Here is a 56351-nt window from a genome sequence, read left to right as displayed (position 1 = left end):
ATCCGATTATGGAAGGGGGAACCGGGCTGTCCGGCGGTCAGCGCCAGTCCATCATGCTGGCCCGTATGCTGTTGCGCGCGCCCAATATCGTCCTGCTGGACGAACCTACCGCCTCGCTGGACGAGCACGCTGAGCGTGAATTTATTCAGCGGCTGGGCCAGTGGCTTGGCAACCGCACGCTGATTGTCGCCACCCATCGCGTGCCGGTGCTGGAGCTGGTGGAGCGGGTGATTGTGCTTAAAGAGGGTCAACTGGTTATGGATGCGCCGAAAGCGCAGGCGCTGGGGCAGAGTCGTATGGCCGCACAGAATGTACGGGAGTGGAAAAATGAAAACCAGTCAGCCTGACGCATCAATGGACGCGCTCGACGACAGCCGCGAGCGCGAATTTTCGGGGGCCAGCCGTATCATCTGGCTGACCGGGATTTTGTGTCTTCTCCTCGCAGTATGGGCGTGGTTCGGCGTTCTGGATGAAGTGTCGACCGGCACCGGAAAAGTGATCCCCAGCTCGCGCGAGCAGGTATTGCAGTCGCTGGACGGCGGGATCCTCGCGGAACTGATGGTACATGAGGGCGATCAGGTGCAGGCTGGTCAGGTGCTGGCGCGCCTCGATCCAACCCGTTCGGAGTCGAACGTCGGCGAGAGCGCCGCCCGCTATCGCGCCTCGCTGGCCTCCAGCCAGCGCCTGACCGCGGAAGTGAGCGACAAACCGCTGGTCTTTTCAGACGAACTGAAAGACTGGCCGGAGCTGATCGCTTCGGAGACACGGCTGTACAACAGCCGCCGCGCGCAGCTTGCCGATGCGCAGACCGAGCTGAAAGAGGCGCTGGCGCTGGTCAATAAAGAACTGGCGATTACCGAACGGCTGGCGAAAAGCGGCGCCGCCAGCCACGTTGAGGTGCTACGCCTGCAGCGCCAGAAAAGCGACATTGGCCTGAAGCTCACCGATTTGCGCTCACAGTATTACGTGCAGGCGCGCGAGGCGCTTTCCAAAGCCAACGCCGAAGTGGCGATGCTAACCGCCATCATCAAAGGACGGTCAGATTCAGTGACGCGTCTGACGGTGCGTTCGCCGGTACGCGGCATTGTGAAAAATATCCAGGTCACCACCATCGGCGGCGTTATTCCGCCAAACGGCGAGATGATGGAGATTGTGCCGGTTGACGATCATCTGCTGATAGAAACCCGTCTGTCGCCGCGCGACATCGCATTTATCCATCCGGGGCAGCGCGCGCTGGTGAAAATCACCGCCTACGATTATGCCATTTACGGCGGACTTGAAGGGGTAGTGGAAACCATTTCGCCCGATACCATTCAGGATGAAGTGAAGCCGGAGATCTTCTACTACCGCGTCTTTATCCGCACCAAACAGGACTTTTTGCAGAACAAGCTGGGGCGTCAGTTCTCTATCGTACCGGGAATGATCGCCACGGTGGATATCAAAACAGGTGAAAAAACCATCGTCGACTATTTAATCAAACCGTTCAATCGGGCCAAAGAGGCGCTACGCGAGCGCTAAATGGTTGAAGGTTAGCGAAATGAGGGACTGGTCACGACTGTCACAAGTCTGTTATACTGTCCTGACACATTGGGGCTGATTCTGGATTCGACGGGATTCGCGAAACCCAAGGTGCATGCCGAGGTGCGGTAGGCCTCGTTAATAAACCGCAAAAAAATAGTCGCAAACGACGAAAACTACGCTTTAGCAGCTTAATAACCTGCTCAGAGCCCTCTCTCCCTAGCTTCCGCTCTTAAGACGGGGATCAAAGAGAGGTCAAACCCAAAAGAGATCGCGTGGATGCCCTGCCTGGGGTTGAAGCGTTAAAACTAATCAGGCTAGTCTGGTAGTGGCGTGTCCGTCCGCAGGTGCCAGGCGAATGTAAAGACTGACTAAGCATGTAGTACCGAGGATGTAGGAATTTCGGACGCGGGTTCAACTCCCGCCAGCTCCACCACTTTAGACAGGACAGTGCAAGGACAGCACCAGTAAAAACAGGAAGTTAGCAGTCCCGGCAGGACACCGACCAGACGGTAGCGGGACAAAAAAGGATACGTAAAGGAGCCGCGGCTCCAAAACAATCAAGCCAGCCTCTCAGGGGCTGGTTTTTTTGTGCCATAAATTTGCACAAAAATTCTTACCTGATCGACACAGCTTACAACTTGACACTGTATGTATGACCAGTTAAATATAACTGTATATTCAACCAGTAAAGGAGATGCTAAAATGCGTGTCGAAATCAGTATTGCCAAAGAAAAATACGGAAAGTTACCGAAAACCGCGCCTTCCGCACTTCAGGAAGAAATGACAAAGCGCCTGGGTAAACAATACCAGGATATTGAAGTCATCGTAAAACCAGCTGGAAGCGACGGTCTATCGGTCTTCCGTGCAGTGGATAAAGATGAAACCAAGAAGAACGTGGAAAAAATGCTGCAAGAGGTCTGGGAGTCGGCTGATGACTGGTTCTTCTGACATAGAATAGCCACACTATAACTCCAATAACCCCAAAAAACTTGACCCCGCCCCTCAATTGGGTTACTATAACCCCATCAAAACAATACAGAGAGCCGGAGGATGGATAGCAGGAATGCGATAGCAATGATTGAAGCTGACGGGTGGTATCTGGTGAGAGTAAAAGGTAGTCATCACCAGTTTAAGCACCCAACCAAGAAAGGGCTGGTAACGGTGAAACATCCACAGAAAGATATACCGCTACCAACACTCAAAAGCATCAAGAAACAGGCGGGGCTCTAAGCCCCTGCCTCCTGGAGGTTCAAATGTTATATCCCGTTGCTATTGATAAAGGCGATTCATCCTTCGGCGTTCGCGTACCTGATATTCCAGGCTGCTTCTCTGGCGGCGACAACTATCAGGATGCGATAGAGAGCGTGCGTGAGGCTATCGACGCACATATCGAATTACTGGTGGAAGATGGTGAAGCGGTGCCGGAAGCTACCAGCGTGGAAAACTGGCTCGCAGATCCCGATTATACAGGCGTAGTATGGGCACTGGTGGATGTAGACGTTACCCGGTTAATGGGGAAAGCAGAAAAAATCAACGTAACGCTTCCCTCTTTGCTGATCCGTCGTATCGATCAATTTGTTGCCGCTCATCCCGAATATGGTAGCCGCTCAGGCTTCCTGTCACGTGTGGCTGCTGATAAAGTGATCGGACGGGAAAAACGTTAAGCCTCGTTAGAGGCTTTAGGTGAAATGATGCGCAAAAAAGAATTAGCTTTTCTTAAAGAGTGTTTAAGAGTAGAAGTTATCGGAAATAAGGATAAGAAATTCTCATGGGCTCGCACCATCAGACATGCCTGGCGTCAACCTAAACGTAGATTTCTTTTCTGGTGGCGCATTGCATCTTATCTATATGGTTCAAATAACAAACAACTAAAAAAAATAGGGAAAAGAATAAATAGAAAATTATTTTTTAAATATAACACAGACATTGAACTAGGTGTTTCAATTGCCCCCGGATTATATATTGGACATTATAGCGGGATTGTTATCACAAGATATGCGACGATAGGCAAAAACTTCAACATAAGACAAAACACCACTATTGGATTAAAAAACAATAACACTAATAAAATCACAATTGGTGATAATGTTAATGTTGGAGCAAACTCCTGCATTATATCAGAAAACATTGTAATTGGTGACAACGTAAAAATAGGAGCTTTTACATTCGTTAATAAAACGATACCCTCAAACTCTATTTATTACACAAAAAAAGAAAACATCTGTAAAGAATGGGAGGTTTAACCTCCCTTCCTTTTATTACTCTACTAGCTCTGGCCATTGAATGTTGGGCACATCAGTTGGTTGCACGCGACTGAGCAATATTCGATATTTTTTCCACTCTTTCAGGCGTATCTTCTCATCATCTGTAGCCATATCTAAATCAACAGCGTCCTGTAAGGTGGCAATGATTTCACCAGCCTGTTGGAGCTGTTCTTTCTTCTGCGATTCAGCTTCTCTGATAAATGCCTCACGCTCTGCATCGACATCATCTATCCATGCTTCTCCATTCCACTTCTGATAGTTCCTGTCTGGTGAAATAGTTGTCACATTTGGCGGTAATGCACCAAGGGACGAAATATAAATTGGCATACCTGTTTCAGTTTCATACACAGTAATCCCACGATGATCTTCAACCAAAAGCCATGTATTTTCATCAATATCAAAAATGGCCGCATATCCAGCAGGAATTTCTGGTGGCGCAATATTGGTACAATTTGCAGGTAATCCTGTATATGGTGGTATATATGTATCACTCTCACCAATAAATTCATTAGTACCATCTAGTAAGTTAAACACATTAATTGTTTGTGCTTCTGCAATCATTTTAAAAGTCATTATGCAAGCCTCACGATGTAATTATATGCAATGTTTTTTACAGTATTTTCTGCATTACCAGAAGCATTTACCGTAATGGTATGCCCATGCGAACCGATTGCGATTGTATGAGAATGAGCACCAATACCGACAGTATGGTTGTGTGCACCAATGCCTACGGTATGGGCATGGTTACCTGCTGAACTGGTCTGAACAGTATTTCGAAGACCATCAGAATCCCAATCACCTCTGGTACCTGATGGCTGTGCACCTGTCGTATAACCGTGGGTATGTTCGCCAGTTGTGTTGGTAGTTTTAGTACCGTAATCAAATGTACTGGTCGTTTTAGTCCCATAATCAAACGAACTGGTTGTTTTCGTGCCTAAATCCGTATTTGAGGCGCTGGCACTATGGGTATGCGACTTGATGCCATCCTGCTCCTGAGACAGAACTACTCGCCCACTGGCAGGTTTCCCCTTTATTGTCCATCCACGCATATCAGGGATAACACCTCCAGGATACGCAATTGCCAGTTTGGGGTATTTCGCTTTATCAAACGTCTGGCCCTGCATCAGCGCATACCCGTCCGGTACCGTATCCGACGGCCAGGGAATGGGAGAGCCAACCGGGACACCAGAAGCATCATCTGTGGCCTTTTTAATAAGGCCCTGAATGGCAGTGATAACCTGTGCATCATTCGTCGGATCCGGCTCAATACCCGCCCCCGACAGAACAGCGATTAATTCGCGCTGCACGGTGGTAAACCACCCACCCATCAGTTCAGTGGGCTGGACATTCCCGGCCACATTACCATCAGTAAACTCACCGTTACCGTCTGCGGTATCAGTGAGATCTCCAATTTTTTGCATGCGTTATCCTCACAGTTACGTGATTATGAAAAATAATTCAGGGGGTCAGAGAATCAGGAGGCAGCGGGGATATAGTTAATTCGCAGAATCAGGCCAGGATCGACCAGGCGCTGCAGCATACATTCCAGCGTTTTGTTACCCCATGACCTGAGTGGGTCACCACATCGTGCCTGCCCGCACTTTGCCCGAAATATGGTGGTTTCAGGGACGTTGACCTGCAGCACAAACGGCCAGTCGTCACCATTCAGGGCATCGCCGCACGCAGAAAGCCCGCAGCGCGCCCGGCGATATTCAGTCACAGTAATGGTATAACCCGCCGCGGCCAGCGTCTGGATCAGCCCGTCAATACTCAGATTGCCACTGCTGGTTAGCCTGGCCACTACCGCCTCACGGCGCCGGGAAATGGTGATCATCTCGGAGATAGAGCAGTTATCCGGTAGCCCCAGCGTTTCTTCCCATTCCGTCAGCAGGGTGCCCGCCGTCGCGGGAAAGGCGTTTCGCAGCAGGGAAACCGCCGCCGTATCGTTGGCCGCGAACGATCTGGCTATTGCCCTGAGTACGCGTCCCATCACCGTCTGGCGGTCATGTTGCCAGGCCTTTCCGGGTGGCAGTAGTTTTCCCAGCGCTGCGGCATAGTCATCTGTGCTGTACCGGCTCATGTCGTGGTACCCGAAAATGTGATATCACCGCGGACGGGGAGTTCACCCGCGCCCAGCTGGATAAAGGTTCCGGAGGGGCTGTTAATCACAAAGCCCCGGGTTCCATCGATCGCACCGATGGCCAGCGTTAAATCGGACATAAAAATTTTTCCGCCAGGCTCGCCATTGTCAAAGAAGACCTCATCAATAGCGCTTTCAATCGCTGCAACCGTGGCCGCGTCAGCATCCGGAATGCCGCCAATATCAAAATTAATCACCTTTTTAATCGGAGAACAGACCCAGATAACAGTAGTGGCCGGGCGGCGTGGAAAAATGTAATCAGCGACCCGCAACTGGTCACCAGTAGCCTTGCCATACGGGTATTGTTCCTTTGTCGCTACCCCGTCAGTACCAACAGGAAACCCGTTGTTTGAACGATCGGCGCCATCACACATGATATAGACACCAACACTGTTAGCCCCCATCAGTCGCGGCGCCACCCAGGCACGGGTAATGCCTGCCACCTCCAGCGCCCAACGTCTGTAATCGTCCGCGTTCCCGCCCTGTGATTCGCTCTGATACGCCAGCAATCCTCGCTGTCGGAAAGCTTCCCCATCTTCAATATCGGCCCCGCCGGTGGCGGCCTCCAGCAGTATCAGCGCGCTTTCAACGCCCGCAATGTTGGTATCCAGCGTCAGACGGGTGCCGCTGTCAGCATTTCCTGCCGATCCGCCTCCGCTCACATCCTCCGTAATATCAGAGAGCACCGCTGTGACCGGCACCGTACCGGTACCATCAGTACCGATTTTCAGCCCGGCATCGGTGGTGTACTGGTATCCGTCAGAACGATTCAGGATGGAGCCCGCCGGAATAATCGCCCCGGGGGTACCGGTTGCCTGACAGGCTGGCGAACGGGCTGCGCTGGCCGCCTTGCGGAATACCTTCTTCAACGCCATCCACTGCGCCAGATACTCCCCCGTTGCGGTAAAGGGAATGGACTGCTTCGCGATGTAGTCCAGATAGGCATAATGCAGATGGGACATTCCGGCATCCATATCCGCCAGAACACGCAGGTTCGAAAATCGCAACAACGCACCGACGCTTTTCAGCTCGGTTTGCAGGAACTGCCGGTTTCGCTGACGCAGTTCACTCAGGGTGTCTCGTTTAAACGGCATTCTTTAACTGCTCCCATACCCAGTAAAATTTGATTTCCTGCTGGCCGTCACCGTCCGGCGAACTCAGGCGAACAATCAGGTTAAGGCGCGCCGGCCATATGATTTGCGCCTCCACCTGAATATCCCCCACCACACCATCAGATTTCAGCCAGGCCAGTGCCTCCAGCGCGTATTCCTCCGCCCTGACAGCAACACGGGTCGTTAATTTTTCGCGGCGCAGCAGCCACAGGCGGGAGCCCATCGCCTGAGCCTCTCCGGAATCTCCCCACCATCCCCGGCGGTCAGTGCCTTCATAGTCATCGTCGGCACGCGCCAGGCGGTCAGTGAACAGGCTGATAATCACCGCTGTCTGGAGGTCATTACCCGACGCCAGTGCGCCAGCGGTGATCCCCCAGTCAGCGTGCATGGCGTCAGCGTCCCAGAATGATGAAACGTCACTCATGTCACCTGCCCCGCGGTTTTCTCACTGGTAATACTGCTGCTGCCACCAGCGACGCCTTTCGTCACATGGTTGTGACCGTTATATGCGTCGCGTAACTCTTTCAGCGTGCGCGGGTTGCTCTCGCAGTTATCGACAACATCCCCGGTAACCAGCAGCTTCGGCGTGATCAGCTTTACCTGCTCTGTCGCTGTGACCGTCAGGTTTCTGGCGTTATTCACCGTCACATCCTGTCCGTTCGCCTCAACAGTGATCCCTTTCTCCGTCATCAGGATATAAAGCCCCCACTGGTTATAAAGGACCGTTTCTCCCGGGTTCAGCCCGGTATGTCGGTGCCCCTGATGGTTGGAGCCAATGATCACCGGGCTGGAGCGATCGCCCCCCAGGAAAGCCAGTACCACATCAGAGCCCGCAGGCAGCGCGGAAGAAAAGCCAAACTCCGTTATCCGGCGGGCCGTAGCCACCTCCAGCGGTGTCTGGTACTGCACGCTCTGAACTGTGCCGCCGTCGTTCTGACCCGTCACACGACCAATACCCAACATCCCGGCGACGCGGGTCGCCAGGTGTCTGAAAAGTTGATTCATGGATTAAGCCCCGGTATCTGTTGGTAGAAAGCGTAAGGCTGGACGGTAAACGCCTCCGGTGGCATCAGGGACAGCCTGGCGTGCGTTCCGCCTGAATCCCTGATAAACGTCACCTCGGACAGCAACATTTCCCGATCGGTGACTTTCAGCGCCGGAATATTGACCGGGATCAGCGTATTGGGCTCCCACAATTTCCCGGACTTATCCCGCCAGCTGTCAATCGTCACATCCAGTTGCCGGGAACGGCCGTAACGCCGGTTCATCTCCCAGTCGATACACTGCTGCGCCTGCTGTGACGCCATCAGCGTGCTCTCAACAATCACAATGCGTTTCCGGTAGCGCATTCTGGCCGCCTCCGGATCGCGTGCGGTCGCCAGGGTCACCGAATCGTAGGCAGTATCCGGCGCCAGCCCGCTAACCGGGGACAGGCTCATGGATACCCCGACATAATCAGAAAACCGCTCAGCCATTGAGGTTCGGAAATATGCCTGCTCGATGTTTTCCCCCTGGGCGACACCACTGGCCGCCTTCCGGGTTCCCACCCTGGTCAGCAGCAGATTGCCGTCAGGCTGGTCGTAATACAGCAGCGCAGACCAGCGGCTGACACGTTCGATGATCTCCTGCGGGGATTCACCCCAGTTGAGTGTGAACTGGGGAACAGCAACCAGATCACTGACATCTGACGATACGGATATGCCGTAATACGAGGCCAGACGTGAAGCGATATCCAGCGCGTTGCCACCGTTAATCACGTTATTCGGCCACTCGGCGGAGCAGTCCACCAGGTCCTGGCACTTTCCGCGCCCCGTTGCTCTGACTTCATGGCGACTCCGGCTTATCGACGGCTCCCAGTCATCGACATAGCCGGTGATCACCAGGTCGTTACCGATCCGGATTTCGCAGGACTCCCCCTCCCTGACCAGCTGTTCATCCTGGCTACCGGGGAAATAGTCCATCAGCCCTAGGTCAAAATCAGACGGGAAACGCTCGATTGCCCGGGTGACCCGCACGGAATCCCAGCCCTCTATTCTTCTGCCTCCCACGGTGAGGGAAACGAGATCGCGGGTTTCAGTCATTGCCGTAACACCTTCATTTTCACAGGCATAAATGCCGGGTGGGGAACATCCGCTTCCTGCACCAGTTCATCAGCGCGCCCGGCATCCTGATACAACCGGTTTGCCAGCGTCAGCGCCGGAAGTGGCCGCGCGGTGCTGATCTCCATCAGCTCGCTCAGGTTCGGAGAAATATCGCTCATCCTGTCGATAAATGAGGATCGAAGACTGAGCAGCGCCCTGTAGAGATCATCATCGCCGCGGTCGCCCACCACCACCAGCGCTACATCCAGCTGATCGGATACCCGCTGCGTCAGTCCTTCGGCTTCGTCACGGCTGGTCGGATTGGACTCCGCCGCCGCCGCAGTCATCGCCCCGGAGCACAGCACAATGATCAGGGTGTTGACAGAGGCCGCGATTTTTCGCGTGGCCTCTGACTGCTGGTATTCGGTACTGGTGGCACCGGCCAGAGACTCCAGCAGCGTAACGCGCTCATCAATACCGCCGACGCTGTTCAGTATCAGGTTCACCAGATCCGCCGTCAGCTGCATGATATCTTCGGGCGCCGTGGCGCTGTTGAGCCGTTCGACAGCATCTGAAATATTCTGGCGATCCATGACCGCCTGAGCCGTTACCTGTTCGACCAGCGCCTGATAATCATCAGTGTCATCGGCCTGGTGAGTACCCGTTGCCCCGGAAGAACTCCCACCTGCCGTCCCTTTGTTGTAGCGTCCATAGCGGGTATTCCCGAACGTGGAATTCAGGACGTTACTGACACTGGTCGCTTCGCTGATCGTGCTGTCTACCATCCGGGTCCAGAAGGCGACCGTTCCCCTGATGGTGTTGATCCCCTGAGTCACCCCCCGGAGTTCACTTTTGATCCGCGCCAGAACGCTGGAAACGGTGGTGGTAACCAGTTTCAGATAATTTGTCACGACGTTCACACCGGCGACCTTGCTGCCGGTAATGGCGAACACCTTCAGACCTGATTCAATGGCTGTCAGGGTAAATTCGAACACCCGCCCGGCCTCCGCCGTTCCGGCAATTCTCAGGCCACCATCCGGAATGGCAACCGTCATTTCCCCCAGCGTCGGGTGTACCAGTGTCCCCGGCCCCTTTTCCTCACAGGCATTAATCAGCGCCTGGCGCTGGGTAACGGCATCACCGCCACCGTAAACCTGGCTGTCCTCGACCAGAAAGCCCCTGATGGTTATCCGGCGAACACCCCGCCCCAGATCTTCAATCCAGGCGGTATCCCGGTACGGGTATTCATGGACAGCCTGGCGACGTCCATGGACCCCTTCTTCAATCACGACGGCAAAAGGAACGCCCCGGAAGCTGGACGGCCGTAGCTTATCCTGCCAGCGCTCACCGCCTGTGCCGCCCATCAGAGCGGATATTGCATTCTGGATAATTGCCATCATTACCCCATAAGTAAAAACCCGCCGGCTGGCGGGTCAGTAGAACATAGGCATGGAGATCCGGCCGCCATTACGGGTTTCAATGGTCTGCTTCTCGCCATTACTGCCGGTCATGGTAATTTCCAGCCTGAGTTTCTGATCCTCAAACGCCGCTTTCATCGCGCTGGTCAGATTTTCCCGTTCAGATGCGCTGGTACCACTACGCGGCTGGATAATGGAGGGCGTCGCCCTGCTGGTGTTACCGGCGGCAACAGGTGCAGGTGACGCTGGCGACTGGCTGGCTATCACCCCGGGAGCATCCACCGCCGGTTTTTCTGCCTCCCTCACCACCGGCGGTAGCACCGGTGCCGGAACCCGGGCAGGATTCTGGTTAGCCCCTTGCGCGATATTCCGGTAATGCGCCAGTACGGCGCCAGGATACGCCGCGTTTTCCCGCCCCCACCGGCTCCGATCATAACCGCCGTTGTAATACCGCAGCGCCAGCGCCACATTTCCCCGGGAGCGTTGCATGTTCTCCGCGAAAATCTGCGCCCCGGCCATGATGTTTTGCCGGGGATCGGTCCAGTCAGTGACGCCGGTATTGCGGAAGTTTGACGGCATGACCTGCATCAGCCCCCGGGCGCCCGCCCGACTGATAGCACGCGGATTACCGCCGGACTCCTGGGACATTATCGCCTTAAGGAGTGTCGGATCGACGTTATATTTATCACCGGCTTCATGGAGAAGGTCGTCATATCGCCCCGCCCGTTCATAGGTTGTTGAGCGGCGGGATACAGGACGCCTCTCTGCTGGCCTGCGTGGCGCAATACCCGTCAGATCCTCCTGCAGCTGTGCCGCCGCGTCAGTTGCACCATAGCGGGCATCGTAGCGCCTGCGCACGGCGTCAGTATAAAATCCGGCATCCACCGCCCCGCGCTCCATCCGGGACAGGCTGCCGTACAGGTCTTTATCTCCCTGAATACGTCGCAACTTTTTGGCATTATCGCTGCTGACAAAACCGAGCGCATGAGAGAGGCCAGTAAAATCGCCGTGAGAGAACAGATCCGTTATGCCCTCCAGTCCATCTTTTACCGAACCGTCGATTTTATTCAGGCTGCCCAGTAACATACCGGCGGACATTTTCTTTTTCAGACCGTCCCATGATGCGCTGACTTCATTCAGGGTGCCGTTCATATCCTTCAGCTGGTCATTCAGAGCCGGATCCATCGTCAGACCAAACTGATCGGACTTCGCCAGCAACTCTTTCAGGCGGGCACCTTCGCGCAGCAGCTGCAGACCGTTAGCATCCAGCCCCAGCGCATCAGCGGCGGTCTTCTGGTTCTCCGGTGACAGAGAGGGAAATACCCGGGCGATAGATTCCAGGGTTTTCAACACATCCGCCGTACCGTCCTTGTTCCTGACAATCTGTGCGCCAATCTGGGACATCGCCCCCAGGACCGCGCTGTTTTTTCCCCAGAGCGCATCATTGAAGGTTTTAAACATCCCTTCTACAGACGCGTTCGCGCTCTGACTGTCGCTACCGAGGATGCGCATAGCGCCTGAAAGGCGGGTAAACTCGTCCACCCGCATTCCGGCGTTTTTGGCTGACACATCGAGGTTATAAGCCTCCCGCGACGCCTCCGCGAAACTCTCTGCGACCCGCTTCATGCCATACCCGACCGCACCGGCCAGGCCAACTGAAGCCAGCTTTCCGGACAGCTCCCCCACCATTTTCAGGGGAGGAACCATATCACCGACAAACTGGACGTTATCGCGGGCCGCCCGGGCCATGCTGTCCAGTCGTCCGGAAATATTATCCAGCCCGTCAGTAGTATCCTGGCCACCCAGCGCAAGCTCATCCTGGGTGTTCTGCAGTAGCGGGAGAAGCTTACGCACGGCCCCATCTATCCGGGAGACAGCATCACTGACCTGATCATCTGCCACCAGTTCAAAATCAAATGCATTACTCATCGTCGCCCCTCGCCCTGATCCCGTTGATGCGGTCAGCCTGCGCCACCCACCATTTCAGGCGCTGCCAGGTCATGTTCCATGCTGTATCAGACGGCCACCTGAAATAAAAGGTGACGTCAGCCGCCGTCACCTGCCATTGTGTCAGGGCTTCCAGGTCAAAAAACCGAGTAAATATTCCTCGCATTTGCGGAAGTCCAGAAAGTCCATCGGTGCCAGAACACTCTCACGAACACCGGACACCAGCGCAATCAGTAGCCGCATGGCCGCCAGCGAGGTCGATGCCGTCTGCTTTTCATAGAATTGTTCAGCCTGGCTTAACGTCGGTGCCTTCAGCTCCAGAGAGTCATAGCGCGTTTTCTGCGCCTGGTCTTCCAGGGGGACCGTCAGCGTCACCACTTTGATTCTGTCCAGCTCTGCCATTATCAGTTCTCCGTTACGTCGCGTCCTTCCCAGCGCACATCAAAAACAGCGTCCTCGCTTTCCACTTCCTGGACATTCACCGTCCAGAGGCTACGACCTATGATGGTTTTGCCGTTAGCCAGCTCCGCGATGACGTTCACATTAGTCTGGTCGTTAAAGCCCGCCACGACCGTACCGCCGCTGTCGCGCAGACGCGCGGAGATATAGGACGCCACCGGCTTTTCCTTGTAGCCGTGGACGCCATCCATCCCCACAAGAGAGGTGCGGTTAACCTTCGCAGCCTGGTATTTAAACGAGCCTTCCACCATCACCGTCACCCCGTTCACGGTGACGTAGGCGGTACCCGCCAGGCGGTTTGTGGTATCTCCTGTCATTGTTTAAGCTCCTGTAGTTGACTGCGCCTGGAGGCGGAACTGTGTCAGCAGTGCAAAGATGCGCAGCTGGTTCATCAGCGTTCCGGGCCAGAGGACATCGACCCGGTTGGGGTTCAATGCGTTCTGCTCGACGATCAGGTTTTTCGCGAATGATGCCGAATCCTGCACATAGCCGTTATATTCCAGGGTCTGGTATTCCGCGATCTGGTCTGCCCTGATGACGTTCGGGGTCACGATGGCGGCTCCCGGCGCAAACCGGGTCCCGTCCGCCGCCAGTTTCATCCGGCCAAATTTGCTGGTTACCTGCGTGCGCAGATAGCGAACCACAAACATCAGGTTAAACAGCGTTTCCACCTGCAGATAGCTGTCATCCGCATCGCCGTAAGCGTTGGTCTGGTAGGTGGTGATCACGTTCTCCACGCTAACGGTGCCATCATCCGCTACGGTAAAGGTGGAAATACCGCTGTGCAGCAGGTTGTTGCGTTCGGTCAGCGTAAACCGATCCTCCAGCGCTGGCGCCAGCACACCATACACCGGCAGGGTCTGAGTGGGACGACCGGGGTCGTTACGCAGCGACGGCGCTATGGCCCCGGTCAGTGCCGCCGCCCAGACATAAGACGGAGACGGTGACCGGTTCACGCCCATCAGCGTCTCATGCTGGTTATTGCGGGTTTCTCCCTTTGTCCCCAGCTCCGCGTAGGTGCCACTGGTCACACCAAATGCATGACCATAGAGCTGCTGCTCCCAGGACCAGCGCCCGGTGGCATCCGACAGAAACGCCTTTATGGCGTCCAGCGATGCCGTGTCATCCCAGGGGTTTACGATGAAATCAAAGGTCTTGTCCTGCAGGTTTGCCAGCCCACCAACCATATCAGGTGCACCGGCGCCGCCGGTCATGGGCGAAATGGTGATATCCAGGCCGACAGGTGTTGCCTCTCCACCCTGTGAGCCCAGATAGTTCAGGCGCAGATCCACCGAGTTACCGCAACTTCCGGGGTTACGGGCCGTCAGCTCTACGGCACCGGCATTCGCAGACGCCGCTACCGGAATCCCCGCCTTTTTATTAATCGCCGCGGCCAGCGCGGTGGCAATCTGACTACTGGTATCATCGGAGGTTACGGATACCTGTACCCGGGTACCGCCAATATAAAGCGAGATCACACCAGCCCCTGACGCCGTTCCGCTGATGGCAATGCTACCCGTCGCGCTGACCATGCTGGAGTCAGCGGCCAGCGGCAGGATCCAGATCTCCGCAGCGGTATCGTTCTGCTGGTAAGCCGTCATCATCGCATGCAGCATCGAGCCCCTGCCGGTCAGCTCCCCGACCACATTCACGGACGAAACGCGAACAGGAATATCCGGCGCCGTGGTGCCGGTATCCAGCATCTGGCCAATCAGCAGCGTGCGCTGGGTTGCCGTGGCGCTGTTCGCCATAGAGTTATCAAACTCCACAAAAAACAGCGGGGTTCGAAGATTAGACGGAATTCGGGAAAACGGGACGGTCATTTACTGGCCCCCTTATTTTTGGTTTCAACCAGTGCCACATCGCCATCGCGCAAACGGCGGCGCCAGAAAGTATTATCCGGCACCTCGGCGCCGGATTTGGGCAAAGCTTCGCCCCGGACCGGGCAGCGAACGCTGAGCCCGTCCTTCGGTTTTACGAACATAATTACTCCTGCAGATCGATACTGACGCCGGGGCGCGGAGTGCCGTCCGGCATTTCAATAGTGATGTCCACGCCCTCCAGGGGGTGGGTTTCGATAGGATAGAAGTCCTCCGGCCCCTGGTAGTGCTCGATGTCGATTTCCACCAGCAACTGCCCCAGATGTGCCTCACCGTCGGCATCTACGTTGATTGTCGATCGCACTTCGGCATACTGCTGAATCCGGCGGGTCAGCTCATAGCTGTTGATAACAGCCCGCTCGACCTGATCGCGCAGCGTCTCCAGCGCGATTTCGGCCCGCATGGCGCCATCATCCTCTGATTCGCCGTCATATTCCTGCACCCGCCCCGTGATCCGGATGGTGGTCACGGTGGTGAATGCCGGCGCATTACGGCCCTGAGAACGCTTGTGGTCAAAGGGGGTCTGAACCAGTATTGCCGGATAGATATCGGCCCGGGTGGGCCAGTCCCGGGGAGAATAGACGCGCTCCCCGGCGTCCGTCTTCCCGGCCAGGCTGGCAACAACCAGCTGCCTGATAGTGGATGCATTCATGATCGGGACCTGACGACGTTGAGCACCAGCTTTGTGCCGCCGTGGCTGTCGGGCTGTTTATCCATAACAACAAACAGCTGATTAACCGGAACACCGCCGACAGTGCGAATAAAAACACGATCTCCCTGCTCCGGAGGTCGGGTAAAATCCGAATCCCTGACGCCCAGCACCGGACTGGTGGTGTTGATCTCAGCATCGCCATCGAGGTTCTCAGCCAGCTGCACATAGCCCCGATCAAAGATGCCATTCACGTCAAACGGCGTACCGCCGCGCGGGCGGTACTCATGCCGGTCACCAAAAACCTGATGCAACGGTGCCAGCAGATGGGTATCCCAGTTAACCCCCATAATCAGCCCTCCGTAATACTGACGCCGGACGCCTTCGCCAGCGCCTTTTTACGGACCGCCTGCAGGTCCGCAATGACACCCGCCTGAATCAGACGTTCAGCATCCGCACCGGTGACGGGAATACGCCTATTTTCACCGTATTCCCGCCCGTTATGACGGACACAGTTCCCCTTCAGCACCACATAGTCAGGATCCGATGTTTCGTCCTGCGACTCTTCGGCGTCCAGAATTTCTTCATCTTCCGGCCCGTCATACCCTGTTTCTTCTGCCTGAAGCAGGGCTTCATTTTCCGGTTTCTTTTTACCCATATCACACCACCGTTGCGCAAAGTGAAGCGTTGACCCGGCTCGGAATCACCAGCGGCGCGGACTGCATCAGCAGAAGGCGCTGAGCGGGATCTTCTTTGACCCAGGTTTTCGGCGCGTACGCTAATGGCCCGTAGTTGAAGGCAGGATCCATGATGACGCCAAATGCCCGGGTTCCCATCAAATCGGCACAACTCATCAGAACAGCGCCGTCCGGGATGAGGGGTTTTTCCTTGTTATCTTCCGGGTCAATAAACCAGTCGTTATAAAGCCACAGGTCAAAGTTGCCCCAGCGCCCTTTATAGACGGCCCCCTTCATGATCTGCGCCCCGGCATTGACCTGGTTACCAAACGGACTCAGTGCCGGGAAGGTGATCGCGTTGTCCTTGATGGTGGTATCCAGACGGAACGCACGCCAGGATTTGTTGGTGAAAATCAGATCGGTTGCCACCGCGCCGGACTTCTGCAGGACACGGGTCTGCCAGTCCTCGATATCATCTGACGGTCGCGTGTTCGTGGCACCGGCTGCCACAGTGAGCGGCCAGACGTCCGAGCCACTCAGGGTGACGGTCAGAGAGGGATCGCGCCCGAAATTCACCACACGGGTTTCGTATCCGTCGCCGGAGACTGTGACGGTGCCGGTAGTCAGTGCGCTGGCGGCCATCCACTCCAGACGGCGGTTAATCATGTCAATCTGATCGGCCATCTCGAACTGCAGGTTCAGCATTTCGCGCTCAGCCGCGGTATATTCTCCGCCAATGCGTTCACCAATCTGACGACGGATAGGTTTACGCAGATCCGGCGCGCGCTTATCTTTGATATACGCAGGTTTAAAGGTATTGGTCTGGTAGGTTCGGGACTCCACCAGCTTGCCTTCCACCAGCGGAGACACAAACGGCGACATACGGCGAAGACCCACGTCCACGTCAATCGCCACCTCTTCCTGGTCAGATGTCACCACATTTGGAAAGAAGCGGTCCAGCAGCCAGTTCTGGCTGGTTTTCAGGTTCGGCACCACCTGCACCAGCACACTGGTATCAAAAATATTCTTCATATCAGGTCTCTTTGCTATGCCGGCTCACTGGCCGGCCAAATTCAGAACAGAAGCACCCCTGCCGGTTAAGGCATACGTTCAGTGCTTCGGGGATCAGGAAGAGGAAAGCGGCGTTTGTACACTGTCGCGCAGAAAGATGGCTACCGGGCGTAGCGCGGTTTTCATCTCCGCCATGGTCCAGCTTTTATCGATAGTGACACGATTCTGGTTAAATTCACCCATCAGATAAACACCGGCCTGCTGCTCTGCGTCGGTGGCATCAACATCATCCACCAGAATGGCCAGCGGCGTCTGGCTACCGTCAGCAGCCGTTTTAACGCAGGCGGTATAGTTACCGGAGTCGGTGATCATACCCAGTACGGTACCGCGTGTTAGCACGTTACCGGCATCAATCATCACCGTATCGGTGACCAGCTGCAGAGTACCGGCAATCAGCTGATCGGGGACAAACAGAGAACTCTGCATTCCCGGAGAAAACGGGTTTGGCCCAAACTGATCCATTATTTTTCACCTCGCGCATTGTTATAGAGCTGCGTCATTTTGCTGACGAGCTCCGATTTACCATTTGACGCCTTCCCCCCATCCGCGCCCAGACGGACCTGCTGCCCGGACATCATGCGCTCATCCAGAGAGCGACGCCCGCCAGCAGCCCCGGCACCACGCTGTGCTGCTGCGGACGATTTCATGACGCTGATAGCGGCGGCCGAACTCATCCCGGTATTGAATGCCAGCGATGCAGCCAGCGCCGGATTAGCAGCAGCATGGTGGCTGCCAAAGATACGGGCGCAGCGGCGGCGTTCAGCCGTTCGGGCCTTACGTGTCGCTTTTCCTTCCTTTTCATCATCGCCGTCATCCTCTTCCGCATCCGGCTCCTGCTCATCATCACCTTCCGCATCCGGATCGGTCTCATCGTCTTCGGCGTCGTCCTCACGGTCGTCATCTTCGGCGTCACCATCACGATCATCGTCTTCCGCATCGTCCTCGCGCTCGTCTTCTTCAGCGCGGCGGCTGCGGGCCTTCTTCGCTTTTTTATCCTCTTCATCCTCAGATGCAGAGGCGCCTAAACCCAACAGATGGGCGAAACTGAATGATGCTTTTGCCATATCAGGCTCCTGTCAGTGAAAGTAGTTTTCTAAAAGCGGCATCCGGGGTAATCACCTCATCAGCCAGACCCAGTTCAACGCCATCACCGGCCATAAAACACGCCGCCTGGGTGTTTTTAATGACTTTTGCGCTGATACCACGGTTACGTGCAACGGTGTTAACAAACAGTTCCCCCATTGCGTTAATGTCCTGCTGAATGGCCGTAAACGCCTCATCGGACAATTCTTTATAGGGCGACCCCTCCGCCTTACGGCTGCCAAAGGTAATGATTGTGACCTTCAGGCCGTCATCCATGATGCGCTGGCTCCAGTCCAGATGCATGGTCACCACGCCCACAGAGCCGACGCCACCGGTGCGCGGTACGCAGATGCGATCGGCGGCGCTGGCGATAGCATAGGCCGCTGAATAGGCGCTCTCTGACAAAATGGCGTGAATCGGCTTATCGCCGCGGGCGCTATAGATTTCATCCACCAGGTCAAAACAACCGGCTACCTCCCCACCCGGGGAGTCGATGTCAAGACAAATCCCGGTAATCTCAGGGTCTGCCATCGCGGTCAGAAAGGTCTGCCGTATTCCGTCATAACCGGTCATTCCACTGTATGGACGCAGGCAGCCCAGCTTCTGGACCAGCGTCCCCTGAATGGGAATAACCGCAATCCCGGCCACATTGTCATAGCCCGGATCCCGCTGCGTTGAGCGCCGTCGGTTATCGTCATAGCCATACGACTCATCAGACATCGCCATGGATGCCTCCACCCTGCTGATGCCAAATCGATCCATGACGGCCGCCATAATGACCTCAGCTTTATGCGGGTGAATCGCCAGCGGCGTATTAAAAAGCCGCTGTGCCAGATGGGGTAAATTCACTATTTTTCCTCCGGATCGGTAATCGTCTCACTGGCAAACGTATCTGCCTGCGCCCAGCTCGGCAGCGGAATGCCGCGTTCCCGACAGGCGTCGATCTCCCGCTTGCGCTGGTCCATGATCTCTTCCCAGTCTTCGCCCACGTTTTCGGCAACCTCCATTTCCAGGGTGGACATGCCGGCATCGAGCCCCAGAATGGCCCCTTTCTTCTCGGCAACCGGATCCACCCAGCCACGGCCCGGCCCCATCCAGCGGGCGCGGGTATACGCGGCGCGGGCCTCAATAAAGTCAGGCGCGCCAGCAGGCAGCGGTAAATCTTCGGTATCGTGCACCTCTTCAACAAATGCGCTCAGAATAGGTTGCGCAAATCCAACAGCGAAATCGTCGCGGCGCCGGGTCAGGGTTTTCCAGGCTTCCAGCATGGCGGAGCGGGCCGAACTGTAGTTAACGTCTGACCAGTCCTGGGTAACCTGCTGGGTGGACAACCCCGTTGCTGCGGCGATATTGCGCAGCGCAGCGGCCTCGAAAACCTCGAAATTACTGTGCGGGCGTGCAGCGTTAACCGTCGCGATTTTTTCCCCGGGATACAGAATGGGCATCCGGGCGCCGTTCTGCAGCGTCAGACGACGATCGCTGTGAAAGCCAATGCGTCCGTCCTGGTAAGCGCCCAGACTGGTATCATCGTAGGATTCACCCATCGCCGCCTGGACCATCTCCGGATCGTAGGGAGACTCGATATAGGCGCCGAAAATGGAGTTAAGAATTGCGGCTTCCAGTTCTGACTGGTCGTACTTAATCAGCATCTTCAGGCGCTGGACCACCGGGGTCAGAATGCCGTTGCCGCGGTGCTGGGCGCCCCGCTCATGGTCATAGTCATGGACCACATGGGGACGCCCCCAGTAAGTTTCCCGCGGGATGCGCTCCCATGTCAGCGTTTTCTCTCCACTCCACCAGTCGCCGATATGGGCCTGCCTGATGTGGTAGGCCACCGGCGCCCCGTCATCATCCAGTTCGACGCCGCCGCGAATATGCGGCATATCGAAATTCTGCTGCGGGTTGCTCAGGCGGTCAGGATCCACAATCTGAACCGTCGTGGCATACCGCCCGCGACCGGGGCCAAGCCGGTCCAGGCGATACTGCAGGACCGCCAGCGCATCACCATCCAGCAACTTATGACGAAACCCCAGACGCAGCATCTGGGAAACGGTCTGCTTACGCTCAACATCGCAATAACGCCCGGGGTCATTCGCCCAGGTGCGCCAGTGCGCTTCGAGGACTTTTCCGTATTCATCGGCCCAGGTGGCATCGAACGCCTTGTTGCCGGTCATCAGCGCCAGCATCCGGTAATCCGGTTTCATGATGGGCCGGTAGTTCGCCCCAACGGCATTATCCAGCACCCGGGTAATCGAGCCGCTGGCCCAACCATCGTTACGCGCCAGATCCCGCACCCGGGAAACGATACGATCCCGGTAGATATTGATTTCGTTATCCGGCGACCACAGCGCGGGCTGCCAGTTCGCCAGTTGGTCGCTGAACGAATCCGCAGCGTCGTAGGGCACCCGGCTGCCACCGGTCAGCGCCGTGTATGAGGGGCGGGAGGGTGCCAGCGGGCGCCCGTCCACGCCCAGGATTTGCACTTTATTCATCAGAAACGGAACCTCACCGGTCGGCGTGGCCGCGCCACAATTCCCAGCTGCGCCTGCAGCAACTGGATCAGCGCCAGCAGGTCAGCCAAGCTGCTTTGCTGGTAAGAAACAGAGCGCGTGCCGTCTCCCTGTGAATAGGAGAACGAAACACCACGACTCCCGGTAGTGAGATCGATATACGCCTGCTGTGCCTTTGCCAGTGCCTCCTGGAGCTGCTCACGAGTCATTCCACCGGCAAGCAGGCTGGTGTTTCGGTTAAACATGATGGTCCTTACTGAGGTAGTAACTGTGATAACCGTCGGCGCTTCGGCGCCGCTGGCTCTTCGATGATGACGCCCGGCAGCCGGTAATCCGGTTTCGGCTGTGGATCCGGCTCTGCGGCAATCAGTCGTTCCGGGTTAGCGGCGATACTGTCGGCCTTCGCATTCAGCTTCAGCCCCATATGCAGCAAACCGCAGAGCGCGGCATAGCCGTAAACACGGCAGTCCAGCGCCTCGTTAGCCCTGCCTGCCAGTTGCTCCCAGACGCGATAGGTCTGGCCGCCGGAGTGTTTTACAACAGAGCGTTCGGCCAGTAGCTGCCCGAAATAATGCAAATCCCGGTCAGCCGGAAAATGCATATACGCCGATTTCGACTCCCCGGCCTCCGGCGGCTCAATATGCAGTCGGTTGCGGATAGTATCCTTTGCTGAATTGACGCCAATAATGATTGGTCGGAACGTCGCCTTACTGCGCGATGAGGGGCGCTTGGTCGGCCAGACGGGTGACCGCTTTCCGCCCCTGGCGGACTCCCCTTTTACCGCCCAGATACGGCGTCCCAGTCGCTCTTTGGCAAACTCGTAAACCTTCTGGGTATGGTGGCCTCCGGAATCGTGGCAGGCGGCCATGATGGTGAATCCCCGGCCATCAGCCCGGCGCCATACCTGCTTCAGGTACGCGTCCAGGCGCTGCCAGGGCTCTTCGGTTTCCAGGTCACCCTCGATCACGTCATAGGCAATGGACCAGGACTCTTCGTTACGTCCCCATCCGATGACCTCGATTTCAAAGCGATCGTCCTGGGTATCAATCCCAGCCGTCAGAACCGCCACGCCATCCGGCACCTCGGCGGCGTAAACCTCACAGCGCTCAGCCAGCCGTTTTTCACTCAGCGCCTTCTCCCCCCTGTCCTCATAGGGCTCCCCGAGGGTGGTGTTAATGAAGGTCTGGCGCTGCAGGGGATCGTCTTTTACCTTCAGCCACTCCGCGACCAGATATTTCCATGCCGCATTAGGGAACAGGCTGTATCCGGTCCAGATATGGAATCCCGCATGGCCGCTAAATGGCCGGGTCGCGCGCCATTCACCATTTTTCACCATCCATGCTTTATCGCTGTGCTGAATCACACAGCCGTTGTGCCGACAGACGTAATAAGCGGATTCAGGAATGCCGTTGCCGTCCTTATCCTTTTCCCACTTGATACCGTAAGACGTATCCGGGCCGCCCCACTCCAGAACCTGATATTCGCCGCAGTGTGGACAGGGAACAAAATAGCGACGCTGATCGCTCTCCAGATACGCTTTCTCGATGCGACTGATGCCTTTCACCGTCGGTGTCGAGCCCAGCGCTATTTTTCGGTTCCAGAACGTTTCCGAGCGCTTGATCCCCAGCGCTATCTGGTCGCCTTCCGCACCAGCGCCACCTGCGGGGTACCCGTCCACCTCATCAAACAGGATGATGCGGCAGGTGATACGACGGAAACCACCAGGACTGTTCGCCCCCACCATGGTCAGGTTAGCACCATTAGTGAACGTCTTTTTGAGGATGGTCTGATTACTGTCCTTCGCTTTGGGACTACCGCAAATGTCAGCCAGAACGGGGGTATCGCGCAGCATCGGCGATATTTCGGTTTTACTGTAATCCTCGGCATCCTCAACACGGGGCTGCACCACCAGGATCGGTGACGGGTCATGTGAGAGAAAATAGCCCACTACGTGGTCGAGGATCTTGGTATAGCCGACACGGGCCGATTTCATCACACTAATCTGGACAACAGCAGGATCCGTAATGGCATCCATGATGCCGTCCTGGTACGCAAAGGAGCGAAATTTACCCGTCTGGGCGCTGGTTTCCTTGGACAGCACCGCATATTTATTGGCCCATTCGCTCAGCGATAGAGGTTCCGGCGGGCGAACGTCTGCACGGGCCTGGACCAGCGAGGCGCGGAAGCGGCGCCAGGCGTTATTGCTGATCCCCCCCTCTGCTGTCTGTGTCACTGCTCAACTCCTCCATAGCCTCATACACCACTTCCTGAAGCGCCTGGACGAATTCAGCATCGCTGACAGTCGGGGCCAGCACACGCAGCCGGGGGCCATGTTCCGGGGCGATAGCCACCAGGCGGGTACGCATCCGGGAATATTCTTTCCTGACCTCAGAGATCATTTCTTCGAATGGCAACAGTGCGCCGGATTTTGTGTCATATTCCAGCTGCGTCAGCAGCGCCAGGTAGTTCTCCTTCATCTGACGGGCTTCATCCAGCGTCATTTCAGCACCACGGGCAACCAGGATCCGCTCTGCCACTTTACTGGCCGACTCCGGTCGTTCCGGCGTCGCGGTGTTACCCTGGCTGTTACTCCTGGTGGTGTTACCCTTCCTGTTACCCTGGCTGTTACCTTCCGCATTTTTTTTACCCGGGCGACTCACCGTTTTCCGGTAGCGTTCAATGTTCGCGTTGGACGCGTCCACATCGATATCTTCACCATCCAGAACCAGCCAGCCCCGGGCTTTCCACTGGGTGACCGTCTTCCGGCTGACGCCGTGCAACCTGGCGAATTCTGACTGGTTCATGTGTTACCCCGGCTGTTACCTGTTACCCAAATTTCAAAAGTTCATAGCTAGCCGAACATCGCGGCGCGCAATGCCCGTGTGATATCAGCCAGTTAGGAAGGACCCATTTTTTTCTGAGCCGTCCTCCCCGGGGGATATCGTCGATTTTCCCGATTTGAAAAATATGCGGACTACTTCGCGGTGCGGAGAGCCTCCGCTATTGCCTGACTCAGTGCACCAGGTAGCAGCGCTTCCGCCATCTGGTTCGCTCTGTCCATGTATCCCAGTACTGGGCTGACAGGAAGCGCATCACCAAAGCGAATAAGGAGTTTCGGGGCTGGCTGCTTCATCCTGTCGCGGCGCATGCCGTTCGGAGAGCGTTTAGCCCGCTTTTTCCTCTTGCTCTTCTTTGGCTTCCTGCGCTGCCATACACCGTTAACACCGTTGACGTCACCGATGAAGGTATTCGGCTTTGCCTTTAGCTGGCTCATCTTGTTACGGGTCAGGTTGCCGTATTTGTTCAGCTTGATGTTCTTGGGGTTCAGCAGTGCTTTGCCGTTCAGCTTATGCTCTCCACCAAATTCGAAAGGCTCCAGGTATCCGGCTGCCGTATCGCGAACAAACACCCGGGCGCGCAGGTTGCTCTTTCTTGCCCCCACTGAGCCAACCGACTTAACGGTGAATGGTGTCGGATTATCCAGCCTGCGCTGGAATGCCGTCTTCTGCGCAGCCTCTATCTGTCGAACGACAGACGTCATAGCCTGGGCCGTGGCGAAAGGAATCTGCTTTTTTATCGCCTGCAGCTGGCGTGACAGGTCACGTAAATCAGCCATTGGACACCCCTTATAGTGCTGGTACCCATGGTAAATTACTGGTCCACGGTTTCGGGTTTCCATGAAAGCAGACTATTCGTGCATCGGGCGGCAACGTTCCATTGCCTTCAGACCTTAATGAGTGCCATCCTGGCATTCCGGCGCACGCGATGTGCTGCTTATAGCTGACTATCTGGCCGGGATACTCGTTCTGCCAGATAATCCGGGGCTGAAACACATCATCGAGAAAACCCTGGTCACCCCATTTCTTCCCAGGCTGCGTACACTCCTGCATGATGCGCACCGGCGCTTCCATGAACTGTTCCCATATCGACGCTTTATTTCCATGCGGTATTCGCATCACGGCAGATCCCACCGTTGAGGGATGATAGAAATCAGCCAGAATTCCCATGCGCTGCTCTGCCAGCAATTCCGTAATATCACCGGTAATAACCGTATCGAGATCAAGAAAGAAGATGTCGCTATCACACTGAGCCGGATCGAACAATTCGATCTTGCTCCACCAGCCCGGCCAGCTCTGCTTCAGGGGAATAGTACGAACTCCCCGGATAGCCCTGTCGGAGAAGCACACAAAGTCATATCCACCAGGTAGCTGCCGTTTCAGCCATTTCACATGCTCTGGTGCATATGCGCCACCGCTGCGTAAAACCGTTGCGATTACGGGCTTATCTCTCATCAGTCATATCCATCCATTCGGCAAGTGTCATTTGAGGTACGGAAGCTAGCTTTCCCAGAGAAACCACATTAATCTGAGGCCGGGCTGACGCGAAAAGTAACGGCAAATGAGACAAGTCTCGGCACCAGCCGCCCTCCACACGCTCTTCGTCAGTCGCATCAACCCCCACCAGAGCTACATCGATAAATCCCAGGTGGTACGCCAGACCCAGCGCGCCGTAGGCACTGTTACCAGAATGAATTTCGCCAGGGCTATTGCTCAGGCCGGGAGTACACGACCAGCGCCATAACCACCAGCCAGGTGATCCAACCGTTGCCGGTTCAGCGCCACGCGATGAGATTCGCCTCATCCTGATAACATGCGGCGGTAGCCCGATATCATCCGGAACAGCCGCCACATAGCAGATGTTCGGGCGCGGATTAGCCAGCCGGCTCATATTTTCCGGACTGGGATCCAGCGTGAAAAAATAATCGGTGCTCGGTAGCCAGTCGATAGCTCCATTCACCGCAATAATTGTCACCCCGTCCGGTGGACTGAACTCCGCCGCACTGGGACCGGATGCGACGATAATCGCTCTATTGCTGTTTCCAGCCTTTCGCGTTGAAAGCATTTCAGAGAGGTATCCCGTGAACAGTTAACAATTTCCACCCCAGAGCAGGCCGCGGCCAGGCGGGAAAATTCACCCTGCCAGGCGATAACGCTTTCATGTGTCGGGTTTCGTAGTCGTCCGGCGGCATGGGCCCCATGCCAGTGAATCCCGCGCTTCAGTGAGCAGTCATAGCCCAACAGCAGAATCCGGCTGGCGCCCAGGGTGGCGGCTAACTCAATGGCTCGCTGCCCTGAGTTAAACGATCCCGGTATTGCTGTTTGCAGGTAGCTAATGCCGAAATGAATGGCGGTGTAACGGCTGCCACACCAGCGCGCCGCCGTTACAGGAATTTTGCTGGCGTGCTCCCGCCACCATGCAAAATCAGCCGCATAGATTGCCGAGCAGAACGGCGCCACACGCCATGAATCATTAACGGCAATAATGGGGATTTCAGCCTCATAGAGCAGCTGACAATCGGCAAGCGTCAGGGATGGCCCCGACGCTGCACAAGCGATGACGGAGTTTTTCACTGTGTATCCAAAATATATTCCGGGGAAAGTTGAAACTGGATGCTATCTGAAACAGATCGTTTATGCTGAGTTACCCCGGAAATAAGCCGGGTATTCAGAAGAAAATAAAAAGCACTGTCGACGAGCCTCCGAAGAAGCCCGCCTGCACTGCCCGTTATGGTGTTACTCCAGATTATCCCTGGTTATCATAAGGGTTCAGCCCGCCCATGCCGACACATGGGCGCACACAGCAACAAGGGGGATGGCTGCTGTAATGCCCTGTTCGCTGGGCCAGCGTCGGTTGCCACCCGATCTACGGCAGTGAATTCATTTAGCCCAGCTTTGCACGCACCAGCGCATCTTTCGCTTCAAGAAGTTTACGCAAACCAGCCGACTTCTCCGGGCCATTCGGCAGCATTGCATCCATCAGCTTAGCCAGATCACCGATAGGCTTACTGACTTCCTGTAAATGCGGAGGTAAGTGCTCATACTCAAAATACTTAATGATCGGCGTGATGATAGTTGCCATCGATAACCTCTGTTTGATTGTTGGATGCTCTAACTGAGTCATAAATACGTTCACACGTCATTCCAGCGCGGTAGCTTTTGTCAGATCGTCCAGCATAGTATTTAGCTTCATCTGCAAGGCGTCCGAGCATGTCGGCGAGCATCGCGGCGTTGGCGCTGGCTGTTTTGCTTCGGACGGTAGCGGCAAGATCTGCGGTGTGCTTTGCGGCGTCCAGGCGGGTGGCAAGTTTTTTAGCTTGTTGCTGCAGCTGGCTAACAGTGGCAGACAAACCAGCAGCAGTGGCAGCAGCTTTTGCGGCTTGCGTTTGTGCATCTTTCACGGCCTCATCACGGGCAATAATGCGCCCTTGCTCAATCATTCGGGCAGCAGTCTGCGCGTTAGCAGCCTGTGAGGACTCTGCGCTGTCACGATCCGCCCATTTTATTCGCCAGGCCCGGTCGCGCCAGCTATCTCCCGTAACAAACGCAATGACCACCAGCAGTATGATCGCCAGAGGCTTCCAGAATGTCTTCAGCAGAGAGAACATCTGTCACCCCGCCAGATCGATAGCCTTAACGAAAACATCAAATCTGTATGGCTGGTCCCCGTTCTCATGCTGAATGATGGCCTGCAACAGCTTCATCATGAATCGGCTGTCGCTGGTATCAATACGCTGGTCGGGATCAACGCCCGTCGCTTTCGCTACGCTGTTGATATAGGACTGCGTGTCGTTCTCATTGGTCGGTGCCCAGCGGTTTATGATCCCGCTGATGGTGCTGAGCCCATGTTTACGCTGGTAGTTGCGCAAAATGATGATCATCGCCCGAATGCCATACTCCGCCGATTTGAACTGACAGAATGATTTATCAGTGCGCTGAGTTTCTGGCACCAGCCCCTTCCACTCGTCACCCCAGCGAATATTGCCGGGGTTGTTATTGCGGATCCCGCGTGCTGTCATTTATTGCTCTCCCTTGTGTTGATGCCGGCTCTCCTGGAGACAACAGCCAGCGCCATATCGCGGAGGCGATCAGCACCAACGAAGCCCACCAGCGCACCCACAAACGCGCCGGAATTAGCAGGGAGGCCGAAGTATTCAAGTAATGCTGAAATGGCCAGGGCGAAAATACCGCAGATCAGCGCTCCCGTTGCCGTGTACAGCTTCGGCTTTCCTGCCCTGATGTCGATCAGCGCTGAAATGCCCAGGGCGCACAGACCTGCGTATACCGAAGGGAGGTACATCGCGATCCATTTCATAGTTTGCTCAAAAATCCCGTTTGCATGGTTCATGAATCCACCTCCGAAGTGATGTTCGAGGTGCTGTGTTGGGGGAAATTCAGGCTTCAGGGTGGTGGCGCTACATGGCTATATAGAGGATGAAACCCTGAGCCTGAAAGAGATGACCACCACAGCATGACAAACGTGGTGAGCCGATTGATGACGCTTTCGGCTCATTGAGTGAGCCGTTTATTTTTCTGGTAACGCTCTGATTTCTTCAACGGTCTGGTTAAACCGCTCTGTTTCCAGCTCGACGCCAATAGCCTTACGGCCTAAATCGATCGCCGCTTTTAACGTGGAACCGGAGCCCATGAAGAAATCAGCTACCACATCCCCGGGTCTGCTGCTCGCGCTGATGATTTGCTTCAGCATGTCAGCAGGCTTTTCGCAGGGATGTTTGCCGGGATAAAACTGGACGGGTTTATGCGTCCATACGTCGGTATATGGCACGGCCACCGACACGGCAAAATACCGCCGAAGGGATTTGTACTCCTCCAGCAGTTCGGAATATTTACGGTTCAGTGACTGGTATGTTGCCACCAGTTGGTGATGAGGCTGCGCCAGTTCGGCACGCTGATGCTTCTCGATAGCGATCCGGGTGAAAAGCTCCTGCAATTTGAGGTAATCCGCTTCACCCGGCAGCTGCCACTGGCTGGAACCAAACCAGTGCGAAACCATGTTCTTCTTACCAGTGGCCTCGGTGATTTGTTTCGAGGTAACGCCAAGGGATTCCCGGGCATTCTGAAAATAGGTAATAAGCGGTGTCAGCACATGCTGTTTGAGTTCACCACATTTTGCCGCGTAACCATCGTCTTTGGGCTTGCATGGCCCCTGATAGTGTTCAGCAAACAGAACACGCTCAGTGGCCGGGAAATACGCGCGCAGACTTTCTTTATTGCAGCCATTCCAGCGACCGCTCGGTTTAGCCCAAATGATGTGGTTCAGGATGCTGAAGCGGTCGCGCATTAAGATTTCAATATCTGCAGCCAGCCGGTGGCCGCAAAACAGGTAAAGGCTACCGGCGGGTTTCAACACTCGCCAGAATTCAGCCAGGCAGCGATCGAGCCAGCGAAGATAGTCTTCATCCCCTTTCCACTGGTTATCCCATCCGTTTGGCTTCACCTTGAAGTAAGGCGGATCGGTAACAATCAGGTCGATGGAGTTATCAGGAAGGGTGGCGATGTAATGCAGGCAGTCAGCGTTGATTAACTCAACACTGTTTATTTTTACAGTATTTTTCATAGATCAGTAAGCGGGACTCTGATAGGCTCACTGTGCTTTAGCGCTAAAGCGGTGGGCCTCGGTTCGCTTGTGACCTCAAACATGAGCGAATGGCTGGTGGAGTGCTCCAACACCCACCAGCCGCCCATTTTCACAGCCAATAGCCACCATTACTGGAGGCGCTTATAACATCCGAATTGATAAAACGAAAACCCCGCCATCACTAATTGCGTGAGTATAAATTCACAGCGTGCAAGGCTCAGGTGTGTATTCTCTGCAATTTCCCCAGCGGTCGCTGGCGTTGTACTTAGTTCATTAAGAATTGCTTTCGCTTCTTCTGTCATATCTTGCTGATTTAGCATGTCTTTTACCTTAAAAAATAGTGTGACATACAGATAACTCTGGTCGCCGACAGCAGCAAGAAGTCTTTGCAAAAGACATAAAAAAACCCCGCCGAAACGAGGTTAGATACAGTTTTGACAAAATATCAAATTAGCCTTAAATATGGCTCATTTTGTTGCATTTTGCAAGCGCGTTAGACGGAGTTAGTGAAATTTAGGTCACATTTCCAGCGCATTAGCCACTTCCAGCCCTTCGCGCCTGATGAGGATCGTTTGCAGCGCCTGAGTGTCAAGCTCGACGAATGCCGCTTTAAATCTCGCCCAGTGCGATGCATACACACGTAACCAGGTTGAACGATCCACAGACATCATTCGCGCCAGCGCCGCACCGGCGTATTCTTTATATGTGTCATTGCTTCTGGCCGCAGCCACCTCCTGCGCTGCCAGCCAGACAAGACCGACCAGTTTTTTCACTACCCGTGATTGCAGCTTCTTCTCTACCCTGCAATTCTGAAACTCATTCCATACATGCTGGCACATCAGCGTCTGGTACCTGAAGTTCAGATCGAAACCGTAGCAGTAACGGATCCATGCCTGCTGGTAGTCATCCAGTGAATTGATTACCCGGCGCCACGGCGCGTAACTAAATTCCAGATCCTGCATTGGCGGGAACGGTCGCCGCCGGCTTCTCGTTTCCAGCACATAAACAGGCGTGGTTAATGCCTTCACAAGCGAGTGTCCACAGCCTTCCCCGCCCTCCAGTTCGATAAGAGGCTGCCCGCAGCGGGGCGTTTTATTTTTGTCTGCCGGTGGATGTTCGCTAAACGCCTGCAGTTGCCCCTTTGTCCCTTCAGATAAATTCGCCAGGGCGCGCTTTACTTCTATACGGGTATATTCAATGGCCTGTAAGTTCATTCAGATTAGCGCTCCATACACTTACGCTTTAACAATTACGCCGATCGCCAGCGCCCGATCCAGAAAACGAAACAGCAGTTCCAGCTGTGTGCCATATTTCTGCTCGAACGCCGCTACATCGGCATGCAATTTGTCGTGGCACTCTCTGCACAGAGGGAACACGAACAGGTCATGGGCTTTGGTAGCAGTGCCACCCATCCCATGACCGATAACATGATGCGGATCGTCTGCCGGACGGCGACAACACTCGCAGGGCTGACTTTTAACCCAGCGCGTATACTTCTCATTCTCCCAGCGGCGGCGCTTAGGCCGTAACATGAACGACTCCGGTGATTCAGGATCTGCGCTCAATGCAATAACCCTTGGCTGCTGCTCCTGCATTACCTGCTGATTTTCCTGTGGCCTGCACCTTTTTAACGATCCAGCCGTTTTTATCCTCCTCTGCAGGGCGACGGTTGGTCGGTTATCTGCGGCAATAATGTCGCTTTCTTTATATACAGATGGGAACGGTTCATAGGGCATCTGCATCACTCTGGCTGCCAGTTCTTCCGGAATGGCATCTGCCACACCGACATAAATAGCCCACCAGCACAGCTCAGCGATCGACAATTCCCGCTCGCGATTAAACCGAAGGCCGACCAGCACGGTATCAATGATCCAGTCAATAACGTTACGGCGCGCTATACCAGCCAACAGATCGGTTGACTGCTCACGAAGTTTGTTATCGCAGTGCCAGCAAAGCATCATCGCGCCCGGGGCGTGTCGCATGGTCACCAGCTCATGATGGTGATAATCCGAGTGCGGGTACTGACATTCACCGATATTCCGCTCAAGCCAGTGATCCAGCCCGGAGAGACTACCCGCAGCACGGATCACCCTCTCATCAGTGAAGAATGGGATCAGCGCTTCATCCTCCGCCAGCGGCTGCCGGGCATCAGGAACACGGCCGGTTGACAGCCTGGCCATGTTCTCCGGTTCGGACTCCACCAGCACGCGCCCCGCGGAGAAAAGGCGCATTAACTCTTTGCCCGGTTTGAGCAGTACCACGCCAAGACGTGGCACAACTTCAGGGGTTAACAGCGCTCTCATGCAACCTCCCGCTGCTGGTTGCATAACTCGGGCAGGTTGGCTTCTACCAGCGCACGGGCAAACGGGGGCGGAACGGCGTTACCGCAGCGCGCTACCTGCTTGTCTTTTGCATAGCGCTGGCCGCGATAATCACGATCGATAATGTAACCTTCAGGAAAGCCCTGGGCCTTATACAACTCATGAGGCTGCAACATGCGCATGCCAATATCGACGATCTGGTAGTCGGCACCATCAACCGTTACCAGGCCGAAGCGATCATTGGTTGTGACGGTTCCCAGCGGTTCATCCAGCGATACGCCGCTTTTTTCATTTCCGTAGTACTTCATCAGGAAGGCGCGAACCTCTCCGATATGCAGACCGCCGGCGGTCACCGTAGGCATGGGCTGATCCACTTTTCGACCGTCTTTGCAGGTACCGCGCAGATGAACCAGGTGTGAGGTCACAACAGCATGGTGATCAGTGGTCGTAACGGTATGCGCAGGTGCATCCATAGCGGCACCCGGCCCCGTATAATTACCGCCGAAGTGTTTCGCCAGAAAGGTGGTCACCAGCTGCGACTTTCCACCACCGCCAGCGGTTACTGTTCCATTGGGTTCATCAGCGCCGTGTCCGGTACTGTTACCAAACTGGCGGGCTATCATTGGCGCCACCAGGCAGGCGCGGGACTCTTTTAACACGGTGTGGGCCGGTTTATTTATCGCCCGCGGCTTCGCCTGATATTCGCTACCACCATTACCGGCGATAAACGGGGTAACGACAGCGTATCCATGGGTTTTGGTAATAGTCTGCAGCGGACTATCAATGCCCTGCCCACGAAAGCAGTCATATGCCGTGCGGCTGCTGGTGTGATTACACTTCACAATAAACGGTGTCGGGTTGTTCAGCACAAACCGCTCAATACCACGCGCAATGCGCTTCAGCGTATTTTCCGCCAGCAGCTTTGGGCGCTCAAAAATGCTCTGGCAGGGGATTGACCAGTCGATACACTCCGCCGCGGTACGCCATGGCGCCAGCCTGCCGCTCTGAACTTCCAGCGATTTAGGATCGCCATGTGTTGGCTCTGGCCAGTGAATTTCCTCACCATCACAGCGCATGACCATGAAGAATCGCTTGCGGATCGTCGGCGCGCCGAAATCGCAGGCTCGCAGTTCGCGATAATCGATGCCGTAGCCCAGCCCGTTAATAAGGCGCTGCGCCTGCTCGCTGCCTTTAGGTACAGACAGGAACTCGCACACCTCAGACAGGGCGGGATGATCCGCAGGTATGCCGGTGGATAGCATGCCAACAAACGCCGCGAAGGTTTCGCCCGCGCGGGATGGATCCGGGCGCATTTCGTCTGCCAGCAGCGGCCCCCACGTTTTGAACTCCTCCACGTTCTCCAGCATCATGACACGCGGGCGCTTCGCCAGCGCCCAGCGTACTACTACCCACGCCAGACCGCGAATCTCTTTTTTTACCGGCTTAGCACCCTTCGCCTTTGAGAAGTGGCGGCAATCAGGGCTAAACCAGGCCAGGCCGACCGGATTACCACCAGTGGCCGCCAGCGGATCAACGTCAAACACGGACTCGCAGTAATGCAGGGTATCGGGGTGGTTAGTTTTGTGCATAGCGATCGCGTTTTCATCGTGGTTGATGGCAATATCCACGCTGCGCCCGATCGCCAGCTCGATCCCGGTACTCGCGCCGCCGCCACCAGCAAAGTTATCAACGATAATTTCACGCATTGACGGCTCCCTGCATGCTGTAGACCAGACCACCAGCCACGGTGATTATTTCGCTGGTGGGCATACGCTCAAGCCAGAGCTGATTGATGTTCGCCTTCAGCTTGTTCTGCTGGGCCAACTCCAGAGAATCCGCTCCCTCAACCTGATTGAATACCAGGCCAACCTCCAGCGGCCAGATACGCGACTCCACTTCTGGCTGTCCCAAGCCAGCAGGCATAACGTCTTCCACCGGGGCTGGCGGCACCACTTTTTCCGCGGCAAATTGGGCCAGCGACATAAATGCCCGCCCCTTAGCCTCTAGATCACTGCGATGAATGTAGCTGAAACGCTCGCCCCGCCATGTCTTATCGAATACCACTATGGCGCCAGCGAAAAATGCGCTGGTAGGCTGCTGTTTCTCGTCTGCCGGGATAAACCATGCAGGCAGGTCGAAGCCAATGCGGCCACGGATGAAAACAATATGATCAGCATCTTCAGGCCACCATGTTTCACTAGGTGCCGCTTTGATGAGGAACACATAGCGACCGCCCTTCTCACGCATGGCAGAGGCATAGCTCATGATATGACTCATGCCGGTGATCGCCTGCTTACCGTCGTATTGCGATCGGCTATAGGGCGGATTGCCGAACGCGGCGCCACCGATGGCGATCAGCATTTCCGACCAATCCTGTGTCAGAGCGTTATCTTCGGCGGTGTACCAGACCGGGCATTTGGCGTTACTGTCGTCGGCGAACAAATCCAGCATCAGCGGCCCAAACATCGCATTGATGCCCCAGAACAACAGTTCCGGCGTGCGCCACTGATCGCCAACTTCTTTTAACTCGTGGACTGGCTTGCTACGTAGTTCAGCCAGCGCCAGGCAGTATTTATTCATGAGCGAAATCCCGAGTTTTCTGGTAGTGAATAATCCACATCTTTGAAGGTTGCCCGCGCAGCAGGGCTGTGGTTGTTAACCCACTCGCCATTTTTGCGCTCAGGGCGACCAGCCTTGTGCCATTTGTTCGCGGCCTGCAGGTAACCAGGGAATTTCGTTGGGTGAAACAGTGTCGTAGGTCGAAGGTACTCGGACATTTTAAAATCCTGCCCCCATTTCTCGGTCATGTACTCCACAACCAGAGTGAGTTCGTAGATGGTGAACCCCTCCCCCAGCCGGGCGCGAATATTCTCCAGCGACGTTTTCCCCACCTGATAACGGGATCCTGTTTTTTGGTTCAGAAAAGTCAGAACCTGTTTAGCCTGATCAGTGATCTCCACAGCAGGGGCGGGTTGCGACGCAACCGGACAAGAAGTTTTTTTATCTGATGGATCAGTAGTTGATTTTACTGACGGATCCCCGCCAGATTCTGACGGGTGAAAACCGCCATTTTTATCAGATTTTGACGCCTCAATTTTTGACGGGTCAGATTTTGATGCGTCAGATTTTGACGGGTCAGAATCTGGCAGGTGAGAGAATGCCGCCGCCTGGAGTTTCCTCACATTAAGTCGATAAACATTGGATGCATTACGGTTACCCTGGCGGCGAGCGGTACGGGTCAACCACCCTTCAGCTTCCAGCTTTGCAATAGCCGTTCTGACTGTGCTGGACCCCGCCCCAATCTGGCGAGCGATAGTCTCAATGGACGGCCAGGAAACGCCTTCATCGTTACTGAAGTCTGCCAGGCGTGCCATGATTGCGACACTGGAAATCTTCATGCCAGCCGCCGCACAGCCATCCCAGACGTATGCAGATAATTTAACGCTCACTTATCTACCCTCACGAATCTGGAACGAAACACGATCAGCGGTGCCGCACATTCCCAGTCATATCCTGGGCGGCGGTAGATAACACGCTGTCCAGTTGCGTCATAACCGATCACATTTACGACAATACCGTGATGATCCCGGTAATATCGGTTCAGAGGTTGAATATGCTCTGTCACGTTAGCCCCCCATCAATTCGGAGGCGTAGCGCTCGGCGATCCACTGGACGCCACGAGGTGTTACGCGGGTTTGCGTATAGGCATGACCGAAATCAGACGTGCCGGTTTTGACAGTGAACAGGCCCTCCCGCTGGCGCAGGGCATGAGGCAGCAAATTGCCGGACTGGCGGAACAAAACCTTGTCACGCACCAGTGCATCTATCATGGCTTTTTCCGGCATGTTGAGGATCTTCGCCGTCTCACGCAGGCCTTTGGCGCCGCCAGACTCTACGTAGTGGTTTACGAACGCCACCTTTGGCGCGTCCTGCTGAACCTTATGTGACAGCTGCGCATTCTGCTCTGCCATATCGGCGGCCAGGCGGAGCGCTTCGGGGAGGGTCTGGGGAATTAATGCTGTGCTTTCCAGCTCCTGCCAGCGATCCACAACCGCAGCCGTAAACTCAGGAGAAAGTCTGGCAACCAGCACCAAAGAATCGCGTTTGTTGAACCGATATTCCTGATAAACGTTGCCGTTATGCTCAAAATCGAACTGCGCCAACGGCGCGGTTAAAAGACCAGCAGCATTCAGGCGCTCAGCGGAGCGTTTGACGTCACCATGTTTACTCTGCACAAGAGCGGCGATTTCACGGCTGCTCATTGTCACTACGCCGCCGAATGCAGGTGAAAAACCAGCAGCCTGTGCGCGATTAATCAATTGCTGTGGCATTTTGCTGACCTCCCCGGGAAATAAAGTCACCCACAGCCCACTCGGTAAAGCTGTGGTTCACGAGTGCCCAGCCGCCGGGTACTCTTACGGCATAGCAATACGTGACATCGCCTTTGCCACCACGAACTGGCAGCGCGCGAAGTTGCGAACGCTGGCTATTTGCGGTTAAATTGCTCATGCGGATTTCTCCATACACATAGATTTATCTGCCACGACGCCCGGAGCTGCACACTCGCGGGCGTCACTCTTTTCTGGCTGGCAGAAAACGCGGAAAAGCAGCGTTAAATGCTCCTGCCACTTAGCCATGACCTGATAGCTGTTCTCCTCTATCTGCGCCCTTTCGGCATCGTCAATCACGCCGTCTGCTGTCGCCTTTCGCACATACTGAGAATGACGCCCGATCCATTCGACCGACTCCATCAGACGTTGATTGATGTCGGCGTTATCAACTTCTTCCACGTCCGCCAGCGGCACGAATACGCCGTTTGAATGGCGCGCTATGGCATCGGCGATGTGGTTTGAGCCACCAGCGCTCTGCAGCACCATTGCCCAGCCCAGCGGGAAAACCTGGTCGCCGTCGGCACGCAGGCGGTTAAAGAGCGAATTTTCCGTAACATCAAGCCATTCAGCCGCCTCGGCGTATCCGCCAGGCAGTTCAGCGATCGTTTTTTTAATTGCTGCCACCAGCCAGGCTGGCTGACGTTCAACTTTCCACTGCGGTTCGTTACCCACGGCTATCCCCTTTTTTCTGTGGTGCAGCTTTAACGCTCTTCCCTGTAGGGTTTACATAACGCTGCGGGTACAAAATCTGGAGTTCGTCTATCTGGCCCGAATAAAACTTCACCAGCCTTTCAGCTACATCGAGAGAAGCAATTTGCTGTCCCCGTTCAATTCGGCTTAAGTTGGCAGGATCAATGCCCACCAAGTTGGCGACATATGAGAGTGTTAAATTTTGCGATTTTCGCAAATTTCTTAGCGGTGATTGCATAAAGCCCCCTATAATTGCGCAATACGCATATTAATGTGTACTTACGACTTGCGCAAGTTGCTTTGCATATCACGCAAAAACAACCTGTAATAGAACGCATGAACATAGGAAACCGCATTAGAGAATTGCGCCTCGCAAGAGGCATGAAAATTTCTGACCTTGCTGATGCTGTTGGTATTGACGGCGCGAACGTTTCTCGCGTAGAGACCGGTAAGCAAAAGTCATTTACTGAACAATCGCTTAGCAAATATGCAAATGCGCTCGGCGTTGATGTTGCTGAACTCTTTACACCTTCCATAAATGAAACTACTGTATACAAATCCAGTGAGAATAATCCAGTTTATGGAGAGGATGACCCGGTGTTTAGAGTCGAAATGCTTGATGTCAGTGCCAGCGCTGGCATGGGTTTTATACAGGGTAGTGATGTCATCGATGTCATCAGATCGATTGAATACAACAGCGAACGGGCGGTCGCTCTGTTTGGTGGAAGAACGCCAGATACCGTTAAAGTGATCAACGTTCGCGGTGATAGTATGGCTGATACTATAGAGCCAGGTGACCTAATCTTTGTTGATGTTTCAATTAATGAATTTGATGGTGATGGCATTTATGTGTTTGGTTTTGACGAGAAAATTTATGTCAAACGGTTACAGATGATTCCCGATAAAATTCTGGTGATATCTGATAATCCCAAATACAGAGAGTGGTCAGTTGATCAATCTAACGAAGACCGTTTTTATGTGTTTGGGAAAGTGATGCTTAGCCAATCACAAGCAATGAAAAGACACGGATAACCCCTCTCCAGCAAAGAGCCGCCGCTTAATGGCGGCTTTTTCATACCCTAAATATTGCGAATTACGCATTTTATTACTTGCGTAATTCGCAATATTATTTTATCTTCATTCCATCAACAGCGAACAGGCAGGACGCCCACGAAGTAGCCGCCCGGGGCATATGAAGGCCGGGATGATTCGCTCAGAACATGGCGAAAGCCGAAAGACTTGAAGGCGGTTTTCTCAGGTTGCGCGCTAAAGCATAGCGGGGAGAACCTGGGGCGGAGAGCAAACCCCGCGATTCAGGACATGATCGCCTGTGCATACCAATAAGCCGTCTGGCAGCGTAACTGCTCTTTACATTGGCACCGGCAAAGTGGCGCCGCTGAACCGAGGCTGGTGGATCGTAAAACCGCAGGAGCAAGCAACAAACGGTAGTCCGTATGGAGAAAAATCCGTTGAGTAAGGGGCCTGGCCGGAACCGTAACCGGCACACAACGATGAGAGCATTGACGAGCAAGGTTTAATGTCCGGTTCGATTCCAGACACCACGAAGCGGTGGCAATGGGCAGGGAAAAGGTCCGTTCAATTCGGACACCGGCAGTGCTCTCTTCGTTGTGGAGTATACAAGCGTATTGCAGCGCCGGTCGACGCAAAGACCCGTAAATCGACTGAGCCGTAGTTACTGGCGGCCAATACCAAAACAGAGCGGCGGGAAGTAAGTAGGGGTAGCGCCCTGGTGTCACAACCAAATCACGCTTAGGACCGTGATAACCGTAGTACCAATATTGCTGTGTGTAGTCTTGGCGGTACCAGTTCCATCCCTTGAAGTCCCTGGTACCGCCCTTTTTACACAAGAGACAAGAGCATCACCGGGCGACGGGCTCATAACCCAATCCACCCGGGCGTTAAGGAAGTGGTCTTCTCACCCATGACCAGCGCGCAGGTGCTCTTTTCTGTTGTGTATGGAGAAACTTACGGCGGCGGCAGCCGCTTAACCGAGAGGAAATGCTATGAGCAATGATCGCATGACCGTAGTACCCGATTTTCTGGGTGAGCTGGACGCCGGCGTGTTCATGAACAAAATCGCCGCCGCGCTTAATACCACCGCGCTGGGTGTTCTAAATAACGGCACCAAAGGCAAAGTTGTTCTCACCTTTGATTTTGAGCGTATGGGGAATTCCGTTGAAGAGAAGCGCGTCAAGATCAAGCACAAGCTGAATTACAGCACCCCGACGCCGCGCGGTAAAGCCTCCGAAGAGGACACCACTGAAACGCCAATGTGGGTTAACAAAGGCGGCAAGCTCACCATCCTGCAGGAGGATCAGGGGCAATTGTTCAGTATCAACGGCGCCACAGACGGAAAGCTTAAAGCGGCTCAGTGAACCGCTGACAACTAATTCACTGCCACCAATTCGATCATTTGTTAATAAGGAATTTTATGTCTCAGGTAGACAGCGGTACTTTTAAGCAGGTTAAAGATCTGGTTCTTTCTGGTTATCACCTGAATGATATTAACGGCCTGGCTTGCCCAACAGCATTACTCCCGGAAGAAACTCGCGTTGAAAGCCTCGAGCGCTTTTCTCTTGAGCGCTTCCGTTTCCGTGGGGCCATGACCACAACCAGCATTGATGATTTTGCCCGTTATTCTAAAGGCTACGCCAGTACCGAGGAACCTGCTCGCTGCTTTATTGATGCGGACAATATGACTGCGCGATCCGTGTTCAATATCGGCACGCTGGATAATCCGGGCCATGCTGATAACGTTGCTGCAATCACCCTGAAGCAGACTGCGCCTTTCCGCGCGCTGCTGGCGATCAACGGCGACCGCCTGAAGCAAAAGCAAATCGCTGAATGGCTGGAAGACTGGAGTGATTATCTGCTGGCCTTTGATGCTGACGGAAATACCATGCAAATTTCACAGGCTGCTCAGGCTGTTCGACGCATCACTATCCAGCAGGCCACCCAACAAGATCATGAAGACGGTGATTTCAGCGGGAAAAAATCGCTGATGCAGAGTGTTGAGGCCAGCAGCAAAGATGTTATGCCTGTAGCGTTTGAGTTCAAATGCGTGCCATACGAAGGGCTTGGTGAGCGTGCATTCAGCCTGCGCAATAGTCTGCTCACTGGTGACGAACCGCGTTTTGTACTGCGCATTGTTCAACTGGAAGCGCAGGAAGAAGCGATCGCCAACGAATTCCGCGACCTGCTGATCGGCAAATTCGACGGCGAGCCAGTGGAAACCTTTATCGGTAACTTTAAAGCGTAATTGCTCAGCCTTAATTGCCCTGCCCCGCGGGGCAATTAGTGAAGCGTAATTCATTTAAATATCGCCATCTGGCGAGGGATTCGTGCAACCAAAAATCAGCCGAAGGTGCAGCTGCGAATAAATGGAGAAATAAAACCGATGAGCTACATACAGACATTATCAGGCAAGAAATTCGACTATGTGAATGCCACTGTTGACGATATTGAGATCGAAGATATAGCGACCGCGCTTTCCCATATCTGCCGCTTTGCCGGCCACCTGCCGGAGTTCTACTCCGTGGCCCAACACTCAGTTCTGTGCAGCCAGCTGGTAGAGCCTGAGTTTGCCTTTGAAGCGCTGATGCACGACGCCGCAGAAGCGTATTGTCAGGATATTCCCGCACCGCTTAAAGCCCTGCTGCCGGACTACCGCCGGATTGAGGCGTTTGTCGACGAACTGATCCGCTTTAAATTCAATCTGCCGCTCACACAGTCTCCTGTAGTGAAATATGCCGATCTGACAATGCTGGCTACCGAACGCCGGGATCTGGACATTGACGACGGTACATCGTGGCCCATCCTCGAAGGAATCCCCACCAGCGACCTTATCCAGATCGCTCCTCTTCGCCCGGGCCAGGCTTACGGACTTTTCATGACCCGCTTTAACGAACTGATGGAGCTGCGCGCATGCAACACCATATGAAAGTAAAAGAACTGGTTGCCGCGGCACGCATGGCAGCGTCTGACCTTCCACCAGCAGCGGCACAGTTAATGCGTGAAGTCGCCACCAGACTGGATGTGACCTTTGTTGCCCTGAGTGAAGCTCTGGATCAGCGCGTCACCCTTATGGCAGAGAACGAAATTTTACGCGGGGATAAATCGCAATGAACGAACAAACTACAGTTAAACACCTCCATTTCTACGGTGCCAGCGATGATCTGCTGGAATGCGAAGGCGCGATCCGCGAGGAGATTGGTTGCTATAACTCTCCAGGCATCTATCACCTCAAATCCGCCGAGGGTGAAATGCAGGTTGTCGGTTATTACCTCGACTCCGGGCTGTGGAGCATCGGAATCAGCCAGGTCGCCGAAGATACGCCGCTGCCAGCGTGGCCCGTCACTTACGCCATGCATGAGCGTGGTTACAGTGTCCAGCTCACCATCACTGTGCCGGACGACGCCATTCTGGTTTTGTCAGAGGAAGATGAATGAGCATTACCCTGCATAACGCCGACTGCTTCGATGTTTTTCCGACGATTGCCAGCGGTTCCGTAGACATGGTGTGTGCGGATATTCCCTACGGTACCACGCAGTGCTGCTGGGATTCGGTGCTTGACCTCGAGGTGATGTGGCATGAACTGTACCGCATCGCCAAGCCGTCAGCGGCAATTGTCCTGTTTTCGGCTCAACCGTTTACCGCGGTGCTGGTCGGCAGCAACCTGGCGGACTGGCGATCCGAGTGGATTTGGGAAAAAGGCAACGCCACCGGCTTCCTTAATGCCAAAAAACAGCCGTTGCGTGCCCATGAAAATATAGAGGTGTTTTATCGTCGCCAGCCGACATACAACCCGCAGTTTACCCATGGTCATGCGCGCAGAACATCGAAGCGCAAAACCGTCAATTCGGAGTGCTACGGCAAAGCGCTGACGCTGACTAAGTATGACTCAACCAGCCGGTACCCGCGCGATGTGCAGTTTTTCTCGAGTGACAAGCAAACCGGTAATTTCCATCCCACCCAGAAGCCGCTGGCGCTGGTTCAGTACCTGATCGAGACCTACAGCAACCCCGGCGATACGGTGCTGGATTTCACAATGGGAAGCGGTACCGCAGGAGTCGCCTGCCTGCGTGTCGGGCGCTGCTTTATTGGCATTGAGAAAGACACCTCAATATTTCAGGTCGCGCGTCATCGTATAGGGACTAAGCAGGAGCATGCAGCATGAAGATCCGCTGTTTTTTCGGGCTTCATAAATGGGTGCTGTTCAAGAAAGAGCTTCACCCATATCAATCTCTTAACGGACTGCAGCCAACTATTATTTTCCACTATGGGTGTAATGGCTGCGGCAAGACCAGAACAGAGACTCGCGAAGAGGGTTACTGGCATTCTTTTAAACCATCAGATTTGGAGCACATGTAATGAACCACCTTATGATCGACCTAGAAACGATGGGTAATAAGCCTGCTGCGCCAATTGTCGCGATCGGCGCTGTGTTTTTCGACCCGAAAAGCGGTGAGCTGGGCGCCGAGTTCTATGTGGCCGTCAACCTCGCCAGCGCCATGGATCAGGGTGCTACCCCTGACGGTGACACGATCCTGTGGTGGCTGAAGCAATCAGCGGAAGCTCGCGCTGCTATTTGTACCGACGACACTAAGAACATCGCCGAAGCGCTCTCCGAGCTTAGGTCATTTATTAGCCGTAACTCTGACAAACCGCGTTATCTGAAAGTCTGGGGCAATGGCGCCAATTTCGACAACGTTATTTTGCGTTCAGCCTATGAACGCGCCGGCCAAACCTGCCCGTGGCAATTCTGGAACGACAGCGACGTGCAGCACCATGGTGCTGCTCGGCAAACAGCTTGGTTTCGATCCAAAGCGCGATATGCCATTTGATGGTGTAGCCCACAACGCACTGGCCGATGCCCACCACCAGGTGAAATATGTATCGGCAATCTGGCAGCGACTATTGCCCGCCAGCGCCGAATAATACCCCTAATAGCCCGGGTGCAGCCGGGCAATGGAGAAATTTATGCTGAGCCTCGATTGTGTTCCCATCTCAACTTATTGCAAAGAGACAGGCGAAACTCCTGATGCGATCAACAAGCGCGTACAGCGCGGTGTGTGGCGTGAAGGGGTTCAGGTGCTGAAAGTCGAAGGCGTTAAGGAGAGATGGATAGATCTTAGTGAGGTTGCAAAATGGGCCAGACAGAATCGCCTAAACTCCCGCGCGGCGTAACCATCAGGAAACATCGCAACGGTCAAACCATCAATATTACTTTTACATATAAAGGGGTGAAATGCCGTGAGCCTCTTTCTAATCTGGACGTAACCCCTAAAAATATCAAATACGCCGAGCGCACACTCGGCGAAATCCATAACAAGATCGAAAGGGGAACGTTTGTTTACGCGGAATACTTTCCCCGTTCTACCCGATTAAAAATTTTCGGAAACGCTGCCGCAGGAAAAACGGTGAAGATGTATCTGGATGAGTATCTGGTGATCTGCGAAACGAGGAAGCTTTCCCCTTCGACAATAGGCGGGTACAAGAAATGCCGAAGCGCATTGTCATCACTTCATATTTATCCTGCAAGTGAGTTGACGCCGGCTGCATTGAAGACATGGATCCAGAACCAGAAAACGACATTGAAGACCATCCGAAACCAGTTGTCATTCCTGCGTTCTGCATTGGATGAAGCAGTGACAGATGGTGTGCTTCAGATTAACCCTGTATCTCTGGTAACAGCCTCACGATACCAAAGTGATAAATCAGAGGCAGAAAGTAGTTATGTGGTTGATCCGCTATCACCAGCAGAAGTTGATGCTTTGCTCTCTGCTACTGGCAATAAGCAGTGGGAGAATCTTTTCCGGTTCGCGATACAAACAGGGCTGCGTAGTTCCGAATTGTGTGCTCTTCGTTGGCGTGATATCGACTTTGTAGGGAAGACTGCCCATATCCAGAGCGCCAGTGTTGTTGGTGTGATCAAAGGGACCAAGACAAAAGCAGGTACCCGTAAAGTTGAACTCACAGATGAAGCAATGTCGGCTCTGATAAATCAGAAACCGTTCACGTTCATGAAGGGCGCTACTGTCTTTGAGGATCCAAAGACCAATAAGCCGTGGGCAAGTGCTGATGCAATTAGAAAAAAGGCATGGGTGCCGACATTGCGAAAGGCTGGTATTCGGTACAGAAACCCATATCAGACTAGACATACATTCGCCACATGCCATATCAGCCGGGGAACAAACTTGTTCTGGCTTGCGACTCAAATGGGACATAAAGGCCCAGAGATGCTTTTCCGTCACTACGGCTCATATCTGAAGGAATATGATGGACAAACAAGCCTGAAGAAGATAAAAATATAATCCATGTCTGAATTATTGGCCGCAATTTGTGGCCATTTCATGGAACAAGGTACAAACATGGCAAATCCAATAACCAAACTAAAAAAAATAAACGTTGTAAAATTTCGAGGACTAAAAAATATAAATATAGAATTTGGTTCGCGACTAACTGTTATTTGTGGTAAAAACGGCACATCTAAATCGACAATTCTTGGTATTATCGCCCAAATTTTTAGTTTTACAAAAGATCTGTCTAAGAACCCCGAGGTTGATTTAACACAATATAAGACATTAACTAATGGCACCTTCAAGTCAGCTTTCAGTGAACATTTTAGACTTTCAGAACAATTTGATACTGCAGGTTCAATGGAAGTCAGGATTAGTGTTTATGATGGTGCATCTAACAAACATCTTGAAAAGCTAACATTGGGTCTATACAGCTCCAGTGACAGGGATAAATCAAGGCCAATAGTCAGGGGCAATGATTCCATACCGGGGAAAAACCAAAGTAGAAACGTCACTCATCCAGTTATTTTTCTAAGCTTAGCAAGACTTCTCCCTATTACTCTACGGACTGATTACTCAACAAGGGATGTTCAGTATATCAATGAAAACGCAGATGATATAAGAATAATGAGCAATCAACTCTTACTTAAGAATAATGGGTGCTCAGTAACAGCCACGAAAGGGACGATCGATTCAATGGTCGTACACGGCGATAATTACGACCATCAATCAGTCTCTGTTGGTGAGGATAATGTTGGACAATTAATTCAAGCAATATTTTCCTTTAAAAGGCTAAAAGAACTTTATGACGATTATCATGGAGGTATTTTATTAATTGATGAAGCGGACGCAGGTCTTTTCCCTGCTGCTCAGTTAGAATTAATTGACATTCTAGCTAAAGCAGCTAAAAAATATGACTTGCAAATAATCATGACTTCTCACTCACCATTAATAATAGAAGATATTTTCAATCGTTCCAAACAAGATGCCAACGGATTTAAAACAATATATCTGACAGATACTTATGGTGATATTAAAACAAAAGACAATCTATCATGGGCCGATATCAATGCTGATTTGCATGTTGAAACTGTAAAAATAAATGATGAGATTAGCCTTCCAAAAGCCAACGTATATTTTGAAGATAAAGAAGGCTTCGATTTTTTCAAACAATTGATAATTGATAGAAGAATAAACAGAATATTGAATCCATTAGGAAACATAAATATTAGTTGTACTGCTATCCTAGATTTAATGGCTAGAAAAGTCCCTGAGTTTACTAACAAAAGCCTAGTTGTCTTAGACGGTGATGTTGCTCTCGATAACAGTGACAATGCTAAAAAAGCGAAAAAAGAGAGAAGCTTATGCTTGCTTCCAGGCATTCTTCCCCCAGATCAAATGATTTTTGAATTCTTATATAACTTACCTCCAGACGATATATATTGGAACAATAAAAATAGATTTACAAAAGCAGTATTTATGAAAATAACAAAAGACATAATTACAACATTAAAAATAAGTAACTATCCTATTGATTTACTAAATTCTATAGAGAATTATAAAAAATCAAACAAAAACCATGGCGGAGTGGTTAGAAAACTATTTAAAGATTTTGTCCATACGCCTGAGTTCCTAGCACAAGTAAAAGGGCGAGTTAAAGATAATCCTTATCGATATTGGGTCGAGAAACACCCCGTAGAATCCGATAATTTCAAGCATGAATTAATCAAAAACCTTAAAATTATTATGACAAATGGACATGGCGTTGACTCTGCTACCATCACTTCGTATCTGTCTGGCAACTAATTGATTGAAAAGGGCTTTATATGATGGCCATAAAGCCCTTTTTTTGATATACTTTAGACTTGACATTTAGAGGTATCATATGCGTTTTAACACCCCACTTCGTTATCCTGGCGGCAAAGGCAAGCTTTCTAATTTCATGCTTCGGATTATTGAAGATAATAAGCTTTCGCCTATACATTATGCAGAGCCATATGCTGGGGGTGCTGGTTTAGCGCTGAAGCTGTTACACTTAAATGTAGCTGAAAAAATCATTCTTAATGATATTAATATCTCAGTTTATGCTTTTTGGCACAGTGTATTAAATAATGCAGATCATTTATGTGCTTTAATTGAGGATACTGAAGTCACAATGGATGAGTGGTTCAAACAGAAAGAAATAATTAATCATCCAAGAGACCATGATATGCTAACAATTGGTTTTTCTACCTTTTTTCTTAATAGAACAAATCGTTCTGGAATATTAAAAGGCGGTGTAATTGGTGGTAAAAATCAAGAAGGGCAATGGAAACTTGATGCTCGTTATAACAAGAGCGATTTAATTTCTCGGATTCAGAAAATATCAAAAAACCGTGAAAGAATAGATTTGTATAACATGGATGCAATTGATTTCATAAAAAAAATAGTTGTTCAATTGCCTAAAAAATCATTAACATATTTAGATCCGCCATATTATATAAAAGGTAAGGGATTATATATCAATCATTATGAACATAGTGACCATGTTAATGTTGCAAAAGTAGTGCAGCATGATATTAAAACACCGTGGATTGTTTCTTACGATAACACTCCTGAGATCCAAGGTATGTATAAGGCATCATCATTAGTGTATGGAATAAACTACAGTGCTCAAGATCGATATAAGGGCTCAGAAGTGATGTTCTTCAGTAAACGATTGAAAGTCTTTAAAACCGATGATCCAACTAAGGTAAAAGCACCTACCAATAAAAATGCTATGAGCTAGACGACTACCCACGGACAGAAAAAGCGCCGTAAAAGAGCCGCAGCAAAGTCACTTTTTAATAAATCATTTTTAATCAAAAAGATAATAAGTTTCGGACGCTGGTTCAACTCCCGCCAGCTCCACCAAAATTCTCCATCGGTGATTACCAGAGTCATCCGATGAAGTCCTGAGAGCCCGCATGGCGCAAGCCCTGCGGGCTTTTTTGTGCCCTCAGTTTGTCCCGAACTAATTAAATCCGAACCTTTTAGGCACCTCATAAAGCTTTATTGTTTTTGAGGTGCCTAAAACTATGGAAACCCGGGAATGGCAAGACAAACCAAACCTCTATCCGTTAAAGAAATCGAATCTGCTAAACCCAAGGAAGCGGACTACGTTCTCTATGATGGCGATGGTCTTGAGCTACTTATCAAATCCAGCGGGAGTAAAATTAGGCAGTTTCGCTACATTCGCCCTGTCACCAAGAAACGTGCGAAGAAGAGCATAGGCCCCTACCCGTCAGTTACGCTTGCCGATGCCAGAAACTATCGAGCAGAGTCTCGCTCTCTCCTTACGAAACAAATCGATCCACAGGAACATCAGCAAGAGCAACTTCGCAGTTCGCTTGAAGCTAAAATCAATACTTTCCAACTCGTGGCTGAACGATGGTGGAATGTGAAGAAAGCCAGCCTATGCTCAAACTTGGACTGACCCCGCCCCGGTAGACGATCCTGCCCTATAGTTGGACTGACCCCGCCCCGGTAGACGATCCTGCCCTATAGTTGGACTGACCCCGCCCCGGTAGACGATCCTGCCCTATAGTTTGAGCATAGGAGGAGCGTATGGGCACACCACGATTTACACCTGAATTTAAGGAAGAAGCCGTCCGTCAGATAACGGAACGCGGTTATTCCGTCGCCGAAGTATCTGACCGTCTGGGCGTCTCTGCACACAGCCTCTACAAGTGGCTACGGGCTATCAAACCTGATAACAGCGAGCAGCATGCCCGGGATTTACTGGAAGCGAAAAGCGAGATCCTGAAACTCCGGGCGCAGCTAAAACGCACCGAAGAAGAACGGGATATCCTGAAAAAGGCCGCGCGGTACTTTGCAAGGGAGCCCGACTGAAGTACCGCTTTATCAATGAGCACCGCACTGTATGGGGTGTGATGACGATGTGTCGGGTACTGAATGTCGCCCGGGCCGGGTTCTATGCGTGGCTGCATAACCCTGTCTCGGCGCGTGATAAAGATAACCAGCGCCTGCTGATACTTATCCGCGACTCATATTCCCTGAGCGGAGGCGTATACGGTTACCGGCGGGTTCATGGCGATCTGAACGAAATCGGGGAAACCTGCGGTAAAAACCGGGTGGGTCGGATCATGCAACTGAACCGGATTAAAGCCGTGCGCGGCTATAAAGCGCCACGTCGTATCGCTGGCAGGCCTTCAATCGTTGCTCCTAATCGCGTGCAGCGGCAGTTCACCGTTGTCCGGGCCAACCAGGTCTGGGTCACCGATATTACTTATATCCGCACCTGGCAGGGCTGGCTGTATCTGGCGGTGGTTATCGATCTCTTTGCCCGTAATGTGGTCGGCTGGTCGATGAAACCCACTCTCTCGCGCGAACTGGCGCTCGACGCGCTGATGATGGCGGTCTGGCGCCGAAAACCGGACGGCGAGGTCATCGTACATAGCGATCAAGGTAGTCAGTACGGCAGTGACGACTGGCAGCGCTTTTGCCGGGCCAATCACCTGGCACCGAGCATGAGCCGGCGTGGCAACTGCTGGGATAATGCGGTGGCCGAATCGTTCTTCAGTTCACTGAAAAAAGAACGCATCAGGAAGAGAATATACAAAACCCGGGCTCTGGCCCGGGCGGATATCTTCGATTACATTGAAGTGTTCTACAACCGGGCCCGGCGCCACAGCCACCTCGGCGGCGTCAGTCCGGAGGCCTTTGAACAGGCCTCGTCGTGAGGACAGAATTTGTCTACAGGCGTGGGGTCAGTCCACCTATAGGGCAGGATCGTCTACCGGGGCGGGGTCAGTCCAAATAACCGTTACGCGAGCATGCCAGTTCCTGGGGCACAGCAGACAGTCATGGTATCAGGACAACACAAGGCGCAGAAAACGGCAGGAACATCATGCTCAGATTCTTGATTTTGTTGCCCGCGTCAGGTGTCGTCAGCCGCGAATCGGTACGCGTAAACTGCATTACCTGCTGAATACTCAGGCCAATAAAATGCTGAATATCGGACGAGACCGTCTGTTTAACCTGCTGGATGAATACCGGCTCCTGGTGCCAGTGAAACGGGCATATCACAAAACCACCCACAGCCATCATCGCTTTTACCGGCATCCTAATCTGCTGAAACCCGGTCCGGGGCAGGTTACTGCCCTTGAGCCTGAGCAGGTCTGGGTTGCCGACATTACTTACCTTCCGCTACGCAGCGGCACGGCTTATCTGAGTCTGGTAACAGATGCCTGCTCCAGAAAAATTATGGGTTATCATGTTGGGGAAAGTCTGCATACGGAAAATGTGGTAAAGGCGTTGAGGCAGGCACTGAAGCGGAGAAAAACAGCGGGTCCCCTGGTACATCACTCTGACAGAGGGCAGCAATACTGCTCAGCGCTTTATCAGTCAGTCCATGAGAGAAACGGAATAACCTGTTCAATGACCGATGGTTATGACTGCTACCAGAATGCGCTGGCTGAGCGAATAAACGGGATCCTGAAAAATGAGTTTTTACTCTCGCGCCCTGCAGATCTGGCACAAGCCCGGGAAATGGTAAAAGAATCCGTGGCAATTTATAACCATGAGCGGCCACACCTTGCCCTGAATTACAAAACGCCCGATGATGTTCATCAGGCGTTTTACAGACAGAAAACTGTCAACCTATATCAGGACTAGTCAGCCACGTTCGTCAGTAACCCGCTTTAACTCCTTCTGGAGTCGGCGGATCTCGGTCTGAGCATCTGACTGCTCTTTGTTGGTCGAGGAGTCCGGCCCGTACTTCTTTATCCAGGCGTAAAGACTGTGGGTAGTAATATCGAGACGTGTTGCGACGCTGGAAACAGAATGGCCACGCTCAACAACCTGTTTTACCGCTTCAATTTTAAACTCTTCGGAATAACGTTTACCGCTCATGGGCACCTCTCTTTAAGTCATCTTAAATGACTCTGGGGCGTCTGTTAAATCCGTGGAGATTCATATTTGGCACCTAGTTTTGTGAGACGGAGAAAATAGTACAGCACTGAGAAATATGTAACTTTTACAAATTTGGTATTGACAATAGTCTATTGCTGGTTGTTAATATTTCAAAAAAAGCCAGTACTGTTTGCCAGAGAAAAGCAAATATGCGGTAGCCTTATTTACAAGGATTGTATAAAGCAAAACAATATACAATTCCTGTGTAAAACTTAAGATTTTTATGATTATTCTAAAAAACAAAGCTTAACATAGCCCCAAGGTTAAAGAGTCACTTTAAAACCTAATAAATAATCTTTCATATATCAGAAACAATTACGAGGATTAGTAGACTGGCAGTTTTCAGATTTATTCTTATTTGTCTGCAAAGTCACATGCCAGAATACATGATCTATGTTGCAGATACACGTTACGTATGTAGGAAAACCACCAAGAGATATTTATATAAAGGAGAAGTAAATATATGAGTCGTATATTGGTTTTTTGGAGTAAATTTTATTTAATCACATAGGCTTCCTGATTAAAAATTCAGCAATGAAATTTTTTCTAAGTTTATTTATTCATTAAATCACAATTATATTTAAAATAGAGATGTAATTATGAGGCTACCAGAAAAGGTTCTCCCCCCAGTCAATAATGCTCTATTAGTGCAGGATAAACGAAACAAGTCGAAGGATATTACAATTTTTAAAGAAAATTCTCAACGCAATATCAGGCCAATTAGAACGGCATCAGAAGCCCGACTACGCTTCTTTGACAAAATGGTTTTGCAAGAAAACTCTCTGGATAATGTTGTTTCTATTGGAAAAATGATTCAGAAAGAAATGCAGGGATATGAGCAAAGAACATTCTCTCCAGTCTATCATACAGGTAACTGGAAATCATCGTTGTTACACCACGCATTACTTGGGCTATCAAATTTTTATAATGGTCTTCAGGCAACAGAAAAGCCTCTTTCTTTAAATAGATATAATATAAAGAGCACAGAAGCTTCCAGAGATATTCCTGATACAGAAATAAAATATAGTGAATATGCAATAACATCAAATAATAACGTTGATAAAAGTAATAAATTAATAAAAAAAGGAAGTATGGTTGGTAACAATCTATTGAAGGAAATAACAGAAGAATCAAAAAACGACAGTCAGCTTTCTCAGTCATATAAATTACTTAGAAGGAAAAAACGATCTCCTGTAGTTGAAGATAAATTCCAATACTCGCTAACCCCAGAAAACATTGACCAGAAACTTTCACTTAGTGACGAACAGAAAAAAATCCACGAAACAACAATTATAGACATAAAAAAATCCATTGCAGAATACAATCTTTTAACGGAAAAAAACAGTCGCAATGGTTTAAAACTACTACAGAAGCAAGCAGACTTACTGAAAGTAATCAAGGAAGAAATTCCTGCAACAGAAACTACTAATAAAAACATGGAGACTATTATAGCAGATATAAAAAAAGAATACCAATCACATACCGTAGATATCGAGAAAAATATTCATGCCATATGGGTAGCGGGTTCTCCACCTGAAAGCATCTCTGACTATATTAAGACCTTTCTGAAAACCTATAAGGAGTTTACTTATTATCTTTGGGTTGACAATAATGCTTTTGGTGCGGCGAAATTTACCAGTATCTTAAAACAAATCGCATTTGATTTAGCATGTAAAACTATACAACAGAACACACCACAAAAAAGCATCGATTTCATTATTGAATATAATGAAATAAGGGAGAAATTCAATAACAGTCCATCAGACCAACAGAAGTACTTAGAGAAACTCAGAGAGCTTTATGATTCTTATCAAAAAACATCCTCCCCCCTGAAACACATGTTTAATGCACTTTTTTTAGAAAACATGATTAAACTTCAGGATAATTTCTTCAACTACTGTATTATGAAGGGAGTTACAGATATTAATGATGAGTTACGAGTAAACTATCTCAAAAATGTGATAAATCTGTCAGAAGATGATATTGATAGTTATCACAAAACCATTAGCGATAATAAAGAGAGAGTGAAAAGACTGATTCATAAATTACAGAGCGAGTTTGGTGAAACGCGTATTTCAATTAGAGATGTTAAATCTTTACATTCTCTCTCAAAATCAGAAAACAATCATAATTACCAAACGGAAATGTTGCTCAGATGGAACTATCCTGCTGCCTCAGACCTGCTCAGAATGTATATTCTAAAAGAACATGGTGGTATTTATACTGACACAGATATGATGCCAGCATACTCTAAACAAGTAATTTTTAAAATTATGATGGAAACAAATGGAGATAATCGTTTCCTGGAAGACTTAAAGCTACGTCGTGCAATATCTGATGGTGTATTAAGACATGTTAATAAGCAAAATATAGATGAAGTTAACTATGATGGAATCAGTGATGCAGATAAAAATATTATAAAAAAAATATTAGCAGGAATATCTAAAATTCCTGAAGACAATATTTTCACTAAGATTGATACAAAGATCCCACGAGATACAATGCCGATCCTTCGTCGCTATCATCTATGGACTGACGGATGGAATATACGTGGGCTTAATGGGTTCATGTTATCACATAAAGATAGTGAAGTGGTTGATGTTGTTATTGCAGGCCAGAATCAAGCTTACCGGGAACTAAGAAAAATAAGAGATAATGTCCAGAATCAAATATACTTCAAACAAACTGATGACTTATCTTCATTTTCAGTTACAGACAAAGTTGGTGGGGTGCTGGTAAAAAAATATCTTTCAGGAAGTCTTTTTTCCAATTTCAGACAAGATACTATTATTCCGGAAGCATTGAGCACCCTCCAAATATCAGGCCCTGACTTGATCCAAAGAAAGATGTTGCAATTTTTCCGAGGTAGAGGAATGTTAGGTGAAGACTTCATCAATGATAAAAAACTAGGTGATAAAGCTTATATTGGTGTATACAAAACAACAGGTACAGGAAAATATGACTGGTTAAACCCTGTGTCGGTCGGCGTCAATGATGTCACTCCCGCAGATGAAAGTACCTGGTGCATAGGAAGAGGCCGATGTGTTGATGACTTCCTGTTTAAAGATGTTTCAGCAATGAAAACAGAAAATCTCCCAGAATTATTCTTAACAAAAATAGATACGGATACGTTTTTCTCTCAGTGGTCCACCAAAACCAAGAAAGAGCTGCAAAAGAAAGTACAAGACCTTGCTGAGCGTTACAATGAGCTAATTGACTCATCAGCCATCGACTTTAAAAATCTTTATGAAATAGATCAAATGCTCCATATTCTTATGTTAGAGGTGAATGATGACATAGCCAAAAGGTCATTATTTTCATTGCAGGTGCAAATAGCCGAAAAAATTCGAAGAATGACCGTTCCTGTAGAGAACAGAATTAATATCTACCCTGAATTATATAAACAAAATGAAAATAATCTCAGAATGTCTATAAAAGCATTCCTTGCAAGCAACCCACAGACACAAATAAATATTTTTTATAGTGAAAAGGCTGAACATAATATTTTAATAAAGGATTTGTTCTCCTTCGCCGTTATGGAAAGGGAATTAAAAACTATTCTTGATGGTATGAGTAAGTATAAGACCCCTGAAAATTGGGAAGGAAGGGTAAAGTTACAAAAATATCTTGAATTAACAATAAAAGATCATCTTGGCTTGCTATCTTCTCAGGAAGCAAATGAGCTTCTTGAAATATCTAACTTTATTTATGAAAATGATTTTCTGAAAGAAAAGATTGAAACAGTCAAAGACAAAGTAAATTCTCATGAGCTCTATTTTGAAAAAATAAAAAAAGATCGTAATTTATGGCGGGACATTTCCACAAAAGAACAAAAATCTCAGCTTATTAAATCATTAAAAGAAATCTCAGGAAATTCAGAAAATAATATTGATTATGAAAAATTTCTTGAAGCATTTTTAAAAAGATATAATGAAAACATTCATGGGAAAATACAAAAAATAGCAGACGAGTTCAAGGGATATTTCCGTATAGGTGTACATAATATGGACAAACTTATCTTCAAGGAACAAGTTCTTGATCGACTTCATAGTGAAGGATATGTATTTTCTGATATTAACACCCTGTCTCATTACACAATAAATGGACTAGGGATAACAGGTGTACACACTGCAGAATGCCTGCTACCGGCACCATCCTCTTCCTTAATTAATATATTAAAAGAGTACTATAGTGAAGATGATATTAGTGGGAAATTACCACTAGTATATGATTATCTTTTGAACAAAAGAGAATCAAACTCTATTTCTGTTGAAATTTTAAAGAAACTATCCAAATTATCTCCACTTGAACTACTGACCCCTATTCTTGGTCAAAGTGTTAATTCTTTGGGAATGGGCTACTCATCCATTAACGGAAAAATTACAGAACAGGTGATGGTCAGTGCTGCTGATGGTTTTGACAATTTGGTATCTGAGGTTATGAATTTATATATTGAAGATTTATATAAAATCCATATAAACATGCGAGAAAAAACACTAAATGAGAATAATCTTCGCCAACTTCTGCAAAACTCTTTTTCTTCATGTTTTTTGAGCGATCAGAATATTAATAAATTGCTCAGTGAGACAGAAAAAAGACCTTATCAGTCTTTAACAGAAATACATCAGCATCTCTCTGGATTACCAACTCTTGCTGATGCAGTCCTTCCTTTACTCTCTGCCGCATTACCCAGCTCGGGAAGGCTATTGCGCCGGGAGCAGGACTATGGACGTCCACCAGTTACAGCAATTCAGGATTCCACATTTGTACTCCCTTATAATTTCAAAGGTATTGGTTTTAATGAGAACCTTATATCTTCTGCACCTGTAGTCTCTTCCTTACATTTTATCGTTGAACACGCCAAATATACCCTGTTGTCATGGCCTGAATTTTACCGTCACCATGCACAGGGATGGTTCGAAGTGGCCAAAGGATATGGCAGCCAGAATATTGACTTTCACCCTCAGTCTCTATTGATCTCCCAGGAAGGACGCTGTATGGGCTTAGCCTTACTTTATCTCCGGACTGAAAATACCGCTCATTATGGTGTTCTACAGGAAAACCTGATGACAGTCAGTGCTCTTCATCAGACCTATGAGCGCGATAAGTTGCCTCTGACAAAAGATGATAATGCCCTGATGACCAGAGCTTATCGTCTGACTGAAATGCTACAGTATCAGGGGAACAGCTATATTGCCAACAAATCGCTACTACAGAAGGCAGTATGGAATCCAGAAAACCTAACCCAACTGTTTCATGAGAAAGGCGTTAAACGTGCTCTAATAACCACGCCTACCCATACATTGGTGCTACAAAAACTGGAAAATATTTACCGGATCACTGATCCAAACTTTGGGCATGCAGATTTCCTTTCTTCCCTGGATGCTCTGAAGTTTATTGAGGCTGGTATACAATTAACTCCAACACTTCAGGAACATTATGGTGTATTAAACAAAGAAATTAGTGAACATATACAAGTACATTATGCCGATTCAGATATTATCTGGAACAAGCTGCTGCCAGTAAATGATGCTGGACTGAGCACCCGTCTTCAGCACACCACCGCTGACCGTCTGGCACAACTGGCTGAACCGGTCGCGGTTGCTGGCGTCTCCCTGCCAGTAAAAATGCTTTATGATATCGGAGCCACCCTTGACGGCCGGCGTATCACTTCTCTCCCCACTCCGGAGCAAATCCCCTCCCTGCGTCTGAACGGTGAGGTGCTGCATGATTACCTCTCCCGCACAGTACTGACAACAGAACAGGCTAATAACATAAGAAAAATTCTGCAGACTCAGGGACTGTATAGTGGCACCCGCCTAATCGATCCGGATATGATTCGCGGGACGTATGATGATATGGCCTCCTCACAGGTTCGCCTGCAACGGCAGGCAACGCGGGTTAAACAGCAACTCGCCGGCGTACTGGAAACTCTGCAGCAACGCTTCCAGAGTGTTACCCGCTCATCCGGTCGTCATCTTTCTGTGGAACAGATTGAACTGACTGATGTCGGAAGCGGGCGATTCAGTCTTCAGGTTCGGGACGGAGAAACATTGCATCCTGTTTCTGTTGAAGCCCCGGATGTGGTATCCCGTTTTCAGAAACTCTCTACCATGCTTTCAGCCCTGCCTGCCAGCGGGGTCATGGATTTCGATCTCGGCATGAGTGTGGTCGGTATTGTTCAGTATGCCCGCATGCTACAGCAGGGGCAGGAAGACAGCACCCTGGCCAGGCTCAATCTGGCTATGGATATCAAACAACTTTCCGAAGCCACTCTCGGCAGCATGATTCAGATTGCCGGGAATAAATTTCTCAATACAGAGGGTATTCAGGGATTCAGACTGGAAAGTGCCGTGGCTGAAGGTCTGCGCTCAGCGGCAACCCGTACCGGAGGCACAATGGGCAAAGCACTCTCCGCCAGTGCCCGCGT

The 56351-nt window shown here is 51.5% G+C and carries 63 protein-coding genes, 1 other RNA gene and 5 pseudogenes (2 of these 69 cut by a window edge); 24 read left to right on the top strand and 45 right to left on the bottom strand.

All coding sequences use genetic code 11. From position 1 onward, the window contains the following. From K7R23_RS13605 to K7R23_RS13575, 7 genes are all read left to right on the top strand, one after another. On the top strand, nt 1-347 hold the end of the coding sequence (locus K7R23_RS13605; protein WP_012906747.1) for an ATP-binding cassette domain-containing protein. Its footprint begins 1420 nt before the window's first position; only the last 347 of its 1767 coding nucleotides appear in the window; its start codon lies beyond the left edge, outside the window; it ends in the stop codon at nt 345-347. Between the two features lie 7 nt (nt 348-354). After that, entirely contained in the window at nt 355-1518 is a 1164-nt protein-coding gene (locus K7R23_RS13600) for a beta-barrel domain-containing protein (RefSeq protein WP_012906748.1), read from the top strand. A gap of 71 nt (nt 1519-1589) precedes the next feature. Continuing rightward, nucleotides 1590-1954, top strand: a transfer-messenger RNA (tmRNA) gene (gene ssrA, locus K7R23_RS13595). A gap of 269 nt (nt 1955-2223) precedes the next feature. Beyond that, complete coding sequence (locus K7R23_RS13590) at nt 2224-2469, top strand: DinI-like family protein (RefSeq protein WP_012906749.1); 246 nt, start codon at nt 2224-2226, stop codon at nt 2467-2469. A 102-nt stretch (nt 2470-2571) separates the two neighbouring features. Beyond that, nucleotides 2572-2751 (top strand): type II toxin-antitoxin system HicA family toxin, encoded by a 180-nt coding sequence (locus K7R23_RS13585; protein ID WP_012906750.1) that lies wholly within the window; start codon nt 2572-2574, stop codon nt 2749-2751. A gap of 23 nt (nt 2752-2774) precedes the next feature. After that, on the top strand, nt 2775-3185 hold the full coding sequence (locus tag K7R23_RS13580; protein WP_012906751.1) for a type II toxin-antitoxin system HicB family antitoxin: 411 nt from the start codon (nt 2775-2777) through the stop codon (nt 3183-3185). A gap of 24 nt (nt 3186-3209) precedes the next feature. Beyond that, nucleotides 3210-3764 (top strand): serine acetyltransferase, encoded by a 555-nt coding sequence (locus tag K7R23_RS13575; RefSeq protein ID WP_012906752.1) that lies wholly within the window; start codon nt 3210-3212, stop codon nt 3762-3764. A 15-nt stretch (nt 3765-3779) separates the two neighbouring features. On the opposite strand, the gene K7R23_RS13570 is transcribed toward K7R23_RS13575, so the two are convergent. From K7R23_RS13570 to K7R23_RS13355, 44 genes and pseudogenes are all read right to left on the bottom strand, one after another. Continuing rightward, nucleotides 3780-4358 carry a tail fiber assembly protein gene (locus tag K7R23_RS13570; protein ID WP_012906753.1) on the bottom strand — a complete coding sequence of 193 codons (579 nt, stop codon included), beginning with the start codon at nt 4356-4358 and terminating at the stop codon, nt 3780-3782. Next, nucleotides 4358-4966: pseudogene (locus K7R23_RS13565) on the bottom strand (phage tail protein); the annotation flags it as partial. The gene K7R23_RS13570 and the pseudogene K7R23_RS13565, both read right to left, overlap by 1 nt. Before the next feature lie 293 nt (nt 4967-5259). After that, entirely contained in the window at nt 5260-5865 is a 606-nt protein-coding gene (locus tag K7R23_RS13560) for a YmfQ family protein (protein ID WP_012906755.1), read from the bottom strand. Further along, nucleotides 5862-7019, bottom strand: coding sequence for a baseplate J/gp47 family protein (locus K7R23_RS13555; protein ID WP_012906756.1), 1158 nt, complete (start codon nt 7017-7019; stop codon nt 5862-5864). Before K7R23_RS13555 ends, K7R23_RS13560 begins: the two co-directional genes overlap by 4 nt. Further along, nucleotides 7009-7461 (bottom strand): phage GP46 family protein, encoded by a 453-nt coding sequence (locus K7R23_RS13550; protein WP_012906757.1) that lies wholly within the window; start codon nt 7459-7461, stop codon nt 7009-7011. The genes K7R23_RS13555 and K7R23_RS13550 overlap by 11 nt, the downstream gene beginning before the upstream one ends. Continuing rightward, complete coding sequence (locus K7R23_RS13545; protein WP_012906758.1) at nt 7458-8042, bottom strand: phage baseplate assembly protein domain-containing protein; 585 nt, start codon at nt 8040-8042, stop codon at nt 7458-7460. Before K7R23_RS13545 ends, K7R23_RS13550 begins: the two co-directional genes overlap by 4 nt. Then, nucleotides 8039-9118, bottom strand: a complete 1080-nt coding sequence (locus K7R23_RS13540) for a phage baseplate assembly protein (RefSeq protein WP_012906759.1) — start codon at nt 9116-9118, stop codon at nt 8039-8041. The genes K7R23_RS13545 and K7R23_RS13540 overlap by 4 nt, the downstream gene beginning before the upstream one ends. Then, nucleotides 9115-10518 (bottom strand): DNA circularization protein, encoded by a 1404-nt coding sequence (locus tag K7R23_RS13535; RefSeq protein ID WP_148222089.1) that lies wholly within the window; start codon nt 10516-10518, stop codon nt 9115-9117. Before K7R23_RS13535 ends, K7R23_RS13540 begins: the two co-directional genes overlap by 4 nt. Nucleotides 10519-10551: 33 nt before the next feature. Then, nucleotides 10552-12465, bottom strand: a complete 1914-nt coding sequence (locus tag K7R23_RS13530; protein ID WP_012906761.1) for a lytic transglycosylase domain-containing protein — start codon at nt 12463-12465, stop codon at nt 10552-10554. Nucleotides 12466-12606: 141 nt separating this feature from the next. After that, nucleotides 12607-12885 carry a phage tail assembly protein gene (locus K7R23_RS13525; protein WP_012906763.1) on the bottom strand — a complete coding sequence of 93 codons (279 nt, stop codon included), beginning with the start codon at nt 12883-12885 and terminating at the stop codon, nt 12607-12609. A gap of 2 nt (nt 12886-12887) precedes the next feature. Continuing rightward, on the bottom strand, nt 12888-13259 hold the full coding sequence (locus K7R23_RS13520) for a phage tail tube protein (protein ID WP_012906764.1): 372 nt from the start codon (nt 13257-13259) through the stop codon (nt 12888-12890). A 3-nt stretch (nt 13260-13262) separates the two neighbouring features. After that, a complete protein-coding gene (locus tag K7R23_RS13515; RefSeq protein ID WP_012906765.1) occupies nt 13263-14765 on the bottom strand; it encodes a phage tail sheath subtilisin-like domain-containing protein in 1503 nt (500 codons plus the stop codon). Beyond that, the gene (locus K7R23_RS13510) at nt 14762-14926 is read right to left on the bottom strand and encodes a DUF2635 domain-containing protein (protein ID WP_012906766.1); all 165 of its coding nucleotides are present in this window, start codon (nt 14924-14926) and stop codon (nt 14762-14764) included. The genes K7R23_RS13515 and K7R23_RS13510 overlap by 4 nt, the downstream gene beginning before the upstream one ends. Nucleotides 14927-14928: 2 nt before the next feature. Then, a complete protein-coding gene (locus K7R23_RS13505; RefSeq protein WP_012906767.1) occupies nt 14929-15474 on the bottom strand; it encodes a hypothetical protein in 546 nt (181 codons plus the stop codon). After that, a complete protein-coding gene (locus K7R23_RS13500; RefSeq protein ID WP_012906768.1) occupies nt 15471-15821 on the bottom strand; it encodes a head-tail joining protein in 351 nt (116 codons plus the stop codon). Before K7R23_RS13500 ends, K7R23_RS13505 begins: the two co-directional genes overlap by 4 nt. A 2-nt stretch (nt 15822-15823) precedes the next feature. Next, nucleotides 15824-16129 (bottom strand): DUF7210 family protein, encoded by a 306-nt coding sequence (locus K7R23_RS13495; protein ID WP_012906769.1) that lies wholly within the window; start codon nt 16127-16129, stop codon nt 15824-15826. A 1-nt stretch (nt 16130) separates the two neighbouring features. Then, nucleotides 16131-17180 carry a major capsid protein gene (locus K7R23_RS13490; RefSeq protein ID WP_012906770.1) on the bottom strand — a complete coding sequence of 350 codons (1050 nt, stop codon included), beginning with the start codon at nt 17178-17180 and terminating at the stop codon, nt 16131-16133. Between the two features lie 93 nt (nt 17181-17273). Beyond that, nucleotides 17274-17681 carry a head decoration protein gene (locus K7R23_RS13485; protein ID WP_012906771.1) on the bottom strand — a complete coding sequence of 136 codons (408 nt, stop codon included), beginning with the start codon at nt 17679-17681 and terminating at the stop codon, nt 17274-17276. Further along, nucleotides 17681-18283: a hypothetical protein gene (locus K7R23_RS13480; RefSeq protein WP_012906772.1), complete on the bottom strand. Its 603-nt coding sequence runs from the start codon at nt 18281-18283 to the stop codon at nt 17681-17683. Before K7R23_RS13480 ends, K7R23_RS13485 begins: the two co-directional genes overlap by 1 nt. Nucleotide 18284: 1 nt before the next feature. Beyond that, nucleotides 18285-19151 carry a S49 family peptidase gene (locus K7R23_RS13475; protein ID WP_012906773.1) on the bottom strand — a complete coding sequence of 289 codons (867 nt, stop codon included), beginning with the start codon at nt 19149-19151 and terminating at the stop codon, nt 18285-18287. After that, nucleotides 19151-20794: a phage portal protein gene (locus K7R23_RS13470; protein ID WP_012906774.1), complete on the bottom strand. Its 1644-nt coding sequence runs from the start codon at nt 20792-20794 to the stop codon at nt 19151-19153. The genes K7R23_RS13475 and K7R23_RS13470 overlap by 1 nt, the downstream gene beginning before the upstream one ends. After that, nucleotides 20794-21057 (bottom strand): gpW family head-tail joining protein, encoded by a 264-nt coding sequence (gene gpW, locus K7R23_RS13465; RefSeq protein ID WP_012906775.1) that lies wholly within the window; start codon nt 21055-21057, stop codon nt 20794-20796. The genes K7R23_RS13470 and gpW overlap by 1 nt, the downstream gene beginning before the upstream one ends. An 8-nt stretch (nt 21058-21065) precedes the next feature. Continuing rightward, nucleotides 21066-23045, bottom strand: a complete 1980-nt coding sequence (locus K7R23_RS13460) for a phage terminase large subunit family protein (protein WP_012906776.1) — start codon at nt 23043-23045, stop codon at nt 21066-21068. After that, nucleotides 23011-23616 (bottom strand): hypothetical protein, encoded by a 606-nt coding sequence (locus K7R23_RS13455; protein ID WP_012906777.1) that lies wholly within the window; start codon nt 23614-23616, stop codon nt 23011-23013. Before K7R23_RS13455 ends, K7R23_RS13460 begins: the two co-directional genes overlap by 35 nt. Before the next feature lie 170 nt (nt 23617-23786). Then, nucleotides 23787-24428 carry a hypothetical protein gene (locus K7R23_RS13450; RefSeq protein WP_012906778.1) on the bottom strand — a complete coding sequence of 214 codons (642 nt, stop codon included), beginning with the start codon at nt 24426-24428 and terminating at the stop codon, nt 23787-23789. Nucleotides 24429-24438: 10 nt separating this feature from the next. Beyond that, nucleotides 24439-25104 carry a hypothetical protein gene (locus tag K7R23_RS13445; RefSeq protein ID WP_012906779.1) on the bottom strand — a complete coding sequence of 222 codons (666 nt, stop codon included), beginning with the start codon at nt 25102-25104 and terminating at the stop codon, nt 24439-24441. Continuing rightward, a complete protein-coding gene (locus tag K7R23_RS13440; RefSeq protein WP_012906780.1) occupies nt 25094-25624 on the bottom strand; it encodes a hypothetical protein in 531 nt (176 codons plus the stop codon). Before K7R23_RS13440 ends, K7R23_RS13445 begins: the two co-directional genes overlap by 11 nt. After that, nucleotides 25621-26223, bottom strand: coding sequence for a hypothetical protein (locus tag K7R23_RS13435; RefSeq protein WP_012906781.1), 603 nt, complete (start codon nt 26221-26223; stop codon nt 25621-25623). The genes K7R23_RS13440 and K7R23_RS13435 overlap by 4 nt, the downstream gene beginning before the upstream one ends. Nucleotides 26224-26533: 310 nt before the next feature. Continuing rightward, nucleotides 26534-26731 carry a hypothetical protein gene (locus tag K7R23_RS13430; protein ID WP_012906782.1) on the bottom strand — a complete coding sequence of 66 codons (198 nt, stop codon included), beginning with the start codon at nt 26729-26731 and terminating at the stop codon, nt 26534-26536. Further along, on the bottom strand, nt 26703-27257 hold the full coding sequence (locus K7R23_RS13425) for a DUF2514 domain-containing protein (protein ID WP_012906783.1): 555 nt from the start codon (nt 27255-27257) through the stop codon (nt 26703-26705). The genes K7R23_RS13430 and K7R23_RS13425 overlap by 29 nt, the downstream gene beginning before the upstream one ends. 3 nt (nt 27258-27260) lie before the next feature. Further along, nucleotides 27261-27668, bottom strand: a complete 408-nt coding sequence (locus K7R23_RS13420; RefSeq protein ID WP_012906784.1) for a hypothetical protein — start codon at nt 27666-27668, stop codon at nt 27261-27263. Then, the gene (locus K7R23_RS13415; RefSeq protein ID WP_012906785.1) at nt 27665-27997 is read right to left on the bottom strand and encodes a phage holin family protein; all 333 of its coding nucleotides are present in this window, start codon (nt 27995-27997) and stop codon (nt 27665-27667) included. Before K7R23_RS13415 ends, K7R23_RS13420 begins: the two co-directional genes overlap by 4 nt. A gap of 177 nt (nt 27998-28174) precedes the next feature. Next, nucleotides 28175-29227, bottom strand: a complete 1053-nt coding sequence (locus K7R23_RS13410; RefSeq protein WP_012906786.1) for a DNA-methyltransferase — start codon at nt 29225-29227, stop codon at nt 28175-28177. A gap of 149 nt (nt 29228-29376) precedes the next feature. Beyond that, on the bottom strand, nt 29377-29568 hold the full coding sequence (locus tag K7R23_RS13405) for a DprA-like winged helix domain-containing protein (protein ID WP_012906787.1): 192 nt from the start codon (nt 29566-29568) through the stop codon (nt 29377-29379). A gap of 198 nt (nt 29569-29766) precedes the next feature. After that, complete coding sequence (locus K7R23_RS13400) at nt 29767-30462, bottom strand: bacteriophage antitermination protein Q (protein WP_012906788.1); 696 nt, start codon at nt 30460-30462, stop codon at nt 29767-29769. 21 nt (nt 30463-30483) lie between these two features. Then, entirely contained in the window at nt 30484-31551 is a 1068-nt protein-coding gene (locus K7R23_RS13395; RefSeq protein ID WP_012906789.1) for a DUF968 domain-containing protein, read from the bottom strand. After that, nucleotides 31548-33275 carry a DNA cytosine methyltransferase gene (locus K7R23_RS13390; protein WP_012906790.1) on the bottom strand — a complete coding sequence of 576 codons (1728 nt, stop codon included), beginning with the start codon at nt 33273-33275 and terminating at the stop codon, nt 31548-31550. The genes K7R23_RS13395 and K7R23_RS13390 overlap by 4 nt, the downstream gene beginning before the upstream one ends. Next, the gene (locus K7R23_RS13385) at nt 33268-34149 is read right to left on the bottom strand and encodes a phage N-6-adenine-methyltransferase (RefSeq protein WP_012906791.1); all 882 of its coding nucleotides are present in this window, start codon (nt 34147-34149) and stop codon (nt 33268-33270) included. Before K7R23_RS13385 ends, K7R23_RS13390 begins: the two co-directional genes overlap by 8 nt. After that, nucleotides 34146-35018 carry a conserved phage C-terminal domain-containing protein gene (locus tag K7R23_RS13380; protein WP_012906792.1) on the bottom strand — a complete coding sequence of 291 codons (873 nt, stop codon included), beginning with the start codon at nt 35016-35018 and terminating at the stop codon, nt 34146-34148. Before K7R23_RS13380 ends, K7R23_RS13385 begins: the two co-directional genes overlap by 4 nt. Beyond that, entirely contained in the window at nt 35015-35194 is a 180-nt protein-coding gene (locus K7R23_RS13375; protein WP_012906793.1) for a DUF4222 domain-containing protein, read from the bottom strand. The genes K7R23_RS13380 and K7R23_RS13375 overlap by 4 nt, the downstream gene beginning before the upstream one ends. Nucleotide 35195: 1 nt before the next feature. Next, complete coding sequence (locus tag K7R23_RS13370) at nt 35196-35900, bottom strand: phage regulatory protein/antirepressor Ant (protein ID WP_012906794.1); 705 nt, start codon at nt 35898-35900, stop codon at nt 35196-35198. After that, a complete protein-coding gene (locus K7R23_RS13365; protein WP_024132789.1) occupies nt 35881-36078 on the bottom strand; it encodes a hypothetical protein in 198 nt (65 codons plus the stop codon). Before K7R23_RS13365 ends, K7R23_RS13370 begins: the two co-directional genes overlap by 20 nt. Further along, nucleotides 36075-36632: a YmfL family putative regulatory protein gene (locus K7R23_RS13360; RefSeq protein WP_012906795.1), complete on the bottom strand. Its 558-nt coding sequence runs from the start codon at nt 36630-36632 to the stop codon at nt 36075-36077. The genes K7R23_RS13365 and K7R23_RS13360 overlap by 4 nt, the downstream gene beginning before the upstream one ends. Then, the gene (locus tag K7R23_RS13355) at nt 36625-36888 is read right to left on the bottom strand and encodes a helix-turn-helix domain-containing protein (RefSeq protein WP_012906796.1); all 264 of its coding nucleotides are present in this window, start codon (nt 36886-36888) and stop codon (nt 36625-36627) included. Before K7R23_RS13355 ends, K7R23_RS13360 begins: the two co-directional genes overlap by 8 nt. A gap of 98 nt (nt 36889-36986) precedes the next feature. Here K7R23_RS13355 and K7R23_RS13350 point away from each other — a divergent pair, with 98 nt between their 5' ends. The 16 genes and pseudogenes from K7R23_RS13350 to K7R23_RS13275 all read left to right on the top strand — a co-directional run. Beyond that, nucleotides 36987-37682, top strand: a complete 696-nt coding sequence (locus tag K7R23_RS13350) for an XRE family transcriptional regulator (protein WP_012906797.1) — start codon at nt 36987-36989, stop codon at nt 37680-37682. Nucleotides 37683-38674: 992 nt separating this feature from the next. Next, complete coding sequence (locus K7R23_RS13345) at nt 38675-39046, top strand: hypothetical protein (protein WP_024132791.1); 372 nt, start codon at nt 38675-38677, stop codon at nt 39044-39046. A gap of 56 nt (nt 39047-39102) precedes the next feature. Next, on the top strand, nt 39103-39930 hold the full coding sequence (locus K7R23_RS13340; protein ID WP_012906803.1) for a YfdQ family protein: 828 nt from the start codon (nt 39103-39105) through the stop codon (nt 39928-39930). Between the two features lie 138 nt (nt 39931-40068). Then, on the top strand, nt 40069-40611 hold the full coding sequence (locus tag K7R23_RS13335; RefSeq protein ID WP_012906804.1) for a hypothetical protein: 543 nt from the start codon (nt 40069-40071) through the stop codon (nt 40609-40611). Further along, entirely contained in the window at nt 40596-40796 is a 201-nt protein-coding gene (locus tag K7R23_RS13330) for a hypothetical protein (protein ID WP_012906805.1), read from the top strand. The genes K7R23_RS13335 and K7R23_RS13330 overlap by 16 nt, the downstream gene beginning before the upstream one ends. Beyond that, a complete protein-coding gene (locus tag K7R23_RS13325; RefSeq protein ID WP_012906806.1) occupies nt 40793-41119 on the top strand; it encodes a hypothetical protein in 327 nt (108 codons plus the stop codon). The genes K7R23_RS13330 and K7R23_RS13325 overlap by 4 nt, the downstream gene beginning before the upstream one ends. Continuing rightward, nucleotides 41116-41847 (top strand): DNA-methyltransferase, encoded by a 732-nt coding sequence (locus K7R23_RS13320; RefSeq protein WP_012906807.1) that lies wholly within the window; start codon nt 41116-41118, stop codon nt 41845-41847. Before K7R23_RS13325 ends, K7R23_RS13320 begins: the two co-directional genes overlap by 4 nt. Beyond that, nucleotides 41844-42041, top strand: coding sequence for a hypothetical protein (locus K7R23_RS13315; protein ID WP_012906808.1), 198 nt, complete (start codon nt 41844-41846; stop codon nt 42039-42041). Before K7R23_RS13320 ends, K7R23_RS13315 begins: the two co-directional genes overlap by 4 nt. Next, a pseudogene (locus K7R23_RS13310) lies at nt 42041-42608 on the top strand (3'-5' exonuclease). The gene K7R23_RS13315 and the pseudogene K7R23_RS13310 overlap by 1 nt, the downstream one beginning before the upstream one ends. Nucleotides 42609-42650: 42 nt before the next feature. Then, nucleotides 42651-42857 (top strand): hypothetical protein, encoded by a 207-nt coding sequence (locus K7R23_RS13305; protein ID WP_012906810.1) that lies wholly within the window; start codon nt 42651-42653, stop codon nt 42855-42857. Further along, a complete protein-coding gene (locus tag K7R23_RS13300) occupies nt 42818-43984 on the top strand; it encodes a site-specific integrase (protein ID WP_012906811.1) in 1167 nt (388 codons plus the stop codon). Before K7R23_RS13305 ends, K7R23_RS13300 begins: the two co-directional genes overlap by 40 nt. Nucleotides 43985-44041: 57 nt before the next feature. Continuing rightward, nucleotides 44042-45775, top strand: coding sequence for an AAA family ATPase (locus K7R23_RS13295; protein WP_024132794.1), 1734 nt, complete (start codon nt 44042-44044; stop codon nt 45773-45775). Between the two features lie 79 nt (nt 45776-45854). Then, entirely contained in the window at nt 45855-46736 is an 882-nt protein-coding gene (locus tag K7R23_RS13290) for a DNA adenine methylase (protein WP_012906813.1), read from the top strand. Between the two features lie 303 nt (nt 46737-47039). Next, a pseudogene (locus K7R23_RS13285) lies at nt 47040-47405 on the top strand (integrase arm-type DNA-binding domain-containing protein); the annotation flags it as partial. 149 nt (nt 47406-47554) lie between these two features. Further along, nucleotides 47555-48690 (top strand): IS3 family transposase gene (locus K7R23_RS13280; protein ID WP_217968131.1). Its coding sequence is split into 2 segments (ribosomal slippage): nt 47555-47801 and nt 47801-48690, totalling 1137 coding nucleotides; the frame shifts between segments, so codons are not numbered across the junction. 73 nt (nt 48691-48763) lie between these two features. Continuing rightward, nucleotides 48764-49624: pseudogene (locus K7R23_RS13275) on the top strand (IS3 family transposase); the annotation flags it as partial. Nucleotides 49625-49630: 6 nt separating this feature from the next. On the opposite strand, the pseudogene K7R23_RS13270 reads toward K7R23_RS13275, so the two are convergent. Beyond that, nucleotides 49631-49861 (bottom strand): annotated as a pseudogene (locus K7R23_RS13270) (transposase); the annotation flags it as partial. A gap of 659 nt (nt 49862-50520) precedes the next feature. Here K7R23_RS13270 and K7R23_RS13265 point away from each other — a divergent pair. Beyond that, a protein-coding gene (locus K7R23_RS13265; RefSeq protein WP_012906815.1) for a DUF3491 domain-containing protein crosses the window boundary here: on the top strand, nt 50521-56351 show its 5' portion. Its footprint extends 3796 nt past the window's final position; 5831 of the gene's 9627 nt are visible here — the first part of the coding sequence; it begins with the start codon at nt 50521-50523; its stop codon lies off the right edge, out of view.

Source organism: Citrobacter rodentium NBRC 105723 = DSM 16636, assembly GCF_021278985.1.
GTDB lineage: Bacteria > Pseudomonadota > Gammaproteobacteria > Enterobacterales > Enterobacteriaceae > Citrobacter_A > Citrobacter_A rodentium.
Note: the sequence above shows the minus strand (reverse complement) of the source record. Positions and strands in the feature narration are given on the sequence as shown.

Bases quoted from the DNA above. Each gene is read 5' to 3' on its own strand.
- K7R23_RS13600 (WP_012906748.1), top strand. From the start codon at position 355: ATGGACGCGCTCGACGACAGCCGCGAGCGCGAATTTTCGGGGGCCAGC.
- K7R23_RS13590 (WP_012906749.1), top strand. From the start codon at position 2,224: ATGCGTGTCGAAATCAGTATTGCCAAAGAAAAATACGGAAAGTTACCG.
- K7R23_RS13585 (WP_012906750.1), top strand. From the start codon at position 2,572: ATGGATAGCAGGAATGCGATAGCAATGATTGAAGCTGACGGGTGGTAT.
- K7R23_RS13580 (WP_012906751.1), top strand. From the start codon at position 2,775: ATGTTATATCCCGTTGCTATTGATAAAGGCGATTCATCCTTCGGCGTT.
- K7R23_RS13575 (WP_012906752.1), top strand. From the start codon at position 3,210: ATGATGCGCAAAAAAGAATTAGCTTTTCTTAAAGAGTGTTTAAGAGTA.
- K7R23_RS13570 (WP_012906753.1), bottom strand. From the start codon at position 4,358: ATGACTTTTAAAATGATTGCAGAAGCACAAACAATTAATGTGTTTAAC.
- K7R23_RS13560 (WP_012906755.1), bottom strand. From the start codon at position 5,865: ATGAGCCGGTACAGCACAGATGACTATGCCGCAGCGCTGGGAAAACTA.
- K7R23_RS13555 (WP_012906756.1), bottom strand. From the start codon at position 7,019: ATGCCGTTTAAACGAGACACCCTGAGTGAACTGCGTCAGCGAAACCGG.
- K7R23_RS13550 (WP_012906757.1), bottom strand. From the start codon at position 7,461: ATGAGTGACGTTTCATCATTCTGGGACGCTGACGCCATGCACGCTGAC.
- K7R23_RS13545 (WP_012906758.1), bottom strand. From the start codon at position 8,042: ATGAATCAACTTTTCAGACACCTGGCGACCCGCGTCGCCGGGATGTTG.
- K7R23_RS13540 (WP_012906759.1), bottom strand. From the start codon at position 9,118: ATGACTGAAACCCGCGATCTCGTTTCCCTCACCGTGGGAGGCAGAAGA.
- K7R23_RS13535 (WP_148222089.1), bottom strand. From the start codon at position 10,518: ATGATGGCAATTATCCAGAATGCAATATCCGCTCTGATGGGCGGCACA.
- K7R23_RS13530 (WP_012906761.1), bottom strand. From the start codon at position 12,465: ATGAGTAATGCATTTGATTTTGAACTGGTGGCAGATGATCAGGTCAGT.
- K7R23_RS13525 (WP_012906763.1), bottom strand. From the start codon at position 12,885: ATGGCAGAGCTGGACAGAATCAAAGTGGTGACGCTGACGGTCCCCCTG.
- K7R23_RS13520 (WP_012906764.1), bottom strand. From the start codon at position 13,259: ATGACAGGAGATACCACAAACCGCCTGGCGGGTACCGCCTACGTCACC.
- K7R23_RS13515 (WP_012906765.1), bottom strand. From the start codon at position 14,765: ATGACCGTCCCGTTTTCCCGAATTCCGTCTAATCTTCGAACCCCGCTG.
- K7R23_RS13510 (WP_012906766.1), bottom strand. From the start codon at position 14,926: ATGTTCGTAAAACCGAAGGACGGGCTCAGCGTTCGCTGCCCGGTCCGG.
- K7R23_RS13505 (WP_012906767.1), bottom strand. From the start codon at position 15,474: ATGAATGCATCCACTATCAGGCAGCTGGTTGTTGCCAGCCTGGCCGGG.
- K7R23_RS13500 (WP_012906768.1), bottom strand. From the start codon at position 15,821: ATGGGGGTTAACTGGGATACCCATCTGCTGGCACCGTTGCATCAGGTT.
- K7R23_RS13495 (WP_012906769.1), bottom strand. From the start codon at position 16,129: ATGGGTAAAAAGAAACCGGAAAATGAAGCCCTGCTTCAGGCAGAAGAA.
- K7R23_RS13490 (WP_012906770.1), bottom strand. From the start codon at position 17,180: ATGAAGAATATTTTTGATACCAGTGTGCTGGTGCAGGTGGTGCCGAAC.
- K7R23_RS13485 (WP_012906771.1), bottom strand. From the start codon at position 17,681: ATGGATCAGTTTGGGCCAAACCCGTTTTCTCCGGGAATGCAGAGTTCT.
- K7R23_RS13480 (WP_012906772.1), bottom strand. From the start codon at position 18,283: ATGGCAAAAGCATCATTCAGTTTCGCCCATCTGTTGGGTTTAGGCGCC.
- K7R23_RS13470 (WP_012906774.1), bottom strand. From the start codon at position 20,794: ATGAATAAAGTGCAAATCCTGGGCGTGGACGGGCGCCCGCTGGCACCC.
- gpW (WP_012906775.1), bottom strand. From the start codon at position 21,057: ATGTTTAACCGAAACACCAGCCTGCTTGCCGGTGGAATGACTCGTGAG.
- K7R23_RS13455 (WP_012906777.1), bottom strand. From the start codon at position 23,616: ATGAACCAGTCAGAATTCGCCAGGTTGCACGGCGTCAGCCGGAAGACG.
- K7R23_RS13450 (WP_012906778.1), bottom strand. From the start codon at position 24,428: ATGGCTGATTTACGTGACCTGTCACGCCAGCTGCAGGCGATAAAAAAG.
- K7R23_RS13445 (WP_012906779.1), bottom strand. From the start codon at position 25,104: ATGAGAGATAAGCCCGTAATCGCAACGGTTTTACGCAGCGGTGGCGCA.
- K7R23_RS13430 (WP_012906782.1), bottom strand. From the start codon at position 26,731: ATGGCAACTATCATCACGCCGATCATTAAGTATTTTGAGTATGAGCAC.
- K7R23_RS13425 (WP_012906783.1), bottom strand. From the start codon at position 27,257: ATGTTCTCTCTGCTGAAGACATTCTGGAAGCCTCTGGCGATCATACTG.
- K7R23_RS13420 (WP_012906784.1), bottom strand. From the start codon at position 27,668: ATGACAGCACGCGGGATCCGCAATAACAACCCCGGCAATATTCGCTGG.
- K7R23_RS13415 (WP_012906785.1), bottom strand. From the start codon at position 27,997: ATGAACCATGCAAACGGGATTTTTGAGCAAACTATGAAATGGATCGCG.
- K7R23_RS13410 (WP_012906786.1), bottom strand. From the start codon at position 29,227: ATGAAAAATACTGTAAAAATAAACAGTGTTGAGTTAATCAACGCTGAC.
- K7R23_RS13405 (WP_012906787.1), bottom strand. From the start codon at position 29,568: ATGCTAAATCAGCAAGATATGACAGAAGAAGCGAAAGCAATTCTTAAT.
- K7R23_RS13400 (WP_012906788.1), bottom strand. From the start codon at position 30,462: ATGAACTTACAGGCCATTGAATATACCCGTATAGAAGTAAAGCGCGCC.
- K7R23_RS13395 (WP_012906789.1), bottom strand. From the start codon at position 31,551: ATGAGAGCGCTGTTAACCCCTGAAGTTGTGCCACGTCTTGGCGTGGTA.
- K7R23_RS13390 (WP_012906790.1), bottom strand. From the start codon at position 33,275: ATGCGTGAAATTATCGTTGATAACTTTGCTGGTGGCGGCGGCGCGAGT.
- K7R23_RS13385 (WP_012906791.1), bottom strand. From the start codon at position 34,149: ATGAATAAATACTGCCTGGCGCTGGCTGAACTACGTAGCAAGCCAGTC.
- K7R23_RS13370 (WP_012906794.1), bottom strand. From the start codon at position 35,900: ATGCCACAGCAATTGATTAATCGCGCACAGGCTGCTGGTTTTTCACCT.
- K7R23_RS13365 (WP_024132789.1), bottom strand. From the start codon at position 36,078: ATGAGCAATTTAACCGCAAATAGCCAGCGTTCGCAACTTCGCGCGCTG.
- K7R23_RS13355 (WP_012906796.1), bottom strand. From the start codon at position 36,888: ATGCAATCACCGCTAAGAAATTTGCGAAAATCGCAAAATTTAACACTC.
- K7R23_RS13350 (WP_012906797.1), top strand. From the start codon at position 36,987: ATGAACATAGGAAACCGCATTAGAGAATTGCGCCTCGCAAGAGGCATG.
- K7R23_RS13345 (WP_024132791.1), top strand. From the start codon at position 38,675: ATGAGCAATGATCGCATGACCGTAGTACCCGATTTTCTGGGTGAGCTG.
- K7R23_RS13340 (WP_012906803.1), top strand. From the start codon at position 39,103: ATGTCTCAGGTAGACAGCGGTACTTTTAAGCAGGTTAAAGATCTGGTT.
- K7R23_RS13335 (WP_012906804.1), top strand. From the start codon at position 40,069: ATGAGCTACATACAGACATTATCAGGCAAGAAATTCGACTATGTGAAT.
- K7R23_RS13330 (WP_012906805.1), top strand. From the start codon at position 40,596: ATGCAACACCATATGAAAGTAAAAGAACTGGTTGCCGCGGCACGCATG.
- K7R23_RS13325 (WP_012906806.1), top strand. From the start codon at position 40,793: ATGAACGAACAAACTACAGTTAAACACCTCCATTTCTACGGTGCCAGC.
- K7R23_RS13320 (WP_012906807.1), top strand. From the start codon at position 41,116: ATGAGCATTACCCTGCATAACGCCGACTGCTTCGATGTTTTTCCGACG.
- K7R23_RS13315 (WP_012906808.1), top strand. From the start codon at position 41,844: ATGAAGATCCGCTGTTTTTTCGGGCTTCATAAATGGGTGCTGTTCAAG.
- K7R23_RS13305 (WP_012906810.1), top strand. From the start codon at position 42,651: ATGCTGAGCCTCGATTGTGTTCCCATCTCAACTTATTGCAAAGAGACA.
- K7R23_RS13300 (WP_012906811.1), top strand. From the start codon at position 42,818: ATGGGCCAGACAGAATCGCCTAAACTCCCGCGCGGCGTAACCATCAGG.
- K7R23_RS13295 (WP_024132794.1), top strand. From the start codon at position 44,042: ATGGCAAATCCAATAACCAAACTAAAAAAAATAAACGTTGTAAAATTT.
- K7R23_RS13290 (WP_012906813.1), top strand. From the start codon at position 45,855: ATGCGTTTTAACACCCCACTTCGTTATCCTGGCGGCAAAGGCAAGCTT.